The following is a 55,111-nucleotide window of genomic DNA, read 5'->3' on the forward strand; positions in this document are numbered from 1 at the left end:
CCCAGTCAAAACTCTTCCAGGCACGCCGATTGCCGTGCAGCGTCAACCACAAAAGTGCCAGGACAGCATCATCGATCTTGTCGTTATCGATCTCCACGCGGTCAGGATAACACCGCAAAACGAGACCGCCGCGGCTCACACCGGATGGATACGATCGCGCGGGGTTCAATCGGGCGGTCGCTGGTCACGCGCCTGTCGCGCCAGATCGGTGCCGAGACCGATTGGAACGGCGCGGCGTCCGGCACCCATGTATCCATTCGCTTTCCGCTGTCCCGGCGGTTGGACGAGGCAGGAGTCACCTGAATCATGGCCTCGTTCACATTCCTGATCGTCGAGGACGAAGCGCTGCTCGCCATGGACATGGAGGCCATGATCGAGGATGCCGGCTACGAGGTGGCGGGCGAATGCGCCTCGTTGCGCGAGGTCCAGGCCCTGTCGCGGCAATTGGTGCCCAACGTCGCCTTCGTCGACCTGCATCTGGCCGAAGGCTCGAGTGGCATCGATGTCTGCGCCCATATCCGCGCCATGTGGCCCGATACGCTGGTGGTGTTCGTGACCGGCAATCCGCGCAAGCTGCCGGAGGACTTTGCCGGCGGCCATGGCGTCCTGCCCAAGCCCTTCGTGCGCCAGGACGTCCTGCGGATCATGCAGTACCTGCAGGAGGGCATCAACAACCCGCCGCCCCATTCCAAGCCGCCGGCAAGCTTCCATGCCGCGCCGTCACTGTTGTCGGCCTGGGCCTGAGCGCGGCCGGCGCTTGCGGCAGATAGCCCGCTGACGCCGTATCAGTCGGGGGGCGGAGAGGCGAGGATCTCGTCGATGCCGCGGTCGCGCAGGTCGCGCAGATGATCGATGCCCGACCGGTCCAGATAGCGCAGCATGCCCGCGAGGATCCGGCTCGGCAGATCCGGTCCGTGATAGACCAGCGCCGTGTAGAGTTGCAGGAGGTCCGCGCCCGCCTCGATCCGGCGGATCGCCTGCGCGGTGCTGTCGATGCCGCCGACGCCGATCAGCGGTATGTCCGGACCGAGCGCCCGGCGGAACCGCGCCAGGACATAGGTCGCGCGGTCGGCGAGTGGCGGCCCCGACAGGCCGCCCGCCTCCGTGGCGTCCGGCAGTCCGGTGACGCCGACCCGTGACAGGGTCGTGTTGGAGACGATCATGCCGTCGACGCCGCGCCGCGTCACCTCGCCGGCGATCTCGTCGATCTGCGCGTTCGACAGGTCCGGCGCCACCTTCAGGAACAGCGGCGTCTTCGCCATGCCGGACAGCGCGGCATAGCCGTCGCGGGCCGCGACCGCCGAACGCAGCAGCCGGTCGAGTTCCGAACCGCCCTGCAGCGCGCGAAGACCCGGCGTGTTCGGCGAGGAGACGTTGATCGTCAGGTAGCTGGCCACCGGCGCGAAGACGTTGATGCCCTCGACATAATCGGCGACGCGGTCGATCGCGTCCTTGTTGGCGCCGACATTGACCCCGACGATGCCCGGCTTGCGGGTCCGCGCGGCCAGGCGTTCGAAGGCTTCGGCATGACCCTGGTTGTTGAAGCCGAGGCGGTTGATGATCGCTTCGGCCTGGGTGATGCGGAAGACGCGGGGCCTGGGGCTGCCCTCCTGCGGCTGCGGCGTGATCGTGCCGACTTCGGCAAAGCCGAAGCCGAGCCGCAGCGCGGCATCGGGCACCTCTGCGTTCTTGTCGTATCCCGCCCCCAGCCCGAGCGGATTGGGAAATCCGAGGCCGGCGACCTGACAGCGCAGGCGGTTGTCGACGGGCACGTCCGTTCGCGGCACCAGGCCACTCTTGAGCGCGGCGATCGACAGCCCGTGGCTGCGCTCGGGATCGAGACGGAAGATGGCCGGACGCGCCAGCCGGTAGAGATGCTTCACCTGACGGTGCCGGGGAACTGGTGGTTGCCGTCGGCGCCGAGCGGCAGATCCTCGACCCACAGCACTGCATCCAGCGGCAGCGGGCCGTAGAGATGGGGAAACAGCGCGCCGCCGCGCGACGGCTCGAAGCGCAGCGCGTCACCGAGCCGGGTGGGATCGACGGCGATCAGGACGAGGTCGTCCTGGCGGGCGAAATGCCGGGACGCGGTCTCGCGTGCCTGGGCTCCGGTCGAGAAATGGATGTAGCCATCCACCTCGTCCACCGGCGCGCCATCGAAGCGCCCACGGGCCTCAGCGGCCTGCCACAGCGCCCGCGGCGCGATCTTGTAAATCGGCTTGTTCATGTCCAATCGGTTGCCAGAGGTGCGGGCAAAGGTCAATCGGAGGAATGCGCCGCCATCAGGCGGACACGCGGGCGGCCTATTGCTCGCAGCCACATGCGATGAGCCCGACGCCGGCCGGCAGACACCGGAGGTGCCGGTCCGCCGCCATCCAGAGGGAGCCCACCATGGTCCGACATGTCCTGACGATCCTTGCCGCATCCGCCGCGCTGCTGGCGCCCGCGGCGGCCCAGTCGCTGCTCGATACGTCCGGCGGGCGCTACGAGATGCAGCCTGTCGAGGGCGGTATCGCCCGGCTCGACACGGTTTCCGGCAATGTCGAGTTCTGCCGGGTCGCGGACGATGCGATCGTGTGCACCGGCTCGCGCGTAGACGACCCCGAGGCCGATGACCTGGCCGGCCGGATCAGCGACCTGGAAGCGCGGGTCGAGGAACTGGAAGACGGCCGCCGGGCCCTGCTCGACAGCGACGGCGCCGACCGTGCCGTGGACCAGATACAGAAGCTGTTCCGCGGCTTCGCCGACATCGTCAGGGAACTCGACGACGACATTCGCGGCGACGACCGGGCGCAACCGGATGGCAGTGCGACCGGCGAGGACGTGCCCGGCCGGACCTGACGCGCGGCGGGCACGCCCTGCTGGGCGGGACCCTAAGCCGGGATGTCGATGCGCCGCCGCAGATAGGCTTCCATCGTGTCGAGGGAGCGCTCGCCTGCGGCGGAGGGGAAGGTTTCGAAGACGTGGCAGCCGCCGTTGGTCAGCGACAGCTGCGCCTCGATCCCTTGCGCCATCCAGCGCATCGCCATGAACAGCGTGTCGTCGAGGAGGAGGTCGCGCGTCCCGCAACTGAACAGGGCCGGCGGCAGGCCGGTCAGGTCCGCATAGAGCGGCGACACGGCCGGATCCTTCAGCGACTGGCTTTCCGGCACGAAGCGCATCACGAATTCCATGATGTCGTCGGTGTTGAGGACGAGCCGCTCCTTGCCCCAGTTGCGCACGCTGGGGGTGAGCGACAGGTCGTAGCAGCCGGCAACGAGATTGGCCGCCCGGAACGGCGTCATGCCATATTCGTCGCGCACCCGCAGCATCGTCAGGACGGCCAGATGCGCGCCGGCCGATTCGCCGCCGATCGCCAGATAGCCGCGTGGCAGGTTCATGTAGCCGTTGGCCAGGGCCACGGCGATGTCGGTGCAGTCGTGCAGGGCGGCGGGATGGGGAAATTCCGGCGCCAGCCGGTATTCGACGGAGGCGACGGTCAGGCCGGTATTGTCCGCCATCCGGCGCAGCCGCCCGTCGGACTCGTCGGCGCCGCCATAGACCCAGCCGCCGCCATGGATGTGCAGGAAGGTGCCGCGGGTCTGGCCGTCGCGCGGCCGGAACACCCGGACCGGGATCTCGCGCCCGGCCGCGCCGATATGGATGATCTCCTCGGCATTCTTCTCCCGCGGCCCGATCGGCAGGATGCCGCGGCCTTCGCGGCGGGCCTTGCGGACCGTCTCTACCGGCAGCGACCAGGGATCGGGCAGGGCCTTCTGGTCGGCGATGATCTTGCGGTTCAGGGCGACCAGTTCCGGGTCGGCCTGGTCGGGATCGAAAACCGAGGGGTCTATGGTCAGTCGCGATTTGGTCATTGCCGTTTCCCTGTTTGCGCGGGAGAAGCTAGGACGAAGCGTCGGCGGGTGTAGGGCGGACAGCGCCACTCCCCGCATATGGCGCATGAGTCGGGACGAGCGGAGGGCCTATGGACCAGCATATCGAGACCCTTCGCATTTCCACCAATGGCCGCTCGATGACCGACGTCAGCGCCGCCATCGGGCAGCGGCTGGCGGCGGCGGGCGTCGGCGACGGGCTGCTGACGGTGTTCATCCGCCATACCTCGGCCTCGCTGACCATTCAGGAGAACGCCGATCCCGACGTCCAGCACGATCTTCTGAACGCGCTCGACCGGCTGGCGCCCGCGGACGGGCCTTATGTCCACACCATGGAGGGGCCGGACGACATGCCGGCCCACATCAAGACGGTGCTGACCGGCACCAGCGTGGCCGTCCCGGTCTCCGGCGGCCGCATGATGCTCGGCACATGGCAGGGCATCTATGTCGTCGAGCATCGGGCGCGGCCGCATTCGCGCGAGATCGTCCTGCACTTTTCCGGTACGCTCGCATGACGCCGAAACCGGCCGCGGCTTGATCCGGCCGGGCATGCGGGCCAAGAAGGGCCGCGACGAGGTGGGAGCGCGTCGCTGCCGGCATCCGATCGAAGCCGCTTGGGGGAGAACAGGGGCATGAGCTACGTCTTCATCGTGGCCGACGACCATCCGCTGTTTCGCGGCGCGCTGCGGGAGATCCTGACGTCGCTGCCGGAGACTGCGGAGATCGTCGAGGCGGCGGATTTCGACCAGGCCGCCGCGGCGCTGGCCGCCAATCCCGAGGCCGACCTGATGCTGCTCGACCTCAACATGCCGGGGACCAGCGGCCTGTCGGGCATGGCGCTGCTGCGCGCCGACCATCCCTCGGTGCCCATCGCCATCGTCTCGGGCAGCGAGGACGCGCCGATCGTGGCGCGGGCCCTCGATCTCGGCGCCTCCGGCTTCATCCCCAAATCCTCGGGCTTTGCGGAAATGCGCGAGGCGATCTTGGCGCTGCTGGCCGGCGAGGTCTTCCTGCCGCCGGACATCTCGCTGGAATCGGAACGCGACCCGGAAGTCACCGAGCTGATCCAGCGCATCCGCACCCTGACGCCGCAGCAGACGCGGGTGCTGACGATGCTGGGGCGCGGGCTTCTGAACAAGCAGATCGCCTACGAGCTCGGCATATCCGAAGCCACGATCAAGGCACATGTCTCCGCCGTGCTCTTGAAGCTCGGCGTCGACAGCCGCACCCAGGCCGTCATCCGCCTGTCGCGGCTCGGCATCGACCTGGAAAGCGGCTTCGCCGCCTGACGACACCCCGTCATACGGCCGGCCGGCGCCGGCTGCCTATTCCGCCGCTTCCCGGCGTCCGTGCTTGCGGCCCATGGCGGCGCGCAGGGAGGCCGGCTTCAGCGGCTTGGTCAGGATGTCCACTTCCATGCCGGCGGCCTGTTCGCGCAGGCTGGGCGAGCGGTCGGCGGTGACCAGGATCACCGGCAGGTCCGGACCGAAGACCCGGCGCAGCGCCGTGACGGCCTCCAGGCCGGTGCCCTCGTCGAGATGATAGTCCACCAGGGCGATGTCGGGCACCAGGCCGCGTTGTCGGAGATCGCGAATCGCTTCCGCCGCCGACGCATGGGCCTCGACCTCGCACCCCCAGCCGGCCAGGAGCACTCGCATCCCTTCCCGGATCGCCACTTCGTTGTCGATGCACAGGACCCGCGTGCCGGCCAGCGCCAGCCCGGCCCGTGCCGGCAGCAGCGACGTCTGGGGCGCGGCGACCGGCGTGATGTCGGACACCGGCAACGTGACCCGGAAGCGGGTGCCGCGGCCATGTTCCGACGTCGCCTCGATGGGGTGGTCCAGCACGCGGGCGATGCGATCGACGATCGACAGGCCAAGGCCCAGCCCGCGGGCGGTGCGGCTGCCTTCGTCGAGGCGCACGAATTCGTGGTAGATCGCCTCGAGCTTGTCGGCGGGGATGCCGATGCCACTGTCTGCGACCTCGACGTCGATCAGCCCGCCGCTGCGATGGCGCACGCCCACCACCACCTTGCCGGCGCGGGTATATTTGATGGCGTTGGACACGAGATTCTGGATCAGCCGGCGCAGGAGATTGCGGTCCGAGCGCACGGAGATGCCGGTGCGCACGAAGCGCAGCGCGATGCCCTTCTCGTCGGCCAGCGGCTTCATGTCGGTCTCGATCTGGCGCAGGAGCCGGTCGAGCGGGAAATCCTCGACCTTGGCGTGCATGCCGCCGGCTTCCAGCCGCGAGATGTCGAGGACGGCGCCGATGATCGCCTCGACGGCTTCCAGCGACGAGCCGATATTGCTGGCGATCTCGGTCTCCGCCCCGCCCAGATTGCGCTCCTCCAGCGCGGCGGCATAGAGCCTTGCGGCGTTGAGCGGCTGCAGGATGTCGTGGCCTGCGGCGGCCAGGAAGCGCGTCTTGCCGAGATTGGCCGCATCGGCCGCCTGCCGCGCCTTGCCGAGTTCCTCGTTCGCCGTGGTCAGTTCGCCGGTGCGCATGCGCACGCGCTCTTCCAGCGTCTCGTTCATCTCGCGCAGGGCCGCGGCGCGGCGTACCCGCTCGGTCATGTCCGAGACCGTGGCGACGAGGCCGCCTTCGGGCATCCTGTTGGAGCGGAATTCCAGCACCCGGCCGGAGCGGCGCAGGCTGATCTGGCGCAGGGCAGGCGGGCGCGTCAGGACCTCGAAGCTGAGGTCGTATTCCGACCGGTCGATCTCGCCCGCCGCGATCAGCTCGTCGAACACGACGGTCATCGGCGTGCCGATCTGGCCGAACTCCATGGACAGGCCGACGAGGTCGCGGAACTGGCGGTTCCAGAAGGTCAGTCGGTAGTCGGCGTCGAAGATGGCCAGGCCCTGGTCGACCTGTTCGAGCGCGATCCGCAACAGGTCGCGATTGTACTGCAGTGCCTCCGATGCGTCGTCGAGCAGCTGCAGGGCCGAGCGGCTGGAATCGGCGTGTCGCTGGAACAGGAGGGACAGGACGAGCCGCGAGGAGGCCGAGCCGATGGCCGCGGCCAGCAGCTGTTCGGAAAACCGGATGGTCTCGGGATCGGCGGTGTCCTCTTCGTCGATGGTGCGATTCTCGGCCTCGGCAAAGCTGCGGAACGAGCGCTCGGTGCGGTCGGAACCGAGATAGCGGGCGATGGTCGCCTTCAGTTCGCGAATGCTGACCCCGGCGCGGGTGCGGCGCAGGCCGGCCGCGGGGCCGACGTCGCTGGAGGCGAAGATCGCCGCCTGGATCCGCTCCAGCGGCGTCGCCTTGCGGCTGAGCGAGCCGACGACGAGGAAGAAGACGTTGGCCGACAGGCTGACGATGCAGCCATACAGCAGCGGATCGATGAGCGGCGCGGCGGCCGGGTCGATGCCGGCGGTGACGGCCGTCGCGTCGATCGCCTGGCCGCGCAGCAGCGCCGGCATCAGCAGCGTCCAGGCCCAGCCGACGATGCCGGCGACGAGGCCTGCCATGGCGCCGCGGGCATTGGCGCCTTTCCAGTAGAGGCCGGCGATGAACGGCGGCGCGAGCTGGGCGATGGCGGCGAAGGACAACAGGCCGATCGAGGCGAGACCGCTGCCGGCGCCCGCGAAGCGGTAATATCCGTAGCCGAGGAACACCACGACGAAGATCGCCGAGCGCCGGACGTTGAGGATCAGCCGTGTCTCGTCGCGCCTGGCATCGACCTCGTGGTCCCGCCGCTTCAGCAGCCACGGCAGGACGAGATCGTTGGAGATCATGATCGACAGCGCGACGCTGGCGACGATCACCATGGCAGTGGCGGCCGAGAGCCCGCCTATAAAGGCCACCAGCGACAGCGCGTCCTGCCCCTGGGAGAGCGGCAGCGATAGGACGTAGAGATCGGCGTCGACGCTGGGGCCGAGGGTGATCAGGCCGGCGACGGCGATCGGCACGACGAAGAGGTTGATGACGACCAGATAAAGGGGAAACAGCCAGCGGGCGCGGCGGATCTCGTGGCGCGTGCGGTTCTCGACCACGGTCATGTGGAACTGCCGCGGCAACAAGAGGATGACCAGTGCGCTGAGGCCGAGGGAGGCGATGAAATGGCCGCCGATGCTGCCCTCGAAGGACGCCACCACCCGCGGACTGGCCAGGGCTGCGCGCCAGAGTTCGCCTGGTTCGAAGAGCACGAAGGTGGCCCACAGGCCGACCGCAAGGAAGGCCGCAAGCTTGACCAGGGATTCCATGGCGACGGCCAGGACGAGGCCGTCCTGGTGCTCGGTCGCGTCGGCGTGGCGCGTGCCGAACAGCACCGCGAAGATGCCGAGCACGGTGGCCACGAGCAGCGCCAGGTCGCTGAACAGCGGCGGCATCTCCAGCGTCGCCCGGTAATGCGCGACGAGGCTGGCGACGCTGGTGGAGATCGCCTTGAGCTGCAGCGCGATGTAGGGGACCGTGCCGACGATGGCGATCACCGTCGCCAGCGCGGCGACCGACGGGTTCTTGCCGTAGCGCGAGCCGATGAAGTCGGCGACGGTGGTGATGCGCTCGGCCTTGGCGTGGCGGATCAGCCGCTCGATGAAGCCCGGCGCGAAGACGAAGACGAGGATCGGCCCGAGATAGATCGCCAGGAAGGACAGCCCGTCGCGCGCCGCCACGCCGACCGAGCCGAAGAAGGTCCAGGAGGTGCAGTAGACGGCCAGGCTGAGGGCGTAGACGCCGGGGCGGCTGATCCGCGCGCGCCCGGTCGCCGCCCGGCGGTCGCCCCACCAGGCCACGGCGAACAGCAGCAACAGATAGGCGATCGCCGTGAAGACGATGATCCCGCTATGCAATTCTCATCCTCCCGGCGGCCTGATCGGGACGGGACGGCGCCCGCCCAGAGACTGTGCCGGGCATGGCCGCCAGCCCCCGTCACGGGCCGCGCCTCGGCGAACAGAACCATCGACGCCCGCACAAGTCCAGTTGCCGGCGGCATCCCGGCGCCGCATGCACTCTGGCGGCCCGGCGCGCGATCGTGCACATACGTCGCCCCTGCAGGTCTGTTGCCTAAGTTCGAAGGACTGGTTTGATGCTCAAGGAATTCAAGGAATTCGCCCTCAAGGGCAACATGGTCGATCTGGCGATCGGCATCATCATCGGCGCGGCGTTCTCGGGCCTCGTCAATTCGGTGGTCAAGGATCTGTTCATGCCGGTCGTGGCGACGATCTCCGGCAATGTCGACTTCACCAACAAGTTCGTCGGCCTCGACCCGGCCGTCACGGCGACCAGCCTGGATGCGGCGCGCGAACAGGGGCCGGTGCTGGCCTATGGCCAGTTTCTGACGCTGTCGATCAACTTCCTGATCGTCGCCTTCATCCTGTTCCTGGTGGTGAAGGGCATGAACCGCCTGAAGCGCAGGGAAGAGGCCAAGCCGCCGGAAGTGTCCGAAGTGCCGCGCAACGAGAAGCTGCTCGAGGAGATCCGCGACCTGCTCGCCAGCGCCTCGAACCGCGAAACGCGGGTCTGACCCCGCGGCACCGATCGACACGGCCCGCCGTCGCGCATGGCGGGCTTGCATTTTTCGGACCGAAGCGCGATGCCGGACCCGGCGCATTCGACGCCGGTCTCCGTTCGACGATCCCCGGAAGGCACCTTGATGAGCGACAGATTTCGGCTCAGCCGCGAAGCTGCGGAAGCGCCCGCGAGCGGCATCGTCGCGGTCATCGACTATGCCCGCGGCCATGAGGGGGTGATCCCGCTCTGGGCCGGCGAGGGCGACCTGCCGACGCCGGGCTTCATCGCCGATGCCGTCACCGAAAGCCTGAAGGCCGGCGAGACCTTCTATACCTATCAGCGCGGTCTGCCCGAACTGCGCCAGGCATTGAGCGACTACACGGCCCGGCTCTACGGCGTCGAATCCTCCCCCGAGCGCTTCTTCGTCACCGGTTCGGGCATGCAGGCCATCCAGATCTCGATCGCCGCAAGTGCCTCGCCCGGCGACGAGTTGATCTATTTCGGCCCGGCCTGGCCCAATTTTGCCGCAGCCTGCGGCGTGCGGGGCGCGGTGCCCCGCGAGGTGGCGCTCGACTGGACGGAAGCCGGCTGGCAGCTCGACCTCGACAAGGTCGCGGCCGCGATCGGTCCGAAGACCCGCACGATCTTCGTCAACACGCCGGCCAATCCGACCGGCTGGACGGCCGACCACGCGACGCTGACGGCGCTGCTCGCATTGGCCCGCAAGCACGGCCTGACCATCATCGCCGACGAGATCTACAGCCGCTTCTACTACGCCGCCGAGCGCGCGCCGTCCTTCCACGACGTCATGGAGCCGGACGACGCCATCCTCTTCGTCAATTCCTTTTCCAAGAACTGGGCGATGACCGGCTGGCGGGTCGGCTGGATCGAGACCAGCCCGGCCATCGGCAACGTCCTGGCCAACCTCACCCAGTATTCGACCTCGGGCGTGGCGCCGTTCATGCAGCGCGGCGCGATCGCGGCGATCGGGCAGGGCGAATCCTTCGTGGCCATGCAGGTGGAACGCGCCCACAAGGCGCGCGACATCTTCACCGAGCGGCTGGCGGCGACCAACCGGGTCGCCATCGTGCAGCCGGCGGGCGCCTTCTATTCGTTCTTCGCCATCGACGGCATCGCCGAGACCCGCCAGACCGCCTTCCGCATCGTCGACGAGGCGAAGGTCGGGTTGGCGCCCGGCACGGCCTTCGGCCCGGTCTCGCCCGCCTCCTTCCGGGCCTGCTTCCATCGCCGCCTCGACGAGGTGGAAATGGCCGCGGACCGGCTGGCGGACTGGATCGGCCGCACGGTGTGACGAAGCTCGACATGCGCCGGACCGGCAATCTGGCCGCCACGCTGGGCCTGGCGGCCCTCGGCGGCCTGCTGGCCGCGGCGCTCGGCCTGCCGGTCGCCTGGCTGCTCGGTCCGGTTCTGGCCGTCTCCGCCGCGAGCGTTGCCGGCCTCGATACGCGCCTGCCGCAGGTCCTCAGGACGGTGGCCTTCTTCGTCCTGGGCGTCCAGGCCGGATCCGGCGTCACTCCGGCCGTGCTCGATCAGATGGCGATCTGGCCGCTGTCCTTCGCCGTGCAGATGCTCGGCGTGCTGGTGGTCATCATCGTGACCCACGCCTTTCTGCGCCGGGGCCTCGGCTGGGACCGGGACACGGCGCTGTTTGCCTCGCTGCCCGGCGCGCTATCCTTCGTGCTGGCGGCGGCCTCGGAAACGCGGGCCGACCTGCCGCGCGTGACCATCGTCCAGAGCGTGCGGCTGCTCTTCCTGATCGGCGCGCTGACGCCGGCCCTGGGCTGGTTCGAGGGCGGCGAGGACGTTGTGGCCGCGTCGCGCGGCACCGACGGCCCGCTGTCGGAATATCTGCTGCTGCTGCTGGTGTGCATCGGCGCGGCGGCGCTCGGCCACCTGGGTCGGTTGCCCGGCGGCATGATGCTGGGCGCGCTGATCGGCAGCGCCATCATGCATGTGGGCGAGTTCGCCACCGTCGCCATTCCGCCCTTCCTGGCGGTCCCGAGCCTGATCCTTCTGGGCGCGCTGATCGGATCGCGGCTGCAGGGGCTCGACCGGAAGGGGATCGCCGCGCTGCTGCCGGCGGCCATCGGCTCCTTTGCCATCGGCATGGTGATCTCGGCGATCTCGGCGGCCGTCGCGGTGCTGATGCTGGGGATCGCCATCGGCAAGGTGGCGCTGGCTTATGCGCCGGGCGCCCTGGAGGCGCTGACGGTGCTCGCCTTCCAGTTCGACGTCGACCCCGCCTATGTCGCGGCCCATCACGTCGTGCGCTTCGTCTGCATCGCGCTGGCCGTGCCGCTGCTGGCCCGGCACATCGCGCGGCCGGGCGACACCGTGGCGGTGCCGCCGGAGACATCAGGCGTCGATGGAGGCGAAGACCGACGGTGACGGGGCGGGCGCCTCGCCGCCCTCCGGTCCCCAGAAGACCACCCAGGTGACGAAGTCGTCCGACATGTCGGTGAAGCGGTGGTCCTGGCCGGCACGTACGAAGAGCGCGTCGCCGGACGCCACGTCCTCGGTCTCGCCGTCGCGCCGGAACGCCGCGCGACCGGAGACGACGATGTAGAGCTCGTCCTGCGCATGCGGGCGCTGGCGATCCTCGCCGCGCGGGGCAAAGACTTCCAGCGACATCGTGCCATGCGACATGGCCTCCGCAGCGAACACGCCGTCCGGCCATTGCTCGGTCGCGGGCAGTGGCAGCGTCTCGAGAAGCTGCGCCAGCGAGATCTTCATGAAGCGCTCCCTGCCAGGGGGACGCCACGCATCGCGCGGCGAACCCTCGCGGCGGTTGTCAGCGGACCGGCTGTCAGCCGCCGGCCTGCGAGACCACCAGTGGCGTCACCTTGGTCGACCGCTCGGCCTCCGCCGGCTGCTGGCTGGCGAAGGGAATGCCGATGGTGTTCCAGGTCTCCACCAGAGCGTGCTTCAGGGTCTCGATCAGCACGTCGTCGTGCAGCGGCGTCGGCGTGATGCGCAGGCGCTCGGTGCCCCGCGGCACGGTCGGGTAGTTGATCGGCTGGATGTAGATGCCGTGCCGGTGGAGAAGGTGGTCGCTGGCCTTCTTGCAGAGGTCGGCGTCGCCGACGAGCAGCGGCACGATGTGGGTCTCGGACGGCATCACCGGCAGGTCGGCCTCGCCGAACACCGCTTTGGTCTGCGCCGCCTGCCGCTGCTGGGCGTCCCGCTCGGCCTGGCTGGTCTTCAGATGGCGGATGGACGCGACCGCGGCGGCGGCCAGGGCCGGCGGCAGGGCGGTGGTGAAGATGAAGCCGGGGGCGTAGGAGCGCACCGCGTCGATCAGCGCGCGCGTGCCGGTGATGTAGCCGCCCAGGACGCCGAACGCCTTGGCCAGCGTGCCCTCGATCACGTCGATCCGGTGCGCCACGCCCTCGCGCTCGCAGATGCCGCCGCCGCGCGCGCCGTACATGCCGACCGCATGGACCTCGTCGATATAGGTCATGGCGTTGTAGCGCTCGGCGAGATCGGCGATCGCCGCGATCGGCGCAATGTCGCCGTCCATGGAATAGACGCTCTCGAAGACGATCAGCTTCGGCCGGTTCGGCTCGGCCGCCTTCAGCAGCTCTTCCAGATGGTCGAGGTCGTTGTGGCGGAACACCTGCTTCTTGACGCCGGACTTGCGCACGCCCTCGATCATCGACGCGTGGTTCAGCTCGTCGGACAGGATCAGGCAGTCGGGCAAGAGCTTGGCGATGGTCGAGATCGACGCCTCGTTGGAAACGAAGCCCGAGGTGAAGACCAGGGCGGCTTCCTTGCCGTGCAGATCCGCCAGCTCCTTTTCCAGTTCCACTAGCGGGTGGTTGGTGCCGGAGATGTTGCGGGTGCCGCCGGCGCCGGAGCCCATCGCCGAGACGGTCGTGGTCATCGCCGAGATGACGTCCGCGTGCTGGCCCATGCCGAGATAGTCGTTGGAGCACCAGACGGTGATCTCGGTGGCTTCGCCGTCATGGCGCCAGATGGCCTTCGGAAATCTGCCGGCGATGCGCTCGAGATCGGCGAAGACCCGGTAGCGCTTCTCGGCATGCAAAGCCTCGATCGCAGACTCGAACTGGCCCTGGTAATCGATCATTCCATACTCCTTGTCAGAACCGTTCTAAGAGCCGTTCCAGTCAAAGTCCATCTTTGGCCGGGCGATCCGGCACCGCGGGTTCCGCCATCGTCCCATCGGGAAGCGGAGCGCGAACAGGCACTTCCCCGCCGCGCCCGATGTGGGGGTCGCGGCGGCGCCACGCCCGGCCATTGCGCGCATCGGCCGCAATGCGGCGCCCGGCACCCGGCAAGACCGCCATCCGCGCCGCCGCGCCTCGGGACCGAGCCGGCCCGAATGGATCAGGGCCTGCCCGGATCCTCGTCACCATCGGGCGCGACCTCGGCCGGTTCGTCGGGTTCCTCTGCGCTGGCCGTCGCCGCAGATTGCCGTCTCGCCCGGGCCTGTTCCTTGCGCTTGCGCAAATTCTCGCGCAATTGCGCCTCGAGCCGTTCCTGCCGGGTCTGCTTCGGTCTGTCGTCCTGGCTCATCTACCTGGCACCTCGTTCGCGATCGTTGCAGCGCCGACGGGTTCGGATCAATCGGTCCGTCCCTCGGCGGTTCGGTTGGTCGGCGTCTCGGCCGAAAGGGCGGCGAGGGCGTCGTGCGTCGTGCGTGCTGGGGCCCAGCCGAGCGTCTCCCGCAGATGCCCGGCATCGACGACGAAGGGCGTGTCGAGGGTGGCGACCATCGCCTCGCGACCGGCCAGGCTGGCGAGGCGTCTCGCCAGCGCAGGCGGGACCGGGATCAGGCGGGGGCTGCGGCCGAGCCCGCGGCGCAGCGCCGCGATGATCCCGGCGGTCGACATCGGCGGGTCGCCGGCGACGAGGAAGGTCTCGCCCGCAGCCTCATCGCCGTCGAGTGACAGCATGATGGCGCGCACCAGATCGTCGACGGCCACGAGGCTGCGCAAGGCCGAAAAGCCGCCGAGGGGGAGCGGCAGCTGCGTGCGCGCCAGCCTTGCCAGCGCCGCGATGCCGCCGCGCCCGCCGACTCCGAACACCGGCGCCGGCCGCAGCACGCAGCCGCTGGTCGAGCTTTCGGCCAGCGCTTCCCAGAACGCGACTTCGCCTGCGTGCTTGGACCGTGCATAGGCGCTCTGCGGCGCGATCGGCGATGTCTCGCTGACCGGCCCGGAGGAAGCGGCATGAACATTGGCCGTGCTGACGCAGACCATGCGGCGAACCCCTTCGGCCGCCGCCCGGCGGGCCAGCGCGGCGGTGCCGTCGCGATTGACCGCCATGAGGGCCTCGATGTCGGCGGCATTCGCCGTGCCCCGCTCGGGATTGGCCGCGGCGAGATGGCCCACGGCGTCGATGCCGGCCGGCCAGTCGGGCGTGGTCATGATCTCGGAATGGTCTGCGGGCGCAACGTAGACCCCGTCTCCCGCCGGCCCGCCGCGGCGCAGGACGACGACCTCGTGGCCGCTCGCGGTCAGGGCGGCCTTGAGCCGGCGCCCGACGAAACCGCTGCTGCCTGTCAGAAGGATGCGCAAGACGGGGACACTCCCTGGAACCGTTCGAACCGGTTCTGGCGAAGCCGCGCTTCATGCGCAACGGCCAGACGGTGAAAACCGATTTCCCAGACGCGGCCGATGCTGTAGCGGAATGGCCATGAAACGCCTCTTCGACTTCACTGCCAGCCTTGCCGGCCTGATCTGCCTGGGATGGCTGATCGGCGTCCTCGCGATCTTCGTGCGGCGCGACAGCGAGGGGCCGGGAATCTACGCTCAGCCCCGTGTGGGCCGCGATGGCCGCGTCTTCACCTGCTACAAGCTGCGCACCATGCACCGGGCGACCGCCTCGGCGGCCTCGCACGAAACGCCCGCCTCCGCGGTGACCGCGCTCGGTCGCAGGTTGCGGTCATGGAAGCTGGACGAGCTGCCGCAGCTCTGGAACGTCCTGAGGGGCGAGATGAGCTTCGTCGGCCCGCGGCCCTGCCTGCCGTCGCAGACGCTGCTGATCGAGGAACGCGCCCGCCGCGGCGTCCTGGCCGTGCGCCCCGGTATCACCGGCGAGGCGCAGGTGCAGGGTGTCGACATGTCGGATCCGGTCCGGCTCGCCGAGATCGACGCGCGTTACGTGGCCAGCCGCAGCTTCCTCAGCGATCTGAAGCTGATCCTGCGCACCGTCGCCGGCGGCGGTCGCGGCGACCGGGTGCGTGCCTGACGCCATCTTGCGGGCGGCTTACAACGCCGTAGAAATCCGCTAGGTGTCGGGCGCGAAACGGATGTCCCCGGTCCGTCCCGCCGGATGCGACGTCACCCCAGATGCGAGGATGCCATCCCCATGATCGAACGCGTCGGCTTCGCCGCCGAACTCGCCGCCTACACGGACCGGCATGGTCCGGTGACCATCGGGCTCGCCGGCGCCGGCCAGATGGGCACCGACATCGTCGTGCAGGTGGCGCTGATGACCGGCGTGCGGGTCGGCGCCATCGCCGCCAACAGCGCCCGCCGGCCGATGGAAGCGATTGCCATGGCCGGCCATTCTGCCGATCACGGCAAGCTGGCCGCCAGTGCGTCCGAGATCGACCGCACCATCGAGGCCGGCCGCATCGCCGTCACCGACGATCTGGGCGCCCTCTGCGCGGCCGGCCGCATCGACGTCGTCGTCGATGCCACGGGCAGCCCGGAGGTCGGCACCTTCCTCGCGCTGGAGGCGATCGCCAACGGCAAGCACATCGTCATGCTGAATGTCGAGGCGGACATCACCGTGGGCCGGCTCCTGGCCCGCAAGGCCCGGGAGGCAGGCCTCGTCTATACGGGCTCGGCCGGTGACGAACCGGCCTCGACGCTGGAACTGATCTCGTTTGCCCAGAGCCTCGGCATGGAGATCGTCGCCGCGGGCAAGGGCAAGAACAATCCCCTGCGCCATTCCGCCATTCCCGAGGAATACGCGGAAGAGGCGCGCCAGCGGAACATGAATGCCCGCATGCTGGTCGAGTTCATCGACGGCTCCAAGACGATGGTCGAGATGACCGCCATCGCCAATTGCACCGGGCTGACCCCCGATGTGGCCGGCATGCACGGGCCGGAGGCGACCAGCGACAACCTGGGACAGGTGCTGTGCACCGCCGATGACGGCGGCATCCTGTCCCGCTCGGGCTGTGTCGACTACACGATCGGCAAGGGCGTTGCGCCGGGCGTGTTCTGCGTGGTCAAGCCGCGCCATCCCCGCGCGATCGAGCGCATGGCCGATCTCAAGGTCGGTCCCGGACCCTGCTTCGGCCTGATCCGCCCATTCCACCTGACCAGCCTCGAGACGCCGCTCTCGGCCGTGCGCGCGGTGATCTACCGTCGGCCCGACATGGTGCCGATCGACCGGCCGGTGGGCGAATGCGGCGCGCTGGCCAAGCGCGACCTGGCGCCGGGCGACATGCTCGGCCGGATCGGCGAGGCCGATTACCGCGGCTATGCCATGACCTGGCTGGACGGGCGCGAACGCAAGGCGCTGCCGCTGGGCCTCGTGGAGAAGTCGAAGGTCGTGCGGCCGGTGAAGGCGGGCGACCTTTTGACCCACGACAATTGCGCCCCGGACGAGAGCCTTCTTGTCACGCGCATGCGCGCCGAACTCGACGTCGCCGATGGCCGCTTCGCCGCCTGATCGGGATCGCGCGCCCGGGGCGGTGCTGCGGGCCGTCACCTGGAATTGCCACGGTGCGGTCGGGGCCGACCGCCGCTGCGATCCCGCGCGCACCCTCGCCACCATCGCCCGGATGCAGCCGGACATCCTGGCGCTGCAGGAGGTCGATGGCCGCTCGCATCTCGGCCGGCGCCGCCGCGCCTTCGAATTTCTGTCGGCCGGGCTGACGGAGGCTGACGGAGGCCACATCGTCGAGGCGCGCACGGTGCGCCGGACCGATCGCGACTATGGTCATCTTCTGTGGTCGCGCTGGCCGGTCGTATCGGCGACGGTCCATGCGCTCCCCGAACCCGGCTTCGAGGCGCGCGCCGCCATCGAGGCCGTTCTGGCGACGCCGGCCGGGCGGCTGCGGGTGCTGACCTTCCATCTGGGCCTGCTGCCCCGCCAGCGGCGGGCGCAGGCGCGGTTCCTGGCAGAGCGCGTCGATGCGGCGGACGAGCCGGTGCTGGCGATGGGGGACGGCAACGATTTGAGGCTCGGCGGCAGCCTGCACACGTGCCTCGCGCCGCGCCTGCCGGTGCATGTCGCGCCGCGCAGCTTTCCGGGGCGATGGCCTCTGATGCGCCTCGACCGGATCTATGCCTCGGCTGGCTTCTTGCTCGCGGCCCATCGGGTCGACGCGCCATCGGGACCCGCCTCGGATCACCGCGCGGTCGTGGCCGATCTCGCCTGGCCGGATGGTTCGCCGAACGTGGGCGACTAGCGCCTATTGGCTTTCGGCGCTCTCGGGCTTCACCGCCGCCTGATCCGGGCGGGTCGAGCGGATGACGATGTCGAGATTGTGGGCAAGGCTTTCCCGGCTCGCTTCGTCGAGCGTCTCCAGCGCCGCGGCGATGCGCTGCAGCGGGTCTTTCTTGAGCAGCGCGCGGCCGCGCTCGGTCAGGCCCAGCTCCTCGGCACGGCCGCGGCCGACGCTGCCGCGCTTGGTGACATAGCCCTTCGTGATCAGCGTGCGGACGGTCCGCGCCACGGCGCCGGACGCCAGTCCCTGGAAGCGCGCCAGGTCGATCGCCGTGCGCAGATGCACGGGCGCTGAATGGATGTAGCGAAGCGCCGCCCATTGCGCCGGAAACAGCTTGGACGCGTATCCCTGCGAATGCAGTCGCCGTGCGATCTGCTCCAGCTGGCTGGCCAGTTCCGTTGTAGATATCATCGGCATTCCGCTGCGATTGGAGGAAATCCCCGCCAAGCGTGGACCGGAATTGAAAGGTTGCATCGTCTACAATAGCTAGTTCTTCAAGATTATCTATCGAATGTCTGAAGAAATACTAAAGATGAGTTCAGTAGATATTTAAAACTTTCAGTATTTATCGCCTGAACGCGACGCAGAAGGTGATTCCCTTCGGTCGGAAGACGCAGTATATCGGAGCATTTACGTCAGTGCCGCTACGTGACTCGGCGTGCTGGGGTCTGCGCCGCACGACCTCGATACGTCCTGTCTGGGCGGTCAATCCGGCGAGATTGAGGAGTGCCGACAGGCGATTGTCGCGCCATGGGGCCCGATGGTGGCGGCAGGGTGGGTGACGGGAAGAGTAGGAAACGGGTGGACGCCAAAGCCCCGCCGTCTGCCGGGAACGCGCAGCCAGTACACGCGGAGTGGCTGCACCAGGATATGCATGCCGTCCTCGATCTCCGCTTCGGCTTCGAAACGGGCTTCGACTGCGCTGCGATTGTCCGCGACGGCGGCCGCGCGCAGCGGTTCGACCGCCTCGAGACGGGTGATGAACTGCCCGACATCGCGGAACCGTTCGCCGCGCTGGTAGACGACGTTGCCGCGCAGGGTAAAGCGGCCGGCGCGCACCGCATCCGCCACCGCCATGCCGGCGGCTTCGCGGATCTCGCTCTCGTCCTCGACCGGGCGCATCGCCTCGAAATAGGGCCCCTCGGCCAGGGGCTCGACGACGAGGATCGTTCCGCCGGGACGCGTGACGCGCGCCGTCTCGGCCAAAGCGGTGGACATGGCGGCGACCGGCACGTGATGCAGCGAATTCAGGAAGATTGCGGCGTCGAAGCGGCCGTCCTCGAAGGGCAGGGCTTCGGCCGTGCCGACCTCGACGACTGCCTCGGGCGCACTGGCACGGGCCGCCGCGACCGCGGTCTCGCTCGGGTCGATTCCGGTCACGGCCAAGCCGCGGGCAAGAAGGCTGCGGGCCAAGAGACCACGCCCGCAGCCGATGTCGAGCACCGATCTGGCGGCTTCGCCCGCCAGCACCTCGCCGATCACGGCTGCGGTGTCACCGGACGCGAACGCCGCGTTCAGCGCATTCTGGGTGGTCTTCGGGTCGCTCATCGGCTTGTCCTCATCCTCCGGGCGCGGGAAAACGACCCGCGCCCGAAGCGACGATAGACGCACGCTTCACAGGGGCAAGAGCCGGGGCGCCGATTGCGCGCGTCGGTGAGCTGGCTCAGCTCTGTGCGTAGTTCTGTGGAAACAGCGCGCGCAGGGCGACGTCGTCGCGCTCGGACTTGAAGCCGACATCGCTGCCGACTTTACGTGCCTCGGCGACAGTCGGGCGGGCATCAATCGCCGCGAACCAGCGCGACAGGTTCGGATATTTCGCCAGTTCGCCGTCGCCCAGCACCATCTTGACCCGGTCGATCCAGCCCCAGGCCGCCATGTCGACGATGGTGTAGTCGTCGCCGACGAAGAAGTCGCGGCCCGCCAGATGATCGTCCAGCACCTGGTAGTGCCGCTGGGCCTCGCGCAGATAGCGGTTGGCGGCATAGTCCGACTTGTCCTTGCCGACGGTGCGGAAATGCACCGACTGGCCGGAATAGGGGCCGAGGCCGGTGGCGATGAACATCAGCCAGGACAAAAGCTCGCCGCGGTCTTCCGCCTTGCCGGCGAACTTGCCGTGCTTGTCGGCGAGATAGAGCAGGATGGCGTTGGAATCGAAGATGCGCTTGCCGTCGTCCTCGATGGCCGGCAGCTTGCCGTTGGGGTTGATGGCCCGGAAGGCCGGTTGGTGCTGCTCGCCCTTCAGCGTGTCGACCGGCACCAGCTTGAAATCGAGGCCGGCTTCCTTGAGGAACAGCGCGACCTTCATCGGGTTCGGCGTCGGGTGGAAGTAGAATGTCAGCATCCGGACATCTCCCTGTGAATGAAATTCGGTCCGCCTATGCTGTCGCGTGACGGCGCCAGGGCAAGGACGACATTGCGTTCATCGATCGCGCCTGTCGTGCCGCCGGCCAGGCGCCGGGGATAGCCGGGCCGGGCGCGTGCTTTATCCTTTTCGCCAAGTCATGTAACGGCATTGGCGCGGACCCGCGCAGACGGGAACGCCGCGGGACGCGGCGGCAACCGGGAACTGGAAGAGGGCCGGCATGGTCGCCACGGATATCGCCACACGGGTGTGGAACCACACGTTCAAGCTCGACACGATCGTGCGCAGCCTGCTCGACACGGATTTCTACAAGCTCCTGATGCTGCAGATGGTGCACGGCCTGCATCCGGACGTGCAGGCGACCTTTTCCCTGCACAACCGCTCCCGGCAGGTGCGCCTTGCCGAGATCATCGACGAGCAGGAGCTGCGCGATCATCTCGACCATGCCCGGACGCTGTCCTTCACCAAGCGGGAGATGATCTGGCTGGCCGGCAACACCTTCTACGGCACGCGGCACATCTTCCGGCCGGACTTCCTCGAATGGCTGCAGCATTTCCGCCTGCCGGAATACGAGCTGCGCCGGGTCGACGGGCAGTTCGAGCTAGATTTCCACGGCCCCTGGACCCACACGATGATGTGGGAGATCCCGGCCCTGGCGATCATCAACGAATTGCGCTCGCGCGCCGCGATGAAGGATTTCAAGCGCTTCGAGCTCGACGTCCTCTATGCCCGCGCCAAGGCCAAGATGTGGGGCAAGGTCGAGCGACTGCAGGCCCTGCCCGATCTGCGCATCTCCGATTTCGGCACGCGCCGGCGGCACTCCTTCCTGTGGCAGCGCTGGTGCGTGGAGGCCCTGAAGGAAGGGCTGGGCGACCGCTTCCTCGGCTCGTCCAACGTGCTGCTGGCGATGGAGACCGATCTGGAGGCGATCGGCACCAATGCCCATGAACTGCCGATGGTGATGGCGGCGCTCGCCGGCAGCGACGCCGAACTGCGCGAGGCGCCCTATGCCGTACTGCGCGAATGGCAGAGCTATTACGGCGGCAATCTGCTGATCGTGCTGCCCGACACGTTCGGCACCCCCGCCTTCCTGCAGGAAGCGCCGGAATGGCTGGCCTCCTGGACCGGGTTCCGGCCGGATTCGGCGCCCCCCATCGAAGGCGGCGAGGAGATCATCGCCTGGTGGGAGCGCATGGGGCAGGATCCGCGGGACAAGCTCCTGGTGTTCTCGGACGGCATGGATTCCGACACGATCGAGCGGACCTACCGCCATTTCGAGGGCCGGGTGCGCATGAGCTTCGGCTGGGGCACCAACCTCACCAACGATTTCCGCGGCGCCTCGCCGGAGCCGAGCACCGGGCTCGATCCGATCTCGCTGGTCTGCAAGGTGACGTCGGCCAATGGCCGCCCGGCGGTGAAGCTGTCGGACAATCCCGCCAAGGCCAGCGGCGATCCGGACGCCGTGGGGCGCTATCGCCGGGTGTTCGGCGAGGCGGCCTATGCCGAGCGCGCGCTCGCCGTCTGAGACGATCCTGGCCACGGCCCGGCAACCCTGTCGCCATCGGCGGCGGGGAAATCGCCACGGCGGAGTGCGCTATGGCTTGCTTATCATAAGCAGAGTTACCAGATCGCAGCCATGACAGAACGATCTCCCCCGAGCCTGGGCTTTCTCCTGATCGACGCCGCGCGTCTCATCCGCCGCCGCTTCGAGCAGGAGAGCCGCGATCTTGCCATGACGTCGGCGCAACTGCAGATCGCTGCCCGCCTCGCCAAGAACGAGGGTATCGGACAGGCCGCCCTGGCCGCACTGCTGAAACTCGAGCCGATGACCGTGTGCCGGCATGTCGATCGCATGGTCGCGGCCGGTCTGGTGGAGCGGCGTCAGGACCCGAGGGACCGGCGGGCGCGCCAGCTGTTCACGACCGACAGGTGCCGGGATCTGATCGAGCCGATGCGCGAGCGCGTAGCCGCCGTCTTCGAGGATGCCCAGAAGGGGCTGTCGGAGGTAGAGCGCCGCAATCTCGTCGCCGCGCTGGAGTCCGTGATCCGCAATCTGTCGACGATCGAGGCAGGCGAGAGCGCGAGCGGCGCAATCCGCGAACCGGCAGAGTTGGCCGCCTGAACGCGCAACCGGACAAGGCCGACTGAACGGTCCGAGCCGGCCGCTCATCCGGGCGTGCCCTCACCGATGCCCGGCGACCACATGCCCGCGGGCCGATGGCGTGATCAGACACGCGCGCCGTTTCCGTCCCTTGAGACTGACACCCCTTTCCATGATGGAGAACACCATGCCCCAGTCGAACGATGCGAACCGCCGCTATGTGCTGGCCGAACGCCCGAAGGGCGAGCCTGACGACAAGACCTTGCGCCTGGAAACGGTCGATCGGCCGACGCCCGGCGAGGGCCAGATGCTGCTGCGCAACGCGTATCTGTCGCTCGATCCCTACATGCGCGGCCGCATGAGCGATGCGCCGTCCTATGCCGCGCCGGTCGAGGTCGGCGGCGTGATGGTGGGCGGCACCGTCTCGCAGGTCGTCAGCTCCAACGTCGACGGCTTTGCCGAGGGCGACTGGGTCGTGGCCTTCGGCGGCTGGCAGGATTACGCCTTGTCCGATGGCACGGGCGTGATCCCCATGGGGCCGAACCCGCAGAATCCCTCCTGGGCGCTCGGCGTTCTCGGCATGCCGGGCCTGACCGCCTGGGCGGGCCTGACCCAGATCGGCCAACCGAAGGCGGGCGAGACCCTGGTCGTCGCCGGTGCCAGCGGCCCGGTAGGCGCGACCGTCGGGCAGATCGGCAAGATTCTCGGCTGCCGCGTCATCGGCATCGCCGGCGGCGCACAGAAATGCGCCCATGTGGTCGACACGCTCGGCTTCGACGCCTGCGTCGACTACAAGGCCGACGGCTTTCCCGAGGCGCTGAAGGCGGCCGCTTCGGACGGCATCGACATCTATTTCGAGAATGTCGGCGGCGCGGTCTTCGACGCGGTGCTGCCGCTGCTCAACCCCTCGGCCCGCATTCCGGTCTGCGGCCTGATCTCGCAATACAACGCGACCGCGCTGCCCGACGGTCCGGACCGGATGAATTATCTGATGGGCCAGATCCTGCGCAAACGCATGACCATGCGCGGTTTCATCGTGTTCGACGATTTCGGCCATCTCTATCCCGAATTCGCCAGCCAGATGGGCGCCTGGGTCAAGGACGGCCGGATCGCCTATCGCGAGGAAATGATTGCCGGCCTGGAACGCGCGCCGGAGGCCTTCATTGGGCTCCTGAGAGGTGACGCTTTCGGCAAGCGCGTGATCCACCTCGACGACTGACACCGACATTTCAAAAGGTACCACACCATGAAGATCCTGATGGTTCTGACCTCGCACGACCAGCTCGGCGACACCGGCAACAAGACCGGCTTCTGGCTCGAGGAATTCGCCGCGCCCTATTACGTGTTCAAGGACGCCGGCGCCGACATCACCCTTGCCTCGCCCAAGGGCGGCCAGCCGCCGCTCGATCCCAAGAGCGACGCCGAGGACGCCCAGACCGAGGCGACCAAACGCTTCAAGGCCGATCCGGCCGCGCAGCAGGATCTGGCGAACACCAGGGTCCTGTCCACCGTCGGCGCCGACGGCTTCGACGCGATCTTCTATCCCGGCGGCCACGGCCCGCTGTGGGATCTTGCCGAGGATGCCGACAGCCGCACGCTGATCGAGACCTTTGCGCGGACCGACCGGCCCGTGGGCGCGGTCTGCCATGCGCCGGCAGTATTCCGCCATACCCAGAGCGCCGACGGCAAGTCGCTGGTCGCGGGCCGGACCGTGACCGGTTTCACCAACACCGAGGAAGAGGGCGTCGGCCTCACCGATGTCGTGCCGTTCCTCGTCGAGGACATGCTGGTCGCCAATGGCGGCCAGTACCAGAAGGGCGAGGACTGGGCGTCCTTCGTCGTCACCGACGGCAAGCTGGTGACCGGCCAGAACCCGGCGTCGTCCGAGGAAGCCGCGCGCAAGCTGCTGACCTTCCTCTAAGGACATGTCGCCGGGGTGCCATCGCGGCGCGGCGGTCCGTCTTCCGCCTCAGCCCGTCGGGACCGTCCCGGCGGGCTTTTTGCTGTCGAGCGCCTCCGCCCATCGCGGCGCGGCGGTCCCTGCGCGCGTCAATCGCCGACGGCGACGCCCTCCCGCCGCGGATCGGCGCCGCCTTCCAGCCCGTCGGGCGTGATGACGATGCCGTGGAGCCCGGAATCGAGATCGGTCTCCTCGACCGTGAAGCCGCGTTCCCTCAGCGGAGCAGCGAGCGCCGTGGCGCTGGTGCCGGCTTCGACGTCGAAGGTGGCGAAGCGGTTGACCAGATGCGGCATGGCGATCGCCTGCTGCACGTCCATCTCCCAGTCGAGCATGGCGATCAGCGCCTGCGCCACATAGCCGATGATGCGGCTGCCGCCCGGCGAGCCAATGGCGATGACCGGCGCGCCGTCGCGCATGACGATGGTCGGCGCCATGGACGAGCGCGGGCGCTTGCCCGGGGCGACGGCATTGGCGATGACGTGGCCGTCCGCATCGTGGGTGGCGAAGGAGAAGTCGGTCAGCTCGTTGTTGAGCAGGAAGCCGCCGGTCATCAGCCGCGAGCCGAAGCCGTTCTCGATGGTCGTCGTCATGGAGACGACATTGCCCGAATCATCGACGATGGCGAAATGGCTGGTCGACGGCAGCTCGATGGCGACGTCGTCGCCGAACAGCATCGCGTGGTCCCAGGGCGGCATGCCCGGCGTCACCGCATCGTCCGCCAGCGCGTCCTCGCCGGACAGAAGCGTGGCCCGGTCCGCCAGATAGTCGGGATCGAGCAGGCCACGCAGCGGCATCGGCACGAAGTCGATGTCGGCCATGTAGCGGCCGCGATCGGCGAAGGCGAGGCGCGACGCGTCACCAATCAGCCGCCAGGCCTCCGGGCTGTCTGGGCCGAGCGCGGCCATGTCGCTGGGGGCGATGAGGCCGAGGATCTGGCCGATCGTCAGCGCGCCGGAGGAGGGTGGTCCCATGCCGCAGACGTCGGCGGCGCGGTAGGCGAAACACACCGGCTCGCGCTCGACGATGGCGTAGCCGGCGAGATCGGACAGGGCGAGCCTGCCCGGATTGCCTGCGGCGTTCCGGACGGTGTCGACGATGCCCTGCGCGACGGGTCCCTCGTAGAACCCCTCGGCGCCCTTCTCGGCGATCGTCGCCAGCGTGTCGGCATAGGCGGGGTTGGTCAGGATCGTGCCGACCGGCAGCGGCTCCCCATCATCGGCAAAGAAATAGTCACTGGTGGCCGGGTAGCGCGACAGCCGCTCCCGGTCTTCGCCGATCAGCGCATTGAGGCGCGGCGAGACGGCAAAACCCTTGCGGGCGAGGTCGATCGCTGGCTGCACGACGGATGCCCAGGGGAGCGCGCCGTAGCGTTCATGGGTGTCGAAAAGGAGCCGCACGGTGCCGGGGGTGCCGACCGAACGGCCGCCGACGACCGCGTCGTAGAAGGACAGCGGCTCACCGGCCTCATCGAGAAACAGCGTGGGCGTCGCGGCGGCCGGCGCGGTCTCGCGGCCGTCGAAGGTGGTCAGCCGGCCGGCCTCGGCATCGAAGAAGACCAGGAAGGCACCGCCGCCGAGGCCCGACGATTGCGGCTCGACCAGGCCGAGGACGAGCTGTGTCGTCACCATGGCGTCGATGGCGTTGCCGCCGCCGCGCAGGATGGCGAGCCCGGCCTGCGCAGCCAGCGGATTGGCGGCCGCCACCATCTGCCGCTCGGCCCGCACCAGGGCCTTGTCGGCGGCGCCCGTCGCGATTTCCGGCTGGACGGTATCGGCGGCCTGTTCCTGGGCGAAGGCCGGTCCGGCGAAGGCGAGGCTGAGGCCGAGCAGCAGCCCGGCAAGCGGCGAACGATGCATGGCGCGATCCTTCCGATGATAGCGAAGGCTAGCGCGGCCGGCGGCTGCACGGAAGGTGGGTTTGGATTTGGGGCAATGGCAAGCAATGCGCTGCTCAGACCATTGCGTGAGGCGGCCGTCCTGGCGTGTCTCAAGTCGCCGGCGGCGGAAGCGGTTTGGCATGGGTCCTCGGGTCAAGCCCGAGACCCATTCCTCCGCGTTGCAGCGTCGCGACGTTGCAGCGGGACACCGCACGCGCTCGATGCGGGGCGGACGCTCTGTGTCGCTCGGCTGCCCTTCCCGCGGCAATCGCAGAAATTGCGCCTGAACAGATGCGCCGTCGTGACACGGACGGAACTCGCACCGTCGTGCACCGCGACGGCCAGCGCCTGCACTACAGCGCTGCGAGGCCGCCCTTTTCGCCCAGCAACTCCAGATGATGGTCGGCGTCGCCGAAGGCGAGGTCGATCATGGCGAGGCGCTTCATGTGGTGGCCGACCTCGTATTCCATGGTAACGCCGACGCCGCCATGGAGCTGCACCGCGCTTTCGCGGATGAACTTGGCTGAGCGGCCGATCTGCACCTTGGCTGCCGAGATCGCCTCGCGCCGCGTCTCCGCATCGGGCTCGGAGGCGTTCATCGTGGCATACAGCATCATCGAGCGGGCCTGCTCCAGCGCCATGTACATCTCGGCGCCGCGATGCTGCAGCACCTGGAAGTCGCCGATCGGCACGCCGAACTGCTTGCGCTCCTTCAGATAGGCGATGGTCAGCTCGTGCATGCGCTGCATCGAGCCGACGGCCTCGGCGCAAAGGGCCGCGATGGCCTCGTCGATCACCCGCTCGACGACCGGCAAGGCGTTCGCCGGATCGCCGAGCACCCGGTCGGCGGGCACCGCAACCGCGTCGAAGGTGAGTTCGGCCGCGCGCATGCGGTCCTGGGTGGGGTAGCCGCGGCGCGACAGGCCCGGCGCATCGGCGGCGACGAGGAACAGGCCGAGGCCGGAGCGGTCGCCGGCGGTCCCTGCAGTGCGGGCGAGGACCACGAAGCCGTCGGCGTTGTCGCCGTGCAGCACCAGCGATTTCTCGCCGGTCAGCGTGTAGCCGTCGCCCGAGGGCGTCGCGCTCATGGCGACAGCGGCGGGATCGTATCTGGTGGTCCGCTCGGCGAAGGCGAAGGCCAGGCGCGTCGATCCGTCGGCAAGGCCGGGCACCCATTCGGCGCGCTGCCCGGCCGATCCGGCATGGCGGATGGCGCCGCCGGCCATGACCACCGAGGCGAGATAGGGCTCGACCACCAGCCCGCGTCCGAAGGCTTCCATGACGATCATCGTCTCGACCGGGCCGCCGCCAAAGCCGCCATCCTCTTCCGCGAAGGGCACGGCGGTCAGGCCGAGCTCGGCGAAGGCCTGCCACATCCCCTGGCTGAAGCCGGGCTCCTCGGCACGGTAGCGGCCGCGCTGCTCGAAGCCGTAGCGATCCTTGATCAGTCGCTCGACCGAGTCGCGGATCATGGTCTGCTCGTCGGAAAGGTCGAAATCCATGCGGGGACGTCCTGCTTTCAAGCTGCCGGCGGCGCGCATCCGCGCCGGCCTCGGCGGTAGGGGATAGGGGCGGCGATGCGCGCCGGCGGTACGTAGATGCAACTGGCTGGAGCGCCGTGCGTCCAGTTGGACGCACGGCGCTCTAGAGGCCGAGGATCGCCTTGGCGATGATGCTCTTCTGGATCTCGTTGGAGCCGCCGTAGATCGACACCTTGCGGAAGTTGAAATAGGCCGGCGCGAGGGATGCGGCATAGTCCGGCCCGACGGGGGGCTCGTTGCGGCCGTCCTCGCGCTCGGCCTCGTAGGGCAGGGCGTAGGGGCCGATCGCCTCCATCAGGAGTTCGGTCGTCGCCTGCTGCAATTCCGAACCCTTGATCTTCAGGATCGACGACGCCGGATCGGGCTTGCCGTCGTGGCCACGCTTGGCCTCGGCCGAGACGACGCGCAGCTGTGTCATTTCCAGCGCCTTCAGCTCGATCTCGACGGCCGCGACCTTCTCGCGGAAGCGGCGGTTCTCCCAGACCGGGGACTGGCCGGCGAATTCCAGCCTGGCGATCTCCTTCAGCCGGCGGATCCGCTCCTTCGAGCCACCCACACGGGCGATGCCGACGCGCTCGTGGCCGAGCAGGAACTTGGCATAGTCCCAGCCCTTGTTCTCCTCGCCGACGAGGTTCTCGACCGGGACCCTCACGTCGTCGAAGAACACCTCGTTGACCTCGTGGCCGCCGTCGATGGTCTGGATCGGCCGGACGGTCACGCCGGGCGTCGTCATGTCGATGAGCAGGAAGGAAATGCCCATCTGCTTCTTCGGCGCATCGGGGTCAGTGCGCACCAGGCAGAAGATCCAGTCGGCGTGCTGGCCGAGCGTCGTCCAGGTCTTCTGGCCGTTGACGACGTAATGGTCGCCGTCGCGCACCGCCCGGGTGGTGAGGCTGGCGAGGTCGGAGCCGGCGCCCGGCTCGGAGAAGCCCTGGCACCACCAGTCGTCGAGATTGGCGATGCGCGGCAGGTACCTCGCCTTCTGCGCCGCGTTGCCGAAGGTGTAGATGACCGGGGCTACCATGTTGTGGCCAAAGGGCAGCATCTGCGGCGCCGGCGCCTGCTGCATCTCGTCCTGGAAGATGTACTGCTCGATCGGCGTCCAGCCGGTGCCGCCATGCTCGACCGGCCAGTGGGGCACCGACCAGCCCCTGGCGTTGAGGATGCGCGTCCAGCGCACCATGCCGTCCCTGGACACGTGGCGCCCGTCGCGCAGGGCGGCCGACACGTCGGCCGGCACGTTCTCGCGGATGAAGGCGCGGACCTCGTTGCGGAACGCGACCTCTGCGTCGGTGAAGCGAAGGTCCATCTGGGTCCATCCTTGTCATGAGAGGGCGATGCGAGAGGCGCCGTGGAGTGACCGCCGCAGCGAGCGGATCGTGGTCGCGGCCCGACAGGCAGGCCGGGATCAGCGCCGCCCAATTCCGCATCGTGGAATTCGGTTTTGCAATTGCCGCAAACTAGAAATCGCCCTAGCCTCTGTCAACGACGTCGCGGCGCTCCCGTCCGGGCAGATCGCCGCCCCCCGCAACCCCGGATGCCTTCTCGCAGGGCCGGCCCGCCAGACATTCCAGGACAGGTTTCATGACGACTATCAATCGCGCCACGACGCTCGACGTCGAGGGAGAGGTCGCGGTGCTGACGCTCGACAACCCGCCGGTCAACGCGCTGTCGCACGTGCTGCGCGAAGGCGTTGCCGCGGGGCTGGAGGCGGCGGTCGCGGACCCGGCGGTCAAGGCCATCGTGCTGATCTGCGCCGGGCGCACCTTCATTGCGGGGGCCGACATCAAGGAGTTCGGCAAGCCGATCGCGGCACCGACCCTGCAGGACCTGCAGGACCGGATCGAGGCGTCCGGCAAGCCGGTCGTCGCGGCGCTGCACGGCACCTCGCTGGGCGGCGGGCTGGAACTGGCGCTGGCCTGCCATTACCGGATCGCGTCGCCTTCGGCCAAGGTTGGCCTGCCGGAGATCAAGCTCGGCATCATTCCCGGCGCTGGCGGTACCCAGCGGCTGCCGCGCATGGTCGGTCTGCCGCGCGCCCTCGACATGATCCTGACCGGCACGCCGATGGGCGCGGCCAGCGCGGTGACGCTGGGGATTGTCGACGAACTGGCGGCAGGCGACCTGCGCAGCGAGGCCGTGCGCCTTGCCGCGGCGATTGTCAGCGACGGCCGGCCGCTGCGCCGGGTCCGGGACGAGACGGCGCGCCTCGGCGACGCCGATGTCGAGGCCGCGCTGAGCGCGGCGCGCGAGCGCCACGGCCGCAAGATGCGTGGTTTCGAGAGCTTCGAAAAGGCGATGGAGGCCGTCGCCAACGCCGCCCGCATGCCCTTCGACGAGGGCCTGGCCCGCGAGCGCGAGATCTTCGCCGAACTCCTGGGCGGCACCCAGTCCAGGGCCCAGCGCTACGTCTTCGGCGCCACCCGCGCCGTCGCCAAGATCGCCGACATTCCTGTCGACACCCCGACGCGGCCGATCGGCCGGGTCGGCATCATCGGCGCCGGCACCATGGGCGGCGGCATCGCCATGAACTTTCTGTCGGCCGGGATTCCCATGACGATCGTGGAGCAGAGCCAGGAAGCGCTCGACCGCGGCACCGGCATCATCGCCAGGAACTATGCCGCCTCGGCGTCGAAGGGGCGCATCCGCCCGGAGGATGTCGACAAGGCGACCGGCCTCCTGTCGCCGTCGCTGGAATTTTCCGACCTGTCCGATTGCGACCTGATCATCGAGGCGGCCTTCGAGGAGATGGAGGTCAAGAAGGCGATCTTCGAACGGCTGGACGCCATCGCCAGGGACGGCGCGATCCTCGCCTCCAACACGTCCTATCTCGACATCGACGCGATCGCGGCCGTGACCAGGCGTCCGGCCGACGTCCTGGGCATGCACTTCTTCTCGCCCGCCAACATCATGAAGCTCTTGGAGGTGGTGCGCGGCCGGCAGACGGCGAAGGACGTCATCGCCACGGCGATGAAGATCGGCCGCGATATCGGCAAGACGGCGGTGCTCGTCGGCGTCTGTCACGGCTTCGTGGGCAACCGCATGCTGTCGGCCCGGCAGCGCGAGGCGAACAAGCTGATCCTGGAAGGCGCGATGCCGTGGGACGTCGACCGGGTGCTGACCGGTTTCGGCTTGCCGATGGGGCCGTTCCAGATGGCCGATCTCGCCGGGCTCGACCTCGGCTGGAACCGCGAGACGTCGAAGGGCGAGACGATCCGCGAGCGGCTCTGCGAGGCCGACCGCCGCGGCCAGAAGACCGCCGCCGGCTTCTACGACTACGACGAGGCCAGGAAGGGCTCGCCGTCGCCGCTGGTCGAGGAGATCATCTTGCAGAAATCGCGCGAGGACGGCTTCGAGCGCCGCGCCATCGGCGACGACGAGATCCTGGAGCGGCTGGTCTATCCGATGATCAACGAGGGCGCGAAGATCCTCGACGAGGGCATCGCCCAGCGCGCCTCCGACATCGATGTGGTCTGGATCAACGGCTATGGCTGGCCGGTCTATCGGGGCGGGCCGATGTTCTACGCCGACACGATCGGACCGCACACCGTGCTGGAGAAGATGCGCGAATTCGAGGCACGCATGGGCGAGGATTTCGCGCCGGCGCCCTTGCTGGAGCGGATCGTGCGCGACGGCGGCTCCTTCACCGGCGCGGCCTGAGGGGAGCGGCAAGGGGAGCCGACGATGCGCAAGCGCGGGGCGGCGGACGCTGCAGGCGGGCTGCCGCTGGACGACGATCCCGGCATGGTCACGGCGCTGGTGCGCGGCCTCGACGTCCTGCGATCGTTTCGCCGCGAGGATGGGGCGCTCGGCAATCAGGAGATCGCCCGGCGGACCGGCCTGCCGAAGGCGACCGTGTCGCGGCTGACCTATACGCTGAGCCGCCTCGGCTATCTCGTGCACCTGCCCGAAACGGCGAACTACCGCCTGGGGCCGGGGGCGCTTGCCCTGGGGTTCGCCACGCTCGGCTCGCTGGGGGTGCGCGACGTGGCCCGCCCGTTCATGCAGGCGCTGGCCGACGAGACCCAGTGTTCGGTCGCGCTGGCGACGCGCGACGGCATGGCGATGCTCTATGTCGAGGCATGCCGCGGATCGAGCGCGATCCGCGTCGATCTCGATGTCGGCGGTCACCTCAAGCTTGCGACCTCGGCGATCGGCCGGGCCTATCTCGCCGGCCTTGCCGAGCGCGAGCGGGCTGATCTGATGGCAAAGCTGGCGGCGCGCGAGGGCGCGGCATGGCCGGACATGGCCGAGAAGATCGCGGCGGCGCTCGAGGATTTCCGGGCCGGGGGCTTCGTCGTCTCGGCCGGCGACTGGAAGCGGGAGGTGAACGCCGTCGGCGTGCCGCTGGCCATCGGCACGGGCGGGCTCGCCTTCGCGCTCAATTGCGGCGGACCGGCCTTCGCCCTGCCGGCCGAGCGCCTGCGCGACGATGTCGGGCCGAAGCTGGTGCGCACCGCCGCGGCGATCCGCGGCGCGCTGGGGCTCTGAGGCGTGGAATCACCGCATCGTGCTGCCGGGCCCGAACCGGTGCCGGGAGCCGATGCTGCCGGCCTGGGACCCGCACGTGGCCCGGCTTTCGCTGCACCGCCCTTGGGAAAAATGTCGCGCCCGGGAGGAAGTCCCTTTTCCTTCCAGCGCGATGGCAATAGGTTCCGCCGCAATCCGCGTCGGTTTTGGGCACCGGACCGGTCGGTCACACTCATTGGGAGACCTGATCGTGGCAGCACGCATCATCAGCTTTATCGTCGCGCTTTTCGTCCTGCCGGGACTGGCATTCGCGCACGGACCGACCCGCCAGAAGGCCAGCGAGAGCGTCGTGATCGACGCCGCGCCGGAGGCGGTCTGGGCCAGGATCGCCGAATTCGGTGACATGTCCTGGCATCCGCGCATCGCCATGACCGACGCCGCCGAGGGCAACGAGAAGGGCTCGATCCGCACGCTCGGCTTCACCGACGGCGGCATGATGGAAGAAGAGCTGTCCAAGTACGATGCAGCCAAGATGAGCTATTCGACCTTCATCGGCCACGTGAATGTCGATTTGCTGCCGGCGACGAACTACTCGTCCACGATCACCATCAAGCCGGCCGAGGACGGCGCCAAGTCCGAGGTGACGTGGCGCGCCGCCTTCTATCGCGGCTATCCCAACAACGATCCGCCGGCCGAGCTCAATGACGAGGCCGCGATTGCCGGCATCACCGCCTATATCCGCGAGGGCCTCGACAATCTGAAGGCGACCGTCGAATCGGGCTCCTGATGCGGCGCGTTGCGGCGATCGCGGCGCCTGCGGCCTTCGCGGCAGCGCTGTTCTGGTCGTTGCCGGGCATGGCCGGCGACATCGCCTATGTCACCAGCCAGGAGGCCGGGGAACTGGCCTTCGTCGATCTCGACGCGATGGCGGTGACGAAGACGCTGGTGATCCCCGGCAAGCCCGCCGGCATCGCCGTGTCGGCCGATGGCAGCCGCGCCTATGTCTCGCGGCCCGAGGACAAGGCGATCAGCATCGTCGACACCGCCCGCGGCGAGACGATCGGCGAGATCGCCACCGGTGGCGGACCGCTCGGCATCGCGGTGCATCCCTCGGGCTCGCCGGTCTATGTGGCCGACTGGTTTTCCCATTCGCTGCTGGTCGTCGACCCCGAGGCGCGCAAGGTGGTCGGCTCCTTCGAGACCGGCGAATCGCCATCCGGCGTGGCGGTCAGCGCCGACGGCGCGGTGGTCGTGACCGCCGACCGGGATTCCAACCAGCTGTCCTTCATCGACACGGCAACGGGCGCGGCGATCGCCCGCGTTCCGGTGGGCGAACGGCCCTTCGGTGTCACCATCTCGCAGGACGGCACGCGGGTCTATTCCGCCAATGTCGGCAGCGACGACGTCAGCGTGGTCGACATGGCGAGCCACGAGCTGATCGCCACGGTCCCGGTCGGCTCGCATCCCTATGCCGTGGCAGAAAGCCGCGGCAAGGTGTTCGTCACCGACCAGTATGGCAGCACCGTCACGGTCTTCGAGGCGGCGAGCGGCACCCGCCTGGCGCAGCTGGAAACGGGCGAATATCCCGAAGGCATCGATGTCGGCGCCGACGGCCGCTTCCTCTATGTCGCCAACTGGTTCGACAACACGCTCTCCAAGATCGACGCCGAGACGCTGGAGGTGGTCGGCGCGGTCGAGGTCGGCGATGGGCCGCGCGCCTTCGGGGAGTTCATCGGCCCTTCGCCCTGACGATTTCACAAGATCGCCAGACTTCGCAGCGACTCTCGATGGCGAAGGAGACATGCCATGACGGACCATCGCTATGGCGGCATCGCTTTCGGTGCCGCAATCGGAACCGGTGTCGGGTCGCTGCTCGGCGCCTTCGTGCTGGGCGACCTGACCCTCGGCATCGCCGCTGGGACGGCGATCGGCGCGGGATTCGGCAATACGGTGAGCCGGCGCCTCTGACGGGCGCCGCCCGCCGGCTGTCGCCGCGACATCGTCGATGGCCGGGCGGCCGGCGCGTTGCGAGGCGGGAGGGCGCGCTCGCAGGACGGATGGATCGACGCCGTATTGGTGGCGAGCGACATGGTTTTTCGGGAGGAACGACGATGAAACGAGGAAACGCGCTGATCCGCGGCCTGGCGGCAGGCACGGTCACGGTCGGCCTTCTGGCGGCCTTGCCGGCCGCCGCGCAATCGCCCCAGCCGCCGGACGTGACGGTGGGCACCGCCGGCGCATCCCGGATGCCGGTGATGGGCAGCGTGCCGAACGCCGCCACGGCAGACTATCCGACGGATGCGACCGCCGACTACGTCTTCGGCTGCATGTCGAGCAACGGCAACACCCGCACGGCCCTGGAGCAGTGTTCCTGCTCCTTCGACGTGGTGGCGACATTGCTGCCCTATCAGCGTTATGTCGACGCCTCGACCTATCTGTCGATGGGGCAGGTGACGGGGGAGAAGGGCGTCCTGTTCCGCTCCAGCGCCGATGCCAAGGAGACGGTGGCCGAACTGCGCCGCGCCCAGGCCGAAGCCGAGGTCCGCTGCTTCAACTGAAGACCGCGCCTGCCGGCCGCCGCTGCTGGCGCCGGCAGGCGGTCATGTCGTTACGCGCGCAATCGCGACTGCGGCCAACGGCGCGCGGCTTCCGCGATCAGGTCTGGCCCTGGGTGAACGTCTTTTCGAAGACGTTGCCGTCGGTGTCGGTCGCCCTAGCGTGGAACGGCAGGGCCGGATCACCGGCATAGTTGAAGCGGAAGCTCGGATCCTCGGAAATCGAGATGCCGCCGGTCATAGAGAACAGCGTCTTTCCGCCGTGGTCGACGGTCAGCTCCGAGACGAAATGCGCCGGGATGTAGAGCAGCGTCACCTGGTCCTTCTGCAGCCCGGAATTGTTCGGGTGCCGGATCATCAGCTGCGCCTCGTGCACCGGCGATCCGTCCGTGCCGGCAGCGTCCGCGAACTGGCGCAGCTTCATCTGGCCCATCTGGCGGGCCGCCACTTCCGGGTCCTTGGCGGCCGGGGCCGCGCAGCCGCCCGCCGCCTTCACGAACTGCTTGGTGACATACAGTGTCCCGTCGGCGGCCTCGGCCACCGCGTGGATGTCCGTATAGGCGTTTACCCGGACGCGGGTGGAAAGTTGGGTGAGGCCGGAATCCGGCGCGATGTCGAAGGTGGCGGCGACCGGCGCGGGATTCTCGTCGATGACCAGCGTGATGCGGCGGATGTCCTTCGCCGGATCGATCGTCAGCGTCAGCGGCACGATCGCCGGGTCGGTCGCCCGCGCCGGTGCCTCCAGCGCGATCACGTCGCTGCCGTCGATCAGCTCCCTGTCGCCGAACAGATCGCTCCTCAGTCCCGGCCAGGCGGAATCGGCCGCTGCGGCGACCGCTTCCGGCGAGGTCGCCCAAGCGGGCCCGGTGGCTGCCAGGGGCGCGGTCGCGCCGGCGAGGCCGAGCGACAGGGCGCAGCAAAAGCGCGTCGTGCGGCTCGCTCGTGTTGCGGAGGAGCGGTGCGGCGGCGCTTCGAAATGAGACATCGGCATGAAAACCTCCCGATTTGTCCGTGCGAGTGCCCGTTCGCCTGATCGAACAATCTGACTGCGGGGCCGGCAAACGGCAAGGCCTTCGCCGATCAACACTTGACGAGGGAGACAGGCGAGGTGCCCTCACTCCCATTCGAGCTCGGCGAAGGCCGCGGTGGCGTTCCGGCCGTTGAAGGCGTCGAAGAGCTGCCATTGTCCGGCCTGGCCCGCGGCCGCCGATTCGGTCGCCTGCGCCAGTGGCACGCCGGCGGCGATGGCGGCGCGCAGATCGGCGGCGAGTGCCTCGAGATAGGCCGTCTGGGGCTCCAGCGCCTGGGGCCACGGGGCGCTGGCAGGTCCGTGGCCCGGAACTACCCGCTCGGCCGGCAGCGCCCGCAACTCGGCAATCCGGGCGAGCCAGCCCTTGATCGAGCCGTCGATCACTGGCACGTGCGCCAGGAAGACGAGATCCCCGGCGAACAGCGTGCCGGTCTGCTCGTCGAAGACGGTCAGATCGTTGTCGGTGTGCGCCGTGGGCCAGGCCCTGAGTTCGATCTCGCGCCCGCCCAGATCAAGGCTGCGGGTCTGCGTCACCGTTTCGTCCGGCAGGGTCACGGTCACCGACCCGGCCGCCGCCGGCCCGAGTTGGTCGCGCATGGACAGCTTGTAGTGTTCGGCGCGCGCGCCGAGTGCGGCCGGCAGTTTCTCGTGCCCGATGATCGTCGCGCCTTGGGCCTTGAACACCTGATTGCCGAAGACATGGTCGGGATGCATGTGGGTGTTGATCAGATAGCGGACCGGCTTGTCGGTGACGGCCCGGATTGCCGCCGCCGCGGCCTCGGCATCGGCGACGCTGCCGCCGCTGTCGATCATGGCGACCGAATCGGCGCCGACGATGAAGCCGAGATTGGCGATGGCGCCGTGATTGTCCGGCGAGGTCTCCTCCACCAGTCCGGTGCGGACATGGATGCCGGCGGCGACCTCTTCATAGGCGGGAATTGGTTCGGCGATGGCGGGCAGGGCGGCCACCAGGCCGATCGCCGATGCCGCGAGCAGCCTGGGGAAGTGGCGAATGAGACGGGAAAGAACGAGGGTCATACCGTATCAGGCATGCGCCGGCGCCGGGGAGCAAGCCCTCGCTCGCATCAACAGGGTGTGACCGGCTTGCGGCGTTTCTTCGGGGGGCGGAGGTGCGAAGACTTGCGATGCAGGTGTCGAAAGCGCCGCCTCGCGAGATGATCGGAGCGTATCCCCTCCTTGTGAGTCGGCGGCTCAGTATTTCCGAGCACTGGCAGCGTCGCTGCCGATCTCTCAAGGCTTGTTTGCAGAAGAATGGGGGATCGCTGCGGCGCTTGGTCGCGAAATGAGGTGTGGCTCCAGTATAATGCGGAAAACCGCTAGTCTTGAGCGTACGAAGGGGAGTGGCCGGGCGACGAAACGGCAGATATCACTGCATCGCACCCAGAAAATGCTGCAATGCACACAGGAAAAGTCGCAATTGGCGCTTGCGCAGGAAAATTTCCCGAACTAGCATCCTCCAATGGTTTCCGGCTTCAAGGTCGCAGTGTTGGGAGCGCTGCGAATCTCGAAGGCCACGGTAGGGCGTTGATCAACGGTGCCCACCAAGACCCCTATTGGCGGTCGTGACACGCTGCCGGAAACCTTCCCCCGACGCTACCGATGGTTCGACGTATGCCGGCAATCCTGCCGCCAGCCGTCGCCGGCACAGTTCCTTGGGAGGACACTGAATGTTGAAGCTCATAACGAAGGCTGCACTTGCATCCAGCCTGCTCGTTGCGTTCGGAGGCTCCGCCTCCGCCAACGAGAAACTGCTGGAGATGCAGGGCGATGCCGCGCAGTGGGTCATGCCGACCGGAAACTACGCCAACCAGCGCTATTCGACGCTGGACGCCATCAACAAGGACAATGTCGGCGACATGGTCCCGGCCTGGACCTTCTCAACCGGCGTGTTGCGCGGCCACGAGGGCAATCCGCTCGTCGTCGGCAACATGATGTACGTGCACACCCCGTTCCCGAACATGGTCTATGCCCTCGACCTGTCGGACGAGGCCTCCATCACCTGGAAGTACGAGCCGAAGCAGGACCCGAACGTCATTCCGGTCATGTGCTGCGACACCGTCAACCGCGGCGTCGCCTATGCGCCGGCACAGGGCGACGGGGGCCAGGATCTGATCATCCTGCATCAGGCCGATACGACCGTCGTGGCGCTCGATGCCAAGACCGGCGAGCAGGTCTGGTCCGTCCAGAACGGTGACCCGTCGAAGGGCGAGACCGGCACGGCGGCCCCGATGGTCGTCAAGGACAAGGTCTATATCGGCATCTCCGGTGGCGAGTTCGGCGTACGCGGCTCGCTGACCGCCTACAACCTGTCGGACGGCAGCCAGGCATGGCGCGCCTATTCGACCGGTCCGGACGACGAGATGCTGTTCGATCCCGAGCAGACCATGGAACTCGGCAAGCCGGTCGGCGCCGATTCCTCGCTGAACAGCTGGGAAGGCGACCAGTGGCAGATCGGCGGCGGCACCACCTGGGGCTGGTTCGCCTATGACCCGGACCTGAACCTGATCTACTACGGCACCGGAAACCCCTCGACCTGGAACCCGGCCCAGCGCCCGGGCGACAACAAGTGGTCGATGACGATCATGGCCCGCGATGCCGACAGCGGCATGGCCAAGTGGGTCTACCAGATGACCCCGCATGACGAGTGGGACTTCGACGGCGTCAACGAGATGATCCTCGCGGACATCGACGTCGGCGGCACCGAGCGCAAGGCGCTCGTCCACTTCGACCGCAACGGCTTCGCCTACACGATGGATCGTGAGACCGGCGAACTGCTGGTCGCCAAGAAGTACGACCCGGCCGTCAACTGGGCGACCGAAGTCGTGATGGATCCGGAATCGGACCAGTACGGCCGGCCGCAGGTCGTCGCCGAGTACTCGACCGAGCAGAACGGCGAAGACGTGAACTCCACCGGCATCTGCCCGGCGGCTCTGGGCACCAAGGATCAGCAGCCGGCGGCATACTCGCCGGAGACCAAGCTGTTCTACGTCCCGACCAACCACGTCTGCATGGACTACGAGCCGTTCCGCGTGGCCTACACCGCCGGACAGCCTTACGTCGGTGCGACGCTGTCGATGTACCCGGCCCCGGACAGCCATGGCGGCATGGGCAACTTCATTGCCTGGGATGCCGGCAAGGGTGAGATCGTCTGGTCGCTGCCCGAGCAGTTCTCGGTGTGGTCGGGTGCCTTGGCAACCGCCGGCGACATCGTCTTCTACGGCACGCTCGAAGGTTACCTGAAGGCCGTGGACGCGCAGACGGGCGAGGAACTCTACAAGTTCAAGACCCCGTCGGGCATCATCGGCAACGTGATGACCTACGAGCGGGACGGCCAGCAGATGGTCGGCATCCTGTCGGGCATCGGCGGCTGGGCCGGCATCGGCCTGGCGGCGGGTCTCACCGATCCCAACGCCGGTCTCGGCGCGGTCGGCGGCTATGCGGCGCTGTCCAAGTACACGGCGCTCGGTGGTCAGCTGACGGTCTTCACCGTACCGGACCAGACAGCCAGCAAGTAAGCAAAGCAGGGCCTCGCTCCAAACAGGGCGGGGCCCTTTGCATGACTGGAGGGCCCGTCGTCAGGCATCGACCCGACATCGGGCCTTCGCTTTTGGGAGGGGAGGGTGTGCGACATTCGCGCGCATCGTCCGAAGCTCGGGCCGCTTGAGCGGCCCGGTTGTCAATATGAGGCTTTGAATGAACAGCAAGTTGATCGCGATCGCGGGGGCTGCGCTCCTGTCGGCCAGCAGCCTGGCCATCGCGCAGGGAAGCGGAACCACGGTCGTTCCGGCAGGCGAGGCCGCTCCGCACGGCTCTCCGACCGCCGCGCCGACGGCACCGGCTACAGGCACGGATGGTGCCGCCGCCGCGAATGCTCCCGCCGCCGACCAGGCCCCGGAGGCGGCTGAAGCCGAAGCGGCGCCGGTCAGCGCGGACGCCGAAATCGCCTCTGCCGAGCACATGAAGCCCGATGCCCAGCCGTCCAAGGATACGGCCGCGGAAGGCAACGCTCCGACGGCGGGCGACCTGGGCAAGTACCTCGATCCGGCTGGCAACCCGACCTATCTGGCCGAAGCCGACAGCAAGGTCGACTGGTACACCTGGCGCGGCTACAAGAAGTACATGGCCAACTGCATGCAGTGCCATGGTCCCGACGGTATGGGCTCGTCCTTCGCGCCCAACCTGGCGGAGTCGCTGGAGACCCTGACCTATTACGATTATGCCGGCATCGTCGTCGGTGGTCAGCAGAACAAGTGGAGCTCCTCGGGCAATTCCATCATGCCGGCCTGGGGCGAGGATCCGAACGTGATGTGCTCGATGGACGCCATCTACATCTATCTGCGGGCCCGGGCCGACGGTGTCGTCGGGCGCGGCGAGCCGAAGCGGATTGCCAACAACAAGGAGGCCCAGGAGGAAGAGTACAGCTGCCTGGGATTTTAACAGATGACAGCAATGTCGATCTACGCTGCCGGCATCGCGAGCGTTCTGGCGCTCGCGATGCCATTTCAGGCGATGGCACAGGATCGCGAGTTCGGGGGCGAGATCGAACTCGTCGATCCGGACGTCCTGCGGGTGTGTGCCGATCCGAATAACATGCCCTTCTCGAACGAGGCCGAGCAGGGAATGGAGCAGGCGATTGCCGAGCTGCTGGCCGACAAGCTCGGCCGNCGAGTTCGGGGGCGAGATCGAACTCGTCGATCCGGACGTCCTGCGGGTGTGTGCCGATCCGAATAACATGCCCTTCTCGAACGAGGCCGAGCAGGGAATGGAGCAGGCGATTGCCGAGCTGCTGGCCGACAAGCTCGGCCGCGAATCGGTGTCCTACTCGTATTTCCCGCAGGCGACCGGCTTCGTGCGGATGACGCTGGGCTCCAATCTCTGCGATATCATCATCAGCTATCCGCAGGGTGACGAGCTCGTCCAGAACACCAACGCCTTTTATCGCACCTCCTATGCGCTGGTCTATCCGAAGGACGGGGCGCTTTCGGGTGTCACGACGATCTCGGACCCGAAGCTGAAGGACACGCGGATCGGCATCGTCGCCGGTACGCCGCCCGCCACCTACATGGCGCGCGCCGGTCTCATTGGCCGGGCCAAGCCTTATCGACTGATGATCGACACGCGGTCCGAAAACTCAGCCAAGGCGATGATCGACGATCTCGCCACGGGCGACATCGACGCGGCAGTTCTCTGGGGACCGATGGCCGGCTATTACGCCAAGCTCGCCGACAACGATTATGCCGTCGTGCCGTTGGTCGCCGAGGGGCGCGGGCCTGCCATGGCCTATCGCATCACCATGGGCGTGCGGGCCGCCGACCAGGAATGGAAGCGTACGCTCAACCGGGCGATCCGCGATAATCAGGACGAGATCAACGAGATCCTGCTGTCCTACGGCGTGCCCCTGCTCGACGAGCAGGACCAGCCGATCCTGTCGAAGAGCGGCAAGATGGCCCATGACCTGCCCCTGCCGCAGAACGCCATGCCGACCGACGGTTCGCCACCGGCGGATGCCGCCGCGACCCCCGGCGCAGCGCCCGCTCAGACGGCCACCGAGCCGAAGGGATGAGAAGCGCCGCTCGGCCTGGCTTGGCGGCAATCACGGCGCTGGCCTGGCTGATGCTGGCGCCCGCGACCCTTGTCGGGCCGGCCTTGGCGCAGGTTGGCCCGGCTCCGGCGCTGCAGGCCGGTGAGGCCGCCGCGGTGCCGGAGCCGGCCGATTATCGCACCGAGGACTATCGTGCGCCGGTTCCTGCGACTCTTGCCGGGGGCACGGTAATCGACACCGAGGAGGCCGAGCGCCTGCACGAGGCCGGCGTTGTCTTTGTCGACGTCCTGCCGCGCGCGCCCCGGCCGAAGAACCTGCCGGCGGGCACGCTGTGGCGGCCCAAGCCGCGCAACGACATCCCCGGCTCGCTGTGGCTCGTCGATACCGGTTATGGCGAGCTGCCACCGGCGATGGAGGCCTATCTCATGGATGGGCTGGAACGGGCGAGCGGCGGCGACAAGAGCCGCCCTTTGGTCATCTATTGCGACCGCGATTGCTGGATGAGCTACAACGCGGCCAAACGGGCGATCCGTGCCGGCTATTCGGCCGTGCACTGGTATCCCGACGGCGTCCAGGGCTGGTCGGAAGCCGGCAACGATCTGGCAGCCGCAGAGCCCGAGCCGCGGCCGGACGAATAGCGCGAGGGATGCGCGGCCGCCCCGGGGTGTCACCGCCGGGTCAGAAGCGCCGGCGTGTCCGGCGCATCAGGAGGGCGCCGGCCACGAGCACGGCCCCGATCGCGACCACCACGAACAGCACGAGCATCGCGACCGCTCCGAGAAGCGCCCCGAACGTGTCCCAGAAACCGATCTGGGCGATCAGGATGGCGATGAGGACGATCAGCAGGATCGGCATGGCAGGTCGGCTCCCTCTTCGGCTGCGCCGCAATGGTTCCTACGACTGCCCCGCGCGTGGCGACGGGTCAAGCCGCGGGCGCACGCCGCGCGATCATGCGCGCCGGAATCAGCGGTCGAGCATGCGCCCGCCCCTGGTCTCGATGGCGAAGCGGACGAGATCGGAGGTGCGTTCCACGCCGAGCTTTTCCTTGATCCGGGTCGAGGTGTTGGCGATCGTCTTGTAGGCGACGCCGAGCCCGTCGGCGATCTCTGTCAGGCTCTTGCCCTCGCCCAGCATGTGCAGGATCTGCAGTTCGCGGCGCGACAAATCCCGGGGGCCGTCGCCGCGGCCCTCGTGGCGGGCCATCAGGGCGGCCGTCTCGCTGTCCACATAGGGCTCGCCCTTCAGCGCCATCTCGATCGCCACGAGCAGTTCGTCCGAGGGCGCGGTCTTGGCGACATAGCCGAGCGCGCCCTCGCGGCGGGCCGAGGCGGCATAGACGATGTCGGAATACATGGAGAACACCACGATCCGCGCCTTCGGGTCGTCGGCGCGCAGGCGCCGCAGCACGTCAAGGCCGCTGCCGTTCTTCAGGTTGATGTCGAGGACGACGACGTCCGGACGCAGCCGGCGGAACTCGGCCAGCGCCTCGGACGGGGTCTCCGCCTCGCCGATCTCGCCGACATCCAACGCCTCGACCAGCCGCCTGACACCGTCCCGCACCACGGTGTGATCGTCGACGATCAGAATCTTCATCATGTCTCCTGCCTGTCGTCGCCATCGATATGGGGTCCGGTGCCGTCCGGCAACGGCACCCAGCCTTCCAGCCGGACCCCCGGTGGCAGCGGCACCTGCGTGATCTCGAGCCCGCCGCCGACCGCCGCCACCCGCTCGCGCATGCCGATGAGACCGAAGCCGCCGGCCGTGCCGCTGGCCGGCAGGCCGCCGCCATCGTCGACGACGCCGAATTCCAGCCGGCGGTTGCGCGCCGCCAGGCGAATCGCGATGCGACCGGGATGTCCGTGGCGCAGCGCATTGTGGACCGCCTCGCGCACCGCGCGAAGCACCAGCACCTCCGGTGTCCCGCCCCAGTCGCCGTCTGCCAGCTCCGTGGTGAAGGTGATGTCGGGATGGCGGCGGGAGAGGTCGGCGACAAGATCCTCGATCGAGGCCTTGAGGCCGAGGCCAGGCATCAGGCCGGGCCTGAGATCTGTGAGGATGCGGCGTACCTCCTGACGGGCGCGGTGGGCCGCAGACTTGATGTCCTCGGCCCGGGCGGCGATCGCCTCGCCGCCGTCGAGCCTGGTCGAAGCACGGCGGATGGTCGAGGCATCGACATCGATGGCAAAGAGTAGCGGTCCGATCTCGTCGTGCAGATCACGCGCCAGTTCGGCGCGCTCCTCGTCTTGGAGTAGCAGGAGCTGTTCGGACAGCCGACGGTTGCGGGCCGAGATCTCGTCCAGCCGCGCCGCCATGTCGTTGCAGCCCGCGGCCAGCGCCTGCATCTCCGGCGGGCCCGCGGCGGCGAGCCCGATGTCGTAGTCGCCGCCGCCGATCCGGGCGAAGGCCGCCTGGATGTCGGCCAGCGGCCGCAGGGCGCGGTCGGCGACGATCCAGATGGCGGCGAAGGCGACGAGCAGGAAGGCGACCAGGATGCCCAGGCTGGTCGCCATGTCGGTCCAACTGCTGGCCAGCTCGTTGCGCGGGTCGATGGAGACGACGGCGGCGGTCATCGGCAGGGCGCTGCCCGACAGCGGCATGATGATGGTGGAGGGCGGCGGCGCCAGGAGATCGACGAACCATTCCGGCAGGCCGCCATAGGCTTCGGCCGGCTGCGAGGCCGCGCGGACCGCCCCGGTGGAATCGATCAGCATCATCTGCACGTGCCGGTCGCCATTGAAGGCGCGCACGAAGCTGGCGAGTTCGCCTTGCGTGTCGCGCGAGGCCGGAAGCTCGGCGATCAGCTGGGCGACCCGGTTCGATGCGACGGTCCGTGCGGCGGTCAGCTCGGCCGCGATGTTGGAGGAGGCCTGCCGAAAGCCCAGCAGCCCGCCGATCACCAGGATGGCGAGGAAGGCGGCGGTCAGCGTGGCGGCGAGGCGGGCTTTCAGGGACAAGGCGGCCGATCGTTGCAGGGGCGGGGCGCGGCGGCGCGTGCCGTCTGCCGCGCCACCATCCCGTCAGTCAGAAGCGCGGGCGTGCCCGCGCGTCAAGGGCGCGCCCCGGAAGCGGCAACCTAGCCGCCAAGGTCGCAAGTGGTCTCCGGCCGGTCGACGCCGAGCGTGTCGAGTTCGGAGACCTGGTGCAGGAAGCCCTCCTGCGGCGAGGCCGAGACGACCGACGCCTCGGTGCCGAGCAGCACCGGCTGGCGCATCTGCCAGTTCCAGTCGCGGAAGGTCAGGCGCTGGCCCTTGAAGGCGGCGACGGCGAAGTCCGGGCTCTTGACGAAGGCCGCGATCGTCGCCGGATCGACCGACTGGGTCCGCGACGCCGCCTCGCCGATCACCCGCACCGCGGTCCAGGCCTGCATGTCCTTCGATTCCATGCGCCGGCCGGATGCGTCCTCGAAGCGGTTCTGGATCTGCGCGCCGCCCCATTGCTCGCTGGCCGGATGCCAGGACCCCGGCGTCAGGCCTGCCGTTCCGGCGACTGGCCGGGGAACCCAGGTTCGCCACGGCACATAGGTGCCGAAGACCTCGCTCTCGTCGGCGACGAGCAGCACGTCGTGATCCGGCAGATCCTGCAGGAAGACCGGGATCTGGCGCTGGACTAGGGCCTGGCCGGAATCGGTCGCCCGGGCGCCGCCCTTGTCGGCGAACAGCTTCTCGGCGACGATCTTGCCGCCGAACTTGGTGGCCGAGCGCTTGAGGGCTTCGGCGAATTTCTGGTCGTCGGGATGGCTGCCGGCCACCAGTGCCCAGTCGCGCCACTGCTTCCACATCAGATATTGCGCCAGGCCGTCGGTCAGCATGGCCCGCGACGGCGCGGTGTGGAGCATGTTGGGACGGCATCGCTCGCCGCGCAGATCGTCGTCCGTCGAGCCGGCATTGAGCACCATCGCATCGGTGGCAGCGGCCAGCTCGGCGACCTTCAGCGTGTCTTCGCCCGTCAGGTCGGTGACGATGTAGCGCACGCCGCTGTCCAGCATGGTCTGGGCCGGACCGGCGACGTCGTCGCCGGGCGTCAGCGTCACCACGTCCATGGTGAAGGTCTGGCCCATGAACGAGCCGGTCGTGTTGTTGTCGGCAACGGCGACCTCGGCCCCGGCCACGCCGATATCCTCGGGCGGGATGTCGAGGGCCGACAGGGCGAGGGTCGGCTCCCAGCTCCGCAGATAGCCGAGCTTGACGGTCTGTGCCGCCGCCGTCCCGGCTGCGGCGTCGGCCGGTGCGGGGGATTGTGCCGGGGCGGCCGGCTCCTGTGTGTATCCTGCGCCCGTGATCCAGAGCATCAGGGCCGCGGCCCCTGCCAGCGCGTGCGCGCTCGCCATCTTCACCATGATTGCCTCCCATTCCTGTCGGCGGGCTCGTGCCCCGCCTCCCGCCGGTTCGTGAAAATCGTTTGCTCCACCGGCTCAGGGCGTTAGTTCTGTTACCAGCGCGGTGGGCATCGCGTTCCACAAAGAAGCGAGAGTGTTCGTGCCACCATTGTTCCCCCAGGGCCATGAGCCAAGGCAAGGCAGAGTTTTTCCCGTTGTCGCCCTGTTCCTGGCGCTGACCATGCCCGCGGCTGCTGCCGACAAGACGGTCGCCATCTTCGACTTCGAGCTGATCGATTCCAGCCTCGAGGGCTCGATGATGGGCGAGAATGCCGGTGAGCAGGCACGGCTCCAGACCCTGGCGCCGGACCTGAGCGAGGCCATCGATTCAATGCCCGGCTACAGCGTCGTCGACATCGCGCCGGTCCGCGAACGGGCGAAGAAGCAGTATCTGCAGAGCTGCGGCAATTGCAGCCAGACCTTTGCCCGCGAGCTCGGGGCCGATATCGCGGTGACCGGAACGGTGCAGAAGGTCTCCAACCTGATCCTCAACATCAACGCCTATGCCTTCGACGCCAAGACGGGCGAGCCGATCGCCCGCGGCAGCGCCGACATCCGCTCCAATACCGATCAGAGCTGGCAGCGCGGCATCGACTATCTGTGGGACAACGTCCTGGAAAGGCAGTTCGAGGCGGCGCGTTGATCAAGCTTCTGGCGAGCGTCACGGGAGTCGCGGAGGCCGAGACGGTTCTCGCTGGCGGCGCCGATCTGGTCGATCTGAAGGATCCGGCCAGGGGCGCGCTCGGCGCCGTGACCCCGGACATCCTCGCCGCGACCATGGCGGCGGTGGCCGGCCGGCGACCGGTCTCGGCCGTTGCCGGCGACCTGCCGATGGTGCCAGCCGTGGTCCGCGAGGCCGTCGAAGCGCGCATCGATGCCGATTTCGTCAAGATCGGACTGTTTCCCGCCAGCCGCGACGCGCGGGTCGCGGTGATCGAGGCATTGCGGCCGCTGGCGGCCCGCACCGGCCTGATCGCCGTCTTCTTCGCCGACGGCGATCCCGATTTCGGCCTGCTGCCGGTGCTGGCCGAGGCGGGGTTCAGGGGGGCGATGATCGACACGCTGGGCAAGTCGAGCGGCCGGCTGATGGCGCATCTGTCGATGGCAGAGCTCGCCGACTTCGTGCATGCGGCGCGCGATCTCGGCCTGATGAGTGGTCTCGCCGGATCGCTGGAGCCGCCGGACGTGCCGCGCCTGGCCGTGTTGCGGCCGGACTATCTCGGCTTTCGCGGCGCGCTGACGGCGGGCGCCCGCGACGCGCCGGTCGATCTGGCCGCGGTCCGCACCATCCGGGCTCTGCTGGCCGCGGGGGACGAGGCAACCCCTGGCGCCGTGCCGGTGGCTGACCGCGGCGACCGCATCCTCGTGCGCAACTTCACCGTGCCGATGGAAATCGGGGTCTATGACCACGAGCGCGGGCGCACACAGAAGGTGCGGTTCTCGGTCGAGGCGGAGATCGAACCGCTGGTCGCCGACATCCGGTCGATGGCCGACATCTATTCCTACGACCTTATCCTCGACGCCATCCGCGCGCTGGCGGCCCGCGGCCATACCGATCTGGTCGAGACGCTGGCGGTGGACCTCGCCGAAACCGTGCTGGCCGATCGGCGCATCCGCGAAGTGACCGTCAGGGTCGAGAAGCTCGAACTTGGCCCCGAGGCGGTGGGCATCGAGCTGACCCGGCGACGGGCGCCGGCGGCCGGCTGAGCGACGGCACCGGCCTGTATCGGCATCGATTTCGCAAGTGCCCGACGCGGAGACGCGATACGTCAGAGCGGCGTGCGGGCGCTCTTTCGGGCGCGGGCGCGCTCCGGCATCCGGCAACAAATCGACCCGGCCGGGTGGCACCACGGGGCATGTCGTGACACGGTGCCCGGGATGAATGGCTGACGGCGAATGGGGCAGGTTCTTGGACAACATCCTGGTCGTGAAGTTCGGAGGCAGCTATGCGACCACGCCCGATCTGCTGCGCTGGCTGAAGGCGATCGAGGATTCCAGCCTGCCGGTGGTGATCGTGCCGGGCGGCGGACCGTTCGCCGAGGCCGTGCGGCGCTATCAGCCGCGCATCGGCTTCAACGACGCAACCGCCCACGAGATGGCGATGCTGGCCATGGAGCAGTTCGGCCTGGCGCTGGTCGGCCTCGGCAGCCGGCTGGTGCGGGCCAGCGACGATGCCGGCATCACGGCGGCACTGGCCCGCGGCGACATCCCGGTCTGGATGCCCCGGCCCATGGCGCTGGCAGCACCGGAGATCGCCCAGGACTGGAGCGTCACCTCCGACAGTCTCGCCGCCTGGCTCGCCGGGCACATTCCGGGCGCGCGGCTCTGCCTGATCAAGCAGATCGACCTGCCGGACGATTCCACCCTCGCGGCGCTGGCCGGCGCCGAGATCGTCGACGAGGCCTTCGCGAAGGTGCTGTCGGAGGCGACCGAGCTCTTTGTCGCAGGTCCCGCCGACCTGCCGGCGGCCGGCATCATGCTGAGCGAGGGGACACCGCCGGGGCGCCGGATCGGGCGTGCCCCGTCGCCTGCGCCCGACGCTGCGGCGTCCGGCTGAGCCCGGCCTTCATGTCCGATCCGTCTGCGGCGATGCCGGAACCTTGCGCCGGGCACTTTCCATTCGCGCGGCAATGGCCGACATAGCCGGTCATGGCGATGGAAACCCTGCTCTTTCTGACCGGCCACCTGGCGCGCCCCCGGCTCGAACGCGTGCTGACCGGTCTCGGCGAGACCGACTTCGACTGGGCGATCGCCGATATCGGCGTGAAGGTCGCGGCACTCGCCACCGGCGACATCATCGAGCGGCGCCTCGAGCGGCCGGTGACGGCCGACCGCGTCATCCTGCCGGGCCGCTGCCGGGCCGATCTCGACAGGCTGTCGGAGAGCTTCGGCGTCCCGTTCGTGCGCGGGCCGGACGAACTGGCGGACCTGCCGGCCTTTCTCGGCCGCAAGGGCCTGCCGCCGGACCTGTCGCGGCACGACATGCGGATCTTCGCCGAGATCGTCGACGCATCGGCGCTGGCGGTCGAGGACATCCTCTCCAGGGCCGATGCCATGCGTGCGGCCGGCGCCGACGTCATCGACCTCGGCTGCTTGCCGGACACGCCCTTCGACCATCTGGAAGCCGCCATCGGCGCACTGAAGGCGGGCGGCCATCGGGTGAGCGTGGATTCCGCCAATCCCGACGAGCTGGCCCGTGGCACGCGCGCCGGCGCCGACTTCCTGCTGAGCCTGACCGAGGAAACCCTCGACATCGCCCGGGAAGGCGATGCCGTGCCGATCCTGGTGCCGGCGCGGCCGCATGATTTCGCTTCGCTGGAGCGGGCGATCGCGCGTGCCGGCGACATGGGGATCGCCTTCATCGCCGATCCGATCCTCGACCCGATCCATTTCGGCTTCGCCGCCTCGCTGGTGCGTTATCACCGGCTGCGCGAGGCCTGGCCGGACGTCGACATCCTGATGGGCACCGGCAATCTCACCGAGCTCACCGACGCCGACACCTCCGGCATCACGGCGACGCTGCTCGGCGTCTGCTCGGAACTGGCGATCCGCAATCTCCTGGTCGTGCATGTCAGCCCGCATACTCGCCGCACGGTGGAGGAGCACGATGCGGCGCGCCGGATGCTGTTTGCCGCCCGCGCCGACGGCGCCCTGCCGCGCGGCTATTCCGATGCGCTGCTGCAGGTGCACGACGTGAAGCCCCATGCCGCGACCCCCGAGGAACTGGCCGAGCAGGCGGCGACCATCCGCGACCGCAACTACCGCATCGAGACCGCCGCCGACGGCGTCCATCTCTACAATCGCGACGGCCATGCGGTTCACACCGACGCCTTCGAGTTCTTTCCCGAGATCGCGGTCGCGGGCGATACCGGCCACGCCTTCTATCTGGGCGCCGAACTGCAGAAGGCGGAGATCGCCTGGCGGCTCGGCAAGCGCTATGCGCAGGACACCCCGCTCGACTTCGGCGTGGCCGCGCCGCGGCGCGAGGAGGACCGCACCCGGCTGGAGGCGGCCGGCCATACCCTGAAGGCGAAGAAGCAGCCATCGTCCGGCTGACGGGCCGCACCCCAGACATATCCGCGAGAGACCGACCCATGCCCTATATCCGCGAGACGATCCTGACCACGGCCTCGGCCGACGGCGTGGTGCACATCGCGCCGCTCGGCATCATCCAGGATGGCGAGGACTGGGTGATCGCACCGTTCCGGCCGTCGACGACGCTGGCCAACATCGAGGCGACCGGCGTCGCCGTGGTCAACTACACCGACGAGGCGAAGATCTTCGCCGGCTGCCTCACCGGCCGGCGGGACTGGCCGGTGAGGCCGGTGGAGGGGTGCCCCGTGCCACGGCTGGAAGCGGCCCTGTCCCACGACGTCCTTCAAGTGGTGTCGGTGACCGGGGACGCGACCCGTCCGCGCTTTCGCTGCCGGGTGGCCGCCTCGGGCCAGCACCGTCCGTACCAGGGCATGAACCGCGCCAAGGCGGCGGTGCTGGAGGCCGCGATCCTTGTCAGCCGCCTGAAGATGCTGCCGGCCGAGAAGATCGAGAACGAGATCGCCTATCTGAAGATCGCCATCGACAAGACCGCCGGTCCCGACGAGGAGCAGGCCTGGTACTGGCTTCTGGAGAAGGTCATCGACCATCTGGCCGAAATCGAGCCGGACGCCCCAACCCCATAGCTCTCGTCCCGGCGTTGAACAGACTGTCGCAACGTCGAACCAATGCCCCCTTCGCGTCGTTGCTCCTTCAGTTTCGAACAATTCCAACCTGCGGCGGTTTCGATCGCGCGGGAGGGGACGAAGTGAAGGGGACACACATTGATCAATCTGACCATCAACGGAAGCGAGCACCAGCTCGAGGCCGACGTGCGCACGTCGTTGCTCGACGCCCTGCGCGACCATCTGGCCATGACCGGCACCAAGAAGGGCTGCGACCATGGCCAGTGCGGCGCCTGCACCGTGCTCGTCAACGGCCGGCGCATCAATTCCTGCCTGACGCTCGCCGTCATGCACGAGGGTGACGAGATCACCACAATCGAGGGGATCGGCGAGCCCGGCAATCTCGATCCGATGCAGGAAAGCTTCCTGCATCACGACGGCTATCAGTGCGGCTATTGCACGCCCGGCCAGATCGTGTCCGCCACGGGCATGCTGGGCGAGGTCAAGGACGGCTGGCCGAGCCATGTGAGCGAGACGCTGGATGGCGAGGTCGACCTGAGCGACGCCGAAATCTCCGAGCGCATGAGCGGCAATCTGTGCCGCTGCGCCGCCTATCCGAACATCGTCGACGCCATCCGCACCGCCAGCACCAAGAACCGTTCGGGAGGTCCGGCATGAAACCCTTCGAATATTCGCGCGTCGCCGAGGTTGCCGAGGCCGGCCAGTTGGCCGGCCGGTTCATTGCCGGCGGTACCAATCTCCTCGACCTGATGAAGCTGGAAGTCGAGACGCCGGAGCGGCTGGTCGACATCACCCGGCTGCCGTTGAAGGACATCGAGACGACCGAGGATGGCGGCCTGCGCATCGGGGCGCTGGTGACCAATTCCGACCTGGCCGCCGATGCGCGCATCCGGCGCGACTATCCGGTGCTGGCGCGGGCTCTGCTGGCCGGCGCTTCCGGGCAGCTTCGCAACAAGGCCTCCACCGGCGGCAACTTGCTGCAGCGCACCCGCTGCTATTACTTCTATGACACCACCGCGCCCTGCAACAAGCGCGAGCCGGGGTCGGGCTGCGGCGCGATCGGCGGCTTCAACCGCATCCACGCCATTCTCGGCGCCAGCGACAAGTGCATCGCCACCCATCCCTCGGACATGGCCGTCGCCCTGCGCGCCATCGACGCCGTCGTCGAGACGGTGCTGCCGGACGGTTCGACCCGCGAGCTTGATCTGGACGGGCTCTACCGCCTGCCGGGCGACACGCCCGAGATCGAGACCAATCTGGAGCCCGGCGAACTGATCACCGCCGTGCGCCTGCCCCGGCTTCCCGCCGCCGTTCACGTCTACCGCAAGGTGCGCGATCGTGCGTCCTATGCCTTCGCGCTGGTCTCCGTGGCGGCCGTGGTGACGGTCGAGGACGGCACGATCTCCGCCGCGCGCCTGGCCTTCGGCGGGCTCGCCCACAGGCCGTGGCGCGACGAGGCCGTCGAGGCCGCGCTGATCGGCCAGACGCCGTCCCGGGACCTGTTCGCCAAGGCTGCCGACATCCTCCTGAAGGATGCCAGGGGGCAGGGCGGCAACGACTTCAAGATTCCGCTGGCGCGCCGCACGCTGTCTGCCGTGCTCGCCGAAGCGACGAAGGGAGACGCGTGATGAACACCCATGTCATGGACAAGGAGATCGGCGAGACGCGGCTCGACCGCGAGATGCAGGGCATCATCGGCAAGCCCGTCGATCGCTACGAGGGGCCGCTGAAGGTTTCCGGCCGCGCGACCTATGCCTACGAATATCTGGCTGACGATAAGGACGTCGCCTACGGCTTCATGGTCACCGCCGGGATCGGCAAGGGCCGGATCGTCAAGGTGGACGGCGCCAGGGCGATGTCGGCGCCGGGCGTCCTGGCGGTCGTCGACGGCGACAGGATCCTGCGGGCGTCGTCGCTGCCCATGGCACCGGCCGCCCAGACCATCGACGGCCAGGTCTTCCACTACGGCCAGCCGGTCGCCGTGGTCGTTGCCACGAGCTTCGAGGCGGCACGCCATGCCGCCGGGCTGGTGGATGTGGAGTACGAACCGGCCGCCAAGGGCCGCTATTCGCTCGCCGAGGTCAAGGACCAGGGCCGGGCGTCGGAAGAGGGCGTGATGCCCGCCGACACCGAGCGCGGCGATTTCGAGACAGCCTTCGGCGAAGCCGAGGTCCGGTTCGATGCGACTTACACGACCCCCAGCCATCACTCCGCGGCCATGGAGCCCCACGCCAGCGTCGCCAGGTGGGAGGGAGACAAGCTGACCGTCTGGTCCTCCTGCCAGCTGCTGGAGACCAACGTCCAGCAGATCGCCAATGGCGTCGGCGTGCCGGTCGAGAACGTGCGCCTGCTCAGCCCCTATATCGGCGGTGGGTTCGGCTCCAAGCTGGGCATCGGCCCGGACGCGGTTCTGGCTGCGCTCGCGGCGCGCGCCGCGGGCCGTCCGGTGAAGCTGGCACTCAGCCGGCCGCATGTCTTCCAGACGACGTCGCGGCGGTCCGAGACGATCCAGCGCATCCGGCTGGGCACCACCAGGGACGGGCACATTACCGCCTTCGCCCACGAGACCTTCGCGGCGAATTCGCCGGGCAACGGCTTCTTCGAGCCGGCCGGCGTGTCGAGCGTGTTTTTGTATGCCGGCAAGGACCGCAGGGTGACCCATCGCCTGTCGGAGACCGACGTGCTGATGACAGCGGCCGTGCGGGCGCCCGGCGAGGCGGTCGGCATGCTGGCGCTGGAAAATGCCATGGACGAGATGGCCGAGAAGCTCGGCCTCGACCCGGTCGAGTTCCGCAAGCTGAACGAGCCGGAGGTCGCCCCGCAGGACGACCTGCCCTATTCCTCGCGCAAGCTGCTGGAATGCTACGAGGAGGGCGCCCGCCGCTTCGGCTGGGACAAGCGCGACGCCACGCCCGGCACGAAGCGGGATGGCGAATGGCTGATCGGCTACGGCATGGCCGCCGCATCGCGCGCCAACTCGCTGATGAAGTCCTCGGCCGAGGTCGAGATGACGCCCGAGGGCCGGGCCGTGGTGCGCACGGCCATGACCGACATCGGCACCGGCACCTACACGATCCTGCAGCAGATCGCCGGCGAGATGCTCGGCCTGCCGCTGGACCGGGTCGACGTGGAACTGGGCGACACGACGCTGCCTTCGTCGTCCGGTTCGGGTGGCTCCTGGGGCGCCAACAGCGCCGGCTCGTCGGTCTACGTGGCCTGCGAGGCGCTGATCGCGGAGATCGCCAGCCGCCTCGGCGTGGATGCCGACGGCCTGACCCTGAAGGACGGGCACGCCATCGCCAACAACCGCCAGGTGGCGTTTGCCGAAATCCTCGCCGGTGCGAGCCTGTCGAAGATCGGTACGATCGAGCCGGGCGAGACCTCGGAGAAGTTCAACCAGGCGAGCTACGGCGCGCATTTCTGCGAGGTTGCCGTCAACGCCGTCACCGGCGAGACCCGCGTGCGCCGGCTGATGACCGTGGCGGCGGCCGGACGGATTCTCAACGAGAAGACGGCCACGTCCCAGTGCTACGGCGGTCAGGTCTGGGGCATCGGCTCGGCGCTGACCGAGGAACTGGTCATCGACGAGCGGACCGGGCTTCTGGTCAATCACGATCTCGCCGAGTACCACCTGCCGGTGAATGCCGACGTGCCGCAGTTGGAGGTCGTCCTCCTGCCGGAGCGCGATCCCCATGCCAGCCCGCTGGCCGGCAAGGGCATCGGCGAACTGGCACTGGCCGGGGTCGGGGCGGCAGTGACCAACGCCATCTACAACGCCTGCGGCGCCCGCGTCCGCGATTATCCCATGACGCTGGACAAGGTCCTGGCGGGCATGTCGCCGGAGATCGCCGACGCTGCCTGAGCGATCGACGACAGGCGTGAGATGACGACGGGCGGGACCAGACAGCCGGTGCCGCCCGTTTTCGTGCGCCGTGCATGGTACCGGACGCCCTGATCCGACCCTGCCCCAGCGGGCGGTATCAGGCGCGCTGGCCGGCCAGAAGCGCGAGGGCCGCAGCAGGGGCGGCGCGGCAGACCGCGTCGCGCATGTCGCCGGGGCAGTCGAACAGGTCGGAGAAATCGACGACGCCCCGATCGAGCCGGGCAGCCAGCCGGCGCAACACGGGCCGGCCTGCGCCGGCGACGACCACCGGGGCGTCGTCCGATACATCCTCGCGCGACAGGACCTGCAGTGCGGCGTCGTGGATGTGACGGATCTGCGCCTCGGCAAAGGCGTGTGCCAGCCATTCCCAGGCACCGTCGCCCGCATCCGCAGCGTCCATGCCGACCATCCGGGCCAGCCGGCGACGGGACGCTTCCAGCGTCTTCTCGTGCCCGTCGGCAGCGGGGTGGAGATCGTCGGCCTCGTCGAGAATGCCGATGATCCGCTGCACGTCGGCCATGCTGGCGAAGAACTCGTTCATCACCGGGATCGAGCGTCCGGCGAAGGGGACGCGCTTTTCGACCGCCATCAGCGCCGTGCGGGTGTAGCCCTGATAGACTAGTTCGCCCTCGACCAGGCGCGCACGGTCGGTGAAGCCGTGGGCCTTCACCTCGCCACCGGCGAGCGGCAGGATGTCGGTCGTCGTCGAGCCCATGTCGAGAAACAGCGCTTCCTCGATATGGGAGGTGGCCAGCGCCGCGCTCGCATGCCAGTTGGCCGAGGCGACGGAGTCGGCCTGGCCGCTCGCGTCGCCCGGAGCCAGGAAGCCGGCGCGTCCGGCGTAGATCAGGACGTCGCCCGACAGCCGCTCGCAGAAGAGCCGCGTCAGCTGCGCGACGCCGTCGCGGCGCGATTTGAAGATGTCGGAGAGC

At 68.5% G+C, this 55,111-nt stretch carries 54 protein-coding genes (1 of these 54 cut by a window edge); 32 read left to right on the plus strand and 22 right to left on the minus strand.

Annotation, left to right across the window (positions count from 1 at the left end):
- A partial coding sequence (locus tag VQ042_RS25995; protein WP_442880073.1) for a DUF6429 family protein occupies positions 1-97 on the minus strand: 97 nt, incomplete at its 3' end.
- A gap of 209 nt (positions 98-306) precedes the next feature.
- Here VQ042_RS25995 and VQ042_RS11870 point away from each other — a divergent pair.
- On the plus strand, positions 307-744 hold the full coding sequence (locus VQ042_RS11870; RefSeq protein WP_331819452.1) for a response regulator: 438 nt from the start codon (positions 307-309) through the stop codon (positions 742-744).
- Positions 745-785: 41 nt separating this feature from the next.
- On the opposite strand, the gene VQ042_RS11875 is transcribed toward VQ042_RS11870, so the two are convergent.
- Positions 786-1,883: a quinone-dependent dihydroorotate dehydrogenase gene (locus VQ042_RS11875; RefSeq protein WP_331819454.1), complete on the minus strand. Its 1,098-nt coding sequence runs from the start codon at positions 1,881-1,883 to the stop codon at positions 786-788.
- Positions 1,880-2,227, minus strand: coding sequence for a DUF952 domain-containing protein (locus tag VQ042_RS11880; protein ID WP_331819456.1), 348 nt, complete (start codon positions 2,225-2,227; stop codon positions 1,880-1,882). Before VQ042_RS11880 ends, VQ042_RS11875 begins: the two co-directional genes overlap by 4 nt.
- Before the next feature lie 164 nt (positions 2,228-2,391).
- Between VQ042_RS11880 and VQ042_RS11885 the strand changes: the two genes are divergently transcribed.
- On the plus strand, positions 2,392-2,841 hold the full coding sequence (locus VQ042_RS11885; RefSeq protein ID WP_331819458.1) for a hypothetical protein: 450 nt from the start codon (positions 2,392-2,394) through the stop codon (positions 2,839-2,841).
- Positions 2,842-2,873: 32 nt separating this feature from the next.
- Here the strand turns inward: VQ042_RS11885 and VQ042_RS11890 are convergent, their stop codons facing one another.
- Positions 2,874-3,854 carry an alpha/beta hydrolase gene (locus VQ042_RS11890; RefSeq protein ID WP_331819460.1) on the minus strand — a complete coding sequence of 327 codons (981 nt, stop codon included), beginning with the start codon at positions 3,852-3,854 and terminating at the stop codon, positions 2,874-2,876.
- A gap of 110 nt (positions 3,855-3,964) precedes the next feature.
- Here VQ042_RS11890 and VQ042_RS11895 point away from each other — a divergent pair, with 110 nt between their 5' ends.
- Positions 3,965-4,387 carry a secondary thiamine-phosphate synthase enzyme YjbQ gene (locus tag VQ042_RS11895; protein WP_331819462.1) on the plus strand — a complete coding sequence of 141 codons (423 nt, stop codon included), beginning with the start codon at positions 3,965-3,967 and terminating at the stop codon, positions 4,385-4,387.
- A gap of 117 nt (positions 4,388-4,504) precedes the next feature.
- Positions 4,505-5,161 carry a response regulator transcription factor gene (locus tag VQ042_RS11900; protein WP_331819464.1) on the plus strand — a complete coding sequence of 219 codons (657 nt, stop codon included), beginning with the start codon at positions 4,505-4,507 and terminating at the stop codon, positions 5,159-5,161.
- Between the two features lie 36 nt (positions 5,162-5,197).
- Here VQ042_RS11900 and VQ042_RS11905 read toward each other — a convergent pair whose 3' ends face one another.
- Positions 5,198-8,671: an ATP-binding protein gene (locus tag VQ042_RS11905; protein WP_331819466.1), complete on the minus strand. Its 3,474-nt coding sequence runs from the start codon at positions 8,669-8,671 to the stop codon at positions 5,198-5,200.
- 236 nt (positions 8,672-8,907) lie between these two features.
- On the opposite strand from VQ042_RS11905, the gene mscL reads away from it, so the two are divergent.
- The 3 genes from mscL to VQ042_RS11920 all read left to right on the plus strand — a co-directional run bounded on the left by mscL (position 8,908) and on the right by VQ042_RS11920 (position 11,741).
- Positions 8,908-9,345: a large conductance mechanosensitive channel protein MscL gene (mscL, locus tag VQ042_RS11910; RefSeq protein ID WP_331819468.1), complete on the plus strand. Its 438-nt coding sequence runs from the start codon at positions 8,908-8,910 to the stop codon at positions 9,343-9,345.
- A 129-nt stretch (positions 9,346-9,474) separates the two neighbouring features.
- Positions 9,475-10,644: a pyridoxal phosphate-dependent aminotransferase gene (locus VQ042_RS11915; RefSeq protein WP_331819470.1), complete on the plus strand. Its 1,170-nt coding sequence runs from the start codon at positions 9,475-9,477 to the stop codon at positions 10,642-10,644.
- Entirely contained in the window at positions 10,641-11,741 is a 1,101-nt protein-coding gene (locus tag VQ042_RS11920; RefSeq protein WP_331819471.1) for an AbrB family transcriptional regulator, read from the plus strand. The genes VQ042_RS11915 and VQ042_RS11920 overlap by 4 nt, the downstream gene beginning before the upstream one ends.
- Here the strand turns inward: VQ042_RS11920 and VQ042_RS11925 are convergent.
- The 4 genes from VQ042_RS11925 to VQ042_RS11940 all read right to left on the minus strand — a co-directional run bounded on the left by VQ042_RS11925 (position 11,709) and on the right by VQ042_RS11940 (position 14,893).
- Entirely contained in the window at positions 11,709-12,086 is a 378-nt protein-coding gene (locus VQ042_RS11925) for a cupin domain-containing protein (RefSeq protein WP_331819473.1), read from the minus strand. The genes VQ042_RS11920 and VQ042_RS11925 overlap by 33 nt on opposite strands.
- Before the next feature lie 73 nt (positions 12,087-12,159).
- The gene (gene hemA, locus VQ042_RS11930) at positions 12,160-13,437 is read right to left on the minus strand and encodes a 5-aminolevulinate synthase (protein ID WP_331819588.1); all 1,278 of its coding nucleotides are present in this window, start codon (positions 13,435-13,437) and stop codon (positions 12,160-12,162) included.
- Positions 13,438-13,700: 263 nt separating this feature from the next.
- The gene (locus tag VQ042_RS11935; protein WP_331819475.1) at positions 13,701-13,889 is read right to left on the minus strand and encodes a hypothetical protein; all 189 of its coding nucleotides are present in this window, start codon (positions 13,887-13,889) and stop codon (positions 13,701-13,703) included.
- A gap of 47 nt (positions 13,890-13,936) precedes the next feature.
- Positions 13,937-14,893, minus strand: coding sequence for an NAD-dependent epimerase/dehydratase family protein (locus VQ042_RS11940; RefSeq protein WP_331819477.1), 957 nt, complete (start codon positions 14,891-14,893; stop codon positions 13,937-13,939).
- A gap of 118 nt (positions 14,894-15,011) precedes the next feature.
- On the opposite strand from VQ042_RS11940, the gene VQ042_RS11945 reads away from it, so the two are divergent.
- The 3 genes from VQ042_RS11945 to VQ042_RS11955 all read left to right on the plus strand — a co-directional run bounded on the left by VQ042_RS11945 (position 15,012) and on the right by VQ042_RS11955 (position 17,745).
- A complete protein-coding gene (locus VQ042_RS11945) occupies positions 15,012-15,566 on the plus strand; it encodes a sugar transferase (RefSeq protein WP_331819479.1) in 555 nt (184 codons plus the stop codon).
- Between the two features lie 120 nt (positions 15,567-15,686).
- Positions 15,687-17,003, plus strand: a complete 1,317-nt coding sequence (locus tag VQ042_RS11950; protein WP_331819481.1) for an NAD(P)H-dependent oxidoreductase — start codon at positions 15,687-15,689, stop codon at positions 17,001-17,003.
- Positions 16,984-17,745 (plus strand): endonuclease/exonuclease/phosphatase family protein, encoded by a 762-nt coding sequence (locus tag VQ042_RS11955; protein ID WP_331819484.1) that lies wholly within the window; start codon positions 16,984-16,986, stop codon positions 17,743-17,745. Before VQ042_RS11950 ends, VQ042_RS11955 begins: the two co-directional genes overlap by 20 nt.
- Before the next feature lie 3 nt (positions 17,746-17,748).
- Here VQ042_RS11955 and VQ042_RS11960 read toward each other — a convergent pair whose 3' ends face one another.
- The 3 genes from VQ042_RS11960 to VQ042_RS11970 form a co-directional block, all read right to left on the minus strand.
- Complete coding sequence (locus VQ042_RS11960) at positions 17,749-18,195, minus strand: MarR family winged helix-turn-helix transcriptional regulator (protein ID WP_331819487.1); 447 nt, start codon at positions 18,193-18,195, stop codon at positions 17,749-17,751.
- A gap of 294 nt (positions 18,196-18,489) precedes the next feature.
- Positions 18,490-19,332: a class I SAM-dependent methyltransferase gene (locus VQ042_RS11965; protein ID WP_331819489.1), complete on the minus strand. Its 843-nt coding sequence runs from the start codon at positions 19,330-19,332 to the stop codon at positions 18,490-18,492.
- Between the two features lie 115 nt (positions 19,333-19,447).
- A complete protein-coding gene (locus VQ042_RS11970) occupies positions 19,448-20,125 on the minus strand; it encodes a glutathione S-transferase family protein (RefSeq protein ID WP_331819492.1) in 678 nt (225 codons plus the stop codon).
- A gap of 241 nt (positions 20,126-20,366) precedes the next feature.
- On the opposite strand from VQ042_RS11970, the gene pncB reads away from it, so the two are divergent.
- From pncB to VQ042_RS11990, 4 genes are all read left to right on the plus strand, one after another.
- Positions 20,367-21,671, plus strand: a complete 1,305-nt coding sequence (gene pncB, locus VQ042_RS11975) for a nicotinate phosphoribosyltransferase (protein ID WP_331819494.1) — start codon at positions 20,367-20,369, stop codon at positions 21,669-21,671.
- A 111-nt stretch (positions 21,672-21,782) separates the two neighbouring features.
- Entirely contained in the window at positions 21,783-22,268 is a 486-nt protein-coding gene (locus tag VQ042_RS11980; protein ID WP_331819496.1) for a MarR family winged helix-turn-helix transcriptional regulator, read from the plus strand.
- A gap of 166 nt (positions 22,269-22,434) precedes the next feature.
- Complete coding sequence (locus VQ042_RS11985; RefSeq protein ID WP_331819498.1) at positions 22,435-23,466, plus strand: NADP-dependent oxidoreductase; 1,032 nt, start codon at positions 22,435-22,437, stop codon at positions 23,464-23,466.
- A gap of 27 nt (positions 23,467-23,493) precedes the next feature.
- Positions 23,494-24,168 carry a type 1 glutamine amidotransferase domain-containing protein gene (locus tag VQ042_RS11990; protein ID WP_331819500.1) on the plus strand — a complete coding sequence of 225 codons (675 nt, stop codon included), beginning with the start codon at positions 23,494-23,496 and terminating at the stop codon, positions 24,166-24,168.
- A 128-nt stretch (positions 24,169-24,296) separates the two neighbouring features.
- Here VQ042_RS11990 and ggt read toward each other — a convergent pair whose 3' ends face one another.
- The 3 genes from ggt to pimC all read right to left on the minus strand — a co-directional run bounded on the left by ggt (position 24,297) and on the right by pimC (position 28,933).
- A complete protein-coding gene (gene ggt, locus VQ042_RS11995) occupies positions 24,297-26,063 on the minus strand; it encodes a gamma-glutamyltransferase (protein WP_331819502.1) in 1,767 nt (588 codons plus the stop codon).
- Between the two features lie 373 nt (positions 26,064-26,436).
- A complete protein-coding gene (locus VQ042_RS12000) occupies positions 26,437-27,585 on the minus strand; it encodes an acyl-CoA dehydrogenase family protein (RefSeq protein WP_331819504.1) in 1,149 nt (382 codons plus the stop codon).
- A gap of 142 nt (positions 27,586-27,727) precedes the next feature.
- Positions 27,728-28,933: a pimeloyl-CoA dehydrogenase large subunit gene (gene pimC, locus VQ042_RS12005; protein ID WP_331819506.1), complete on the minus strand. Its 1,206-nt coding sequence runs from the start codon at positions 28,931-28,933 to the stop codon at positions 27,728-27,730.
- A gap of 275 nt (positions 28,934-29,208) precedes the next feature.
- Between pimC and VQ042_RS12010 the strand changes: the two genes are divergently transcribed.
- The 6 genes from VQ042_RS12010 to VQ042_RS12035 all read left to right on the plus strand — a co-directional run bounded on the left by VQ042_RS12010 (position 29,209) and on the right by VQ042_RS12035 (position 34,652).
- On the plus strand, positions 29,209-31,284 hold the full coding sequence (locus VQ042_RS12010; protein WP_331819508.1) for a 3-hydroxyacyl-CoA dehydrogenase NAD-binding domain-containing protein: 2,076 nt from the start codon (positions 29,209-29,211) through the stop codon (positions 31,282-31,284).
- Between the two features lie 24 nt (positions 31,285-31,308).
- The gene (locus VQ042_RS12015; RefSeq protein ID WP_331819510.1) at positions 31,309-32,115 is read left to right on the plus strand and encodes an IclR family transcriptional regulator; all 807 of its coding nucleotides are present in this window, start codon (positions 31,309-31,311) and stop codon (positions 32,113-32,115) included.
- Between the two features lie 229 nt (positions 32,116-32,344).
- Entirely contained in the window at positions 32,345-32,881 is a 537-nt protein-coding gene (locus tag VQ042_RS12020) for an SRPBCC family protein (protein ID WP_331819512.1), read from the plus strand.
- A complete protein-coding gene (locus VQ042_RS12025; RefSeq protein WP_331819514.1) occupies positions 32,881-33,843 on the plus strand; it encodes a YncE family protein in 963 nt (320 codons plus the stop codon). The genes VQ042_RS12020 and VQ042_RS12025 overlap by 1 nt, the downstream gene beginning before the upstream one ends.
- A 57-nt stretch (positions 33,844-33,900) precedes the next feature.
- Positions 33,901-34,062 carry a hypothetical protein gene (locus VQ042_RS12030; protein ID WP_331819516.1) on the plus strand — a complete coding sequence of 54 codons (162 nt, stop codon included), beginning with the start codon at positions 33,901-33,903 and terminating at the stop codon, positions 34,060-34,062.
- 278 nt (positions 34,063-34,340) lie between these two features.
- The gene (locus VQ042_RS12035; RefSeq protein WP_331819590.1) at positions 34,341-34,652 is read left to right on the plus strand and encodes a hypothetical protein; all 312 of its coding nucleotides are present in this window, start codon (positions 34,341-34,343) and stop codon (positions 34,650-34,652) included.
- 97 nt (positions 34,653-34,749) lie between these two features.
- Here VQ042_RS12035 and VQ042_RS12040 read toward each other — a convergent pair whose 3' ends face one another.
- Positions 34,750-35,640 (minus strand): quinoprotein dehydrogenase-associated SoxYZ-like carrier, encoded by an 891-nt coding sequence (locus tag VQ042_RS12040; RefSeq protein WP_331819518.1) that lies wholly within the window; start codon positions 35,638-35,640, stop codon positions 34,750-34,752.
- 123 nt (positions 35,641-35,763) lie between these two features.
- The gene (locus VQ042_RS12045) at positions 35,764-36,717 is read right to left on the minus strand and encodes a quinoprotein relay system zinc metallohydrolase 2 (RefSeq protein ID WP_331819520.1); all 954 of its coding nucleotides are present in this window, start codon (positions 36,715-36,717) and stop codon (positions 35,764-35,766) included.
- Positions 36,718-37,367: 650 nt separating this feature from the next.
- Between VQ042_RS12045 and VQ042_RS12050 the strand changes: the two genes are divergently transcribed.
- From VQ042_RS12050 to VQ042_RS12070, 4 genes are all read left to right on the plus strand, one after another.
- Positions 37,368-39,215: a methanol/ethanol family PQQ-dependent dehydrogenase gene (locus tag VQ042_RS12050; protein WP_331819522.1), complete on the plus strand. Its 1,848-nt coding sequence runs from the start codon at positions 37,368-37,370 to the stop codon at positions 39,213-39,215.
- Between the two features lie 178 nt (positions 39,216-39,393).
- The gene (locus tag VQ042_RS12055; protein ID WP_331819524.1) at positions 39,394-40,137 is read left to right on the plus strand and encodes a c-type cytochrome; all 744 of its coding nucleotides are present in this window, start codon (positions 39,394-39,396) and stop codon (positions 40,135-40,137) included.
- A 196-nt stretch (positions 40,138-40,333) separates the two neighbouring features.
- Positions 40,334-41,263 (plus strand): substrate-binding domain-containing protein, encoded by a 930-nt coding sequence (locus tag VQ042_RS12065; protein ID WP_331819526.1) that lies wholly within the window; start codon positions 40,334-40,336, stop codon positions 41,261-41,263.
- Positions 41,264-41,313: 50 nt separating this feature from the next.
- On the plus strand, positions 41,314-41,880 hold the full coding sequence (locus VQ042_RS12070; RefSeq protein WP_331819592.1) for a PQQ-dependent catabolism-associated CXXCW motif protein: 567 nt from the start codon (positions 41,314-41,316) through the stop codon (positions 41,878-41,880).
- A gap of 40 nt (positions 41,881-41,920) precedes the next feature.
- Here VQ042_RS12070 and VQ042_RS12075 read toward each other — a convergent pair whose 3' ends face one another.
- The 4 genes from VQ042_RS12075 to VQ042_RS12090 form a co-directional block, all read right to left on the minus strand.
- Positions 41,921-42,097, minus strand: a complete 177-nt coding sequence (locus tag VQ042_RS12075; protein ID WP_331819528.1) for a hypothetical protein — start codon at positions 42,095-42,097, stop codon at positions 41,921-41,923.
- Between the two features lie 108 nt (positions 42,098-42,205).
- On the minus strand, positions 42,206-42,835 hold the full coding sequence (locus VQ042_RS12080) for a response regulator transcription factor (RefSeq protein WP_331819530.1): 630 nt from the start codon (positions 42,833-42,835) through the stop codon (positions 42,206-42,208).
- Positions 42,835-44,196: a HAMP domain-containing sensor histidine kinase gene (locus VQ042_RS12085; protein WP_331819532.1), complete on the minus strand. Its 1,362-nt coding sequence runs from the start codon at positions 44,194-44,196 to the stop codon at positions 42,835-42,837. The genes VQ042_RS12080 and VQ042_RS12085 overlap by 1 nt, the downstream gene beginning before the upstream one ends.
- A gap of 119 nt (positions 44,197-44,315) precedes the next feature.
- Positions 44,316-45,578 (minus strand): ABC transporter substrate-binding protein, encoded by a 1,263-nt coding sequence (locus tag VQ042_RS12090; RefSeq protein ID WP_331819534.1) that lies wholly within the window; start codon positions 45,576-45,578, stop codon positions 44,316-44,318.
- A gap of 139 nt (positions 45,579-45,717) precedes the next feature.
- On the opposite strand from VQ042_RS12090, the gene VQ042_RS12095 reads away from it, so the two are divergent.
- The 8 genes from VQ042_RS12095 (at position 45,718) to VQ042_RS12130 (ending at position 54,158) form a co-directional block, all read left to right on the plus strand.
- Positions 45,718-46,260, plus strand: coding sequence for a DUF3280 domain-containing protein (locus VQ042_RS12095; RefSeq protein WP_331819535.1), 543 nt, complete (start codon positions 45,718-45,720; stop codon positions 46,258-46,260).
- Positions 46,257-47,324 (plus strand): (5-formylfuran-3-yl)methyl phosphate synthase, encoded by a 1,068-nt coding sequence (locus tag VQ042_RS12100; RefSeq protein WP_331819537.1) that lies wholly within the window; start codon positions 46,257-46,259, stop codon positions 47,322-47,324. The genes VQ042_RS12095 and VQ042_RS12100 overlap by 4 nt, the downstream gene beginning before the upstream one ends.
- 175 nt (positions 47,325-47,499) lie before the next feature.
- Positions 47,500-48,174, plus strand: a complete 675-nt coding sequence (locus VQ042_RS12105; protein WP_331819539.1) for an amino acid kinase family protein — start codon at positions 47,500-47,502, stop codon at positions 48,172-48,174.
- 92 nt (positions 48,175-48,266) lie between these two features.
- Entirely contained in the window at positions 48,267-49,673 is a 1,407-nt protein-coding gene (locus VQ042_RS12110; protein WP_331819541.1) for a DUF6513 domain-containing protein, read from the plus strand.
- Positions 49,674-49,711: 38 nt separating this feature from the next.
- A complete protein-coding gene (locus tag VQ042_RS12115) occupies positions 49,712-50,296 on the plus strand; it encodes a DUF447 domain-containing protein (protein ID WP_331819543.1) in 585 nt (194 codons plus the stop codon).
- Between the two features lie 138 nt (positions 50,297-50,434).
- Positions 50,435-50,953: a 2Fe-2S iron-sulfur cluster-binding protein gene (locus VQ042_RS12120; protein ID WP_331819545.1), complete on the plus strand. Its 519-nt coding sequence runs from the start codon at positions 50,435-50,437 to the stop codon at positions 50,951-50,953.
- Positions 50,950-51,924: an FAD binding domain-containing protein gene (locus VQ042_RS12125; protein WP_331819547.1), complete on the plus strand. Its 975-nt coding sequence runs from the start codon at positions 50,950-50,952 to the stop codon at positions 51,922-51,924. The genes VQ042_RS12120 and VQ042_RS12125 overlap by 4 nt, the downstream gene beginning before the upstream one ends.
- Positions 51,924-54,158, plus strand: a complete 2,235-nt coding sequence (locus VQ042_RS12130) for a xanthine dehydrogenase family protein molybdopterin-binding subunit (RefSeq protein ID WP_331819549.1) — start codon at positions 51,924-51,926, stop codon at positions 54,156-54,158. The genes VQ042_RS12125 and VQ042_RS12130 overlap by 1 nt, the downstream gene beginning before the upstream one ends.
- Positions 54,159-54,276: 118 nt before the next feature.
- Here the strand turns inward: VQ042_RS12130 and VQ042_RS12135 are convergent, their stop codons facing one another.
- Positions 54,277-55,111 carry the 3' portion of a hydantoinase/oxoprolinase family protein gene (locus tag VQ042_RS12135; protein WP_331819550.1) on the minus strand. Its footprint extends 194 nt past the window's final position, so 835 of the gene's 1,029 nt are visible here — the last part of the coding sequence; its start codon lies off the right edge, out of view — the gene reads right to left on this strand; the stop codon is at positions 54,277-54,279.

The organism is Aurantimonas sp. A2-1-M11, assembly GCF_036549475.1.
Lineage (GTDB): Bacteria > Pseudomonadota > Alphaproteobacteria > Rhizobiales > Rhizobiaceae > Aurantimonas.

What these genes read in the sequence shown, in the direction of transcription:
- VQ042_RS11870 (WP_331819452.1), top strand. Translation starts at nt 307, where the DNA reads ATGGCCTCGTTCACATTCCTGATCGTCGAGGACGAAGCGCTGCTCGCC.
- VQ042_RS11880 (WP_331819456.1), bottom strand. Translation starts at nt 2,227, where the DNA reads ATGAACAAGCCGATTTACAAGATCGCGCCGCGGGCGCTGTGGCAGGCC.
- VQ042_RS11885 (WP_331819458.1), top strand. Translation starts at nt 2,392, where the DNA reads ATGGTCCGACATGTCCTGACGATCCTTGCCGCATCCGCCGCGCTGCTG.
- VQ042_RS11890 (WP_331819460.1), bottom strand. Translation starts at nt 3,854, where the DNA reads ATGACCAAATCGCGACTGACCATAGACCCCTCGGTTTTCGATCCCGAC.
- VQ042_RS11895 (WP_331819462.1), top strand. Translation starts at nt 3,965, where the DNA reads ATGGACCAGCATATCGAGACCCTTCGCATTTCCACCAATGGCCGCTCG.
- VQ042_RS11900 (WP_331819464.1), top strand. Translation starts at nt 4,505, where the DNA reads ATGAGCTACGTCTTCATCGTGGCCGACGACCATCCGCTGTTTCGCGGC.
- mscL (WP_331819468.1), top strand. Translation starts at nt 8,908, where the DNA reads ATGCTCAAGGAATTCAAGGAATTCGCCCTCAAGGGCAACATGGTCGAT.
- VQ042_RS11915 (WP_331819470.1), top strand. Translation starts at nt 9,475, where the DNA reads ATGAGCGACAGATTTCGGCTCAGCCGCGAAGCTGCGGAAGCGCCCGCG.
- VQ042_RS11925 (WP_331819473.1), bottom strand. Translation starts at nt 12,086, where the DNA reads ATGAAGATCTCGCTGGCGCAGCTTCTCGAGACGCTGCCACTGCCCGCG.
- VQ042_RS11935 (WP_331819475.1), bottom strand. Translation starts at nt 13,889, where the DNA reads ATGAGCCAGGACGACAGACCGAAGCAGACCCGGCAGGAACGGCTCGAG.
- VQ042_RS11945 (WP_331819479.1), top strand. Translation starts at nt 15,012, where the DNA reads ATGAAACGCCTCTTCGACTTCACTGCCAGCCTTGCCGGCCTGATCTGC.
- VQ042_RS11950 (WP_331819481.1), top strand. Translation starts at nt 15,687, where the DNA reads ATGATCGAACGCGTCGGCTTCGCCGCCGAACTCGCCGCCTACACGGAC.
- VQ042_RS11955 (WP_331819484.1), top strand. Translation starts at nt 16,984, where the DNA reads ATGGCCGCTTCGCCGCCTGATCGGGATCGCGCGCCCGGGGCGGTGCTG.
- VQ042_RS11960 (WP_331819487.1), bottom strand. Translation starts at nt 18,195, where the DNA reads ATGATATCTACAACGGAACTGGCCAGCCAGCTGGAGCAGATCGCACGG.
- VQ042_RS11965 (WP_331819489.1), bottom strand. Translation starts at nt 19,332, where the DNA reads ATGAGCGACCCGAAGACCACCCAGAATGCGCTGAACGCGGCGTTCGCG.
- VQ042_RS11970 (WP_331819492.1), bottom strand. Translation starts at nt 20,125, where the DNA reads ATGCTGACATTCTACTTCCACCCGACGCCGAACCCGATGAAGGTCGCG.
- pncB (WP_331819494.1), top strand. Translation starts at nt 20,367, where the DNA reads ATGGTCGCCACGGATATCGCCACACGGGTGTGGAACCACACGTTCAAG.
- VQ042_RS11980 (WP_331819496.1), top strand. Translation starts at nt 21,783, where the DNA reads ATGACAGAACGATCTCCCCCGAGCCTGGGCTTTCTCCTGATCGACGCC.
- VQ042_RS11985 (WP_331819498.1), top strand. Translation starts at nt 22,435, where the DNA reads ATGCCCCAGTCGAACGATGCGAACCGCCGCTATGTGCTGGCCGAACGC.
- VQ042_RS11990 (WP_331819500.1), top strand. Translation starts at nt 23,494, where the DNA reads ATGAAGATCCTGATGGTTCTGACCTCGCACGACCAGCTCGGCGACACC.
- ggt (WP_331819502.1), bottom strand. Translation starts at nt 26,063, where the DNA reads ATGCATCGTTCGCCGCTTGCCGGGCTGCTGCTCGGCCTCAGCCTCGCC.
- VQ042_RS12000 (WP_331819504.1), bottom strand. Translation starts at nt 27,585, where the DNA reads ATGGATTTCGACCTTTCCGACGAGCAGACCATGATCCGCGACTCGGTC.
- pimC (WP_331819506.1), bottom strand. Translation starts at nt 28,933, where the DNA reads ATGGACCTTCGCTTCACCGACGCAGAGGTCGCGTTCCGCAACGAGGTC.
- VQ042_RS12010 (WP_331819508.1), top strand. Translation starts at nt 29,209, where the DNA reads ATGACGACTATCAATCGCGCCACGACGCTCGACGTCGAGGGAGAGGTC.
- VQ042_RS12015 (WP_331819510.1), top strand. Translation starts at nt 31,309, where the DNA reads ATGCGCAAGCGCGGGGCGGCGGACGCTGCAGGCGGGCTGCCGCTGGAC.
- VQ042_RS12025 (WP_331819514.1), top strand. Translation starts at nt 32,881, where the DNA reads ATGCGGCGCGTTGCGGCGATCGCGGCGCCTGCGGCCTTCGCGGCAGCG.
- VQ042_RS12030 (WP_331819516.1), top strand. Translation starts at nt 33,901, where the DNA reads ATGACGGACCATCGCTATGGCGGCATCGCTTTCGGTGCCGCAATCGGA.
- VQ042_RS12035 (WP_331819590.1), top strand. Translation starts at nt 34,341, where the DNA reads ATGCCGGTGATGGGCAGCGTGCCGAACGCCGCCACGGCAGACTATCCG.
- VQ042_RS12040 (WP_331819518.1), bottom strand. Translation starts at nt 35,640, where the DNA reads ATGCCGATGTCTCATTTCGAAGCGCCGCCGCACCGCTCCTCCGCAACA.
- VQ042_RS12045 (WP_331819520.1), bottom strand. Translation starts at nt 36,717, where the DNA reads ATGACCCTCGTTCTTTCCCGTCTCATTCGCCACTTCCCCAGGCTGCTC.
- VQ042_RS12050 (WP_331819522.1), top strand. Translation starts at nt 37,368, where the DNA reads ATGTTGAAGCTCATAACGAAGGCTGCACTTGCATCCAGCCTGCTCGTT.
- VQ042_RS12055 (WP_331819524.1), top strand. Translation starts at nt 39,394, where the DNA reads ATGAACAGCAAGTTGATCGCGATCGCGGGGGCTGCGCTCCTGTCGGCC.
- VQ042_RS12070 (WP_331819592.1), top strand. Translation starts at nt 41,314, where the DNA reads ATGCTGGCGCCCGCGACCCTTGTCGGGCCGGCCTTGGCGCAGGTTGGC.
- VQ042_RS12075 (WP_331819528.1), bottom strand. Translation starts at nt 42,097, where the DNA reads ATGCCGATCCTGCTGATCGTCCTCATCGCCATCCTGATCGCCCAGATC.
- VQ042_RS12080 (WP_331819530.1), bottom strand. Translation starts at nt 42,835, where the DNA reads ATGAAGATTCTGATCGTCGACGATCACACCGTGGTGCGGGACGGTGTC.
- VQ042_RS12090 (WP_331819534.1), bottom strand. Translation starts at nt 45,578, where the DNA reads ATGGTGAAGATGGCGAGCGCGCACGCGCTGGCAGGGGCCGCGGCCCTG.
- VQ042_RS12105 (WP_331819539.1), top strand. Translation starts at nt 47,500, where the DNA reads ATGGCTGACGGCGAATGGGGCAGGTTCTTGGACAACATCCTGGTCGTG.
- VQ042_RS12110 (WP_331819541.1), top strand. Translation starts at nt 48,267, where the DNA reads ATGGCGATGGAAACCCTGCTCTTTCTGACCGGCCACCTGGCGCGCCCC.
- VQ042_RS12115 (WP_331819543.1), top strand. Translation starts at nt 49,712, where the DNA reads ATGCCCTATATCCGCGAGACGATCCTGACCACGGCCTCGGCCGACGGC.
- VQ042_RS12125 (WP_331819547.1), top strand. Translation starts at nt 50,950, where the DNA reads ATGAAACCCTTCGAATATTCGCGCGTCGCCGAGGTTGCCGAGGCCGGC.
- VQ042_RS12130 (WP_331819549.1), top strand. Translation starts at nt 51,924, where the DNA reads ATGAACACCCATGTCATGGACAAGGAGATCGGCGAGACGCGGCTCGAC.